At 66.6% G+C, this 57671-nt stretch carries 41 protein-coding genes and 1 tRNA gene (2 of these 42 cut by a window edge); 21 read left to right on the top strand and 21 right to left on the bottom strand.

Going from position 1 to position 57671, the window contains the following annotated elements; genetic code table 11:
* On the bottom strand, positions 1–4685 hold the 5' portion of the coding sequence (locus ACQPZ2_RS39010; RefSeq protein WP_433522973.1) for an ATP-dependent helicase. It extends 208 nt beyond the left edge of the window; the window shows 4685 of its 4893 coding nt (coding positions 1–4685); it begins with the start codon at positions 4683–4685; the stop codon falls past the left edge of the window.
* A 137-nt stretch (positions 4686–4822) separates the two neighbouring features.
* On the opposite strand from ACQPZ2_RS39010, the gene ACQPZ2_RS39005 reads away from it, so the two are divergent.
* Positions 4823–5368 (top strand): histidine phosphatase family protein, encoded by a 546-nt coding sequence (locus tag ACQPZ2_RS39005; protein WP_063038784.1) that lies wholly within the window; start codon positions 4823–4825, stop codon positions 5366–5368.
* Here ACQPZ2_RS39005 and ACQPZ2_RS39000 read toward each other — a convergent pair.
* Positions 5358–5987: a TetR/AcrR family transcriptional regulator gene (locus tag ACQPZ2_RS39000; RefSeq protein WP_433522972.1), complete on the bottom strand. Its 630-nt coding sequence runs from the start codon at positions 5985–5987 to the stop codon at positions 5358–5360. The genes ACQPZ2_RS39005 and ACQPZ2_RS39000 overlap by 11 nt on opposite strands.
* A gap of 69 nt (positions 5988–6056) precedes the next feature.
* On the opposite strand from ACQPZ2_RS39000, the gene ACQPZ2_RS38995 reads away from it, so the two are divergent.
* Both ACQPZ2_RS38995 and ACQPZ2_RS38990 read left to right on the top strand, forming a co-directional pair.
* Positions 6057–7004: a patatin-like phospholipase family protein gene (locus ACQPZ2_RS38995; protein WP_433522971.1), complete on the top strand. Its 948-nt coding sequence runs from the start codon at positions 6057–6059 to the stop codon at positions 7002–7004.
* Positions 7001–7840, top strand: coding sequence for an SDR family oxidoreductase (locus ACQPZ2_RS38990; RefSeq protein WP_433522970.1), 840 nt, complete (start codon positions 7001–7003; stop codon positions 7838–7840). The genes ACQPZ2_RS38995 and ACQPZ2_RS38990 overlap by 4 nt, the downstream gene beginning before the upstream one ends.
* 149 nt (positions 7841–7989) lie before the next feature.
* Here ACQPZ2_RS38990 and ACQPZ2_RS38985 read toward each other — a convergent pair whose 3' ends face one another.
* The 4 genes from ACQPZ2_RS38985 to amaB all read right to left on the bottom strand — a co-directional run bounded on the left by ACQPZ2_RS38985 (position 7990) and on the right by amaB (position 14327).
* The gene (locus tag ACQPZ2_RS38985; RefSeq protein WP_433522969.1) at positions 7990–11457 is read right to left on the bottom strand and encodes an indolepyruvate ferredoxin oxidoreductase family protein; all 3468 of its coding nucleotides are present in this window, start codon (positions 11455–11457) and stop codon (positions 7990–7992) included.
* 544 nt (positions 11458–12001) lie between these two features.
* Complete coding sequence (locus tag ACQPZ2_RS38980; protein WP_433522968.1) at positions 12002–12481, bottom strand: DUF3761 domain-containing protein; 480 nt, start codon at positions 12479–12481, stop codon at positions 12002–12004.
* Between the two features lie 175 nt (positions 12482–12656).
* Positions 12657–12730: transfer RNA gene (locus ACQPZ2_RS38975), tRNA-Met, on the bottom strand.
* A 67-nt stretch (positions 12731–12797) separates the two neighbouring features.
* Positions 12798–14327, bottom strand: a complete 1530-nt coding sequence (amaB, locus tag ACQPZ2_RS38970; protein WP_433522967.1) for an L-piperidine-6-carboxylate dehydrogenase — start codon at positions 14325–14327, stop codon at positions 12798–12800.
* A gap of 109 nt (positions 14328–14436) precedes the next feature.
* Here amaB and ACQPZ2_RS38965 point away from each other — a divergent pair, with 109 nt between their 5' ends.
* From ACQPZ2_RS38965 to ACQPZ2_RS38955, 3 genes are all read left to right on the top strand, one after another.
* A complete protein-coding gene (locus ACQPZ2_RS38965; protein WP_040686931.1) occupies positions 14437–14889 on the top strand; it encodes an Lrp/AsnC family transcriptional regulator in 453 nt (150 codons plus the stop codon).
* Between the two features lie 64 nt (positions 14890–14953).
* Positions 14954–16303 carry an L-lysine 6-transaminase gene (gene lat / locus ACQPZ2_RS38960; protein ID WP_433522966.1) on the top strand — a complete coding sequence of 450 codons (1350 nt, stop codon included), beginning with the start codon at positions 14954–14956 and terminating at the stop codon, positions 16301–16303.
* Between the two features lie 165 nt (positions 16304–16468).
* Positions 16469–17680, top strand: a complete 1212-nt coding sequence (locus ACQPZ2_RS38955; RefSeq protein WP_433522965.1) for a hypothetical protein — start codon at positions 16469–16471, stop codon at positions 17678–17680.
* A gap of 13 nt (positions 17681–17693) precedes the next feature.
* Here ACQPZ2_RS38955 and ACQPZ2_RS38950 read toward each other — a convergent pair whose 3' ends face one another.
* On the bottom strand, positions 17694–18032 hold the full coding sequence (locus ACQPZ2_RS38950) for a hypothetical protein (protein ID WP_433522964.1): 339 nt from the start codon (positions 18030–18032) through the stop codon (positions 17694–17696).
* Complete coding sequence (locus ACQPZ2_RS38945) at positions 18032–18445, bottom strand: DUF1707 SHOCT-like domain-containing protein (RefSeq protein WP_433522963.1); 414 nt, start codon at positions 18443–18445, stop codon at positions 18032–18034. The genes ACQPZ2_RS38950 and ACQPZ2_RS38945 overlap by 1 nt, the downstream gene beginning before the upstream one ends.
* Positions 18446–18640: 195 nt before the next feature.
* Here ACQPZ2_RS38945 and ACQPZ2_RS38940 point away from each other — a divergent pair, with 195 nt between their 5' ends.
* Positions 18641–20377 (top strand): serine/threonine-protein kinase, encoded by a 1737-nt coding sequence (locus tag ACQPZ2_RS38940; RefSeq protein ID WP_433522962.1) that lies wholly within the window; start codon positions 18641–18643, stop codon positions 20375–20377.
* Between the two features lie 204 nt (positions 20378–20581).
* On the top strand, positions 20582–22882 hold the full coding sequence (locus ACQPZ2_RS38935) for a protein kinase domain-containing protein (protein ID WP_433522961.1): 2301 nt from the start codon (positions 20582–20584) through the stop codon (positions 22880–22882).
* On the opposite strand, the gene ACQPZ2_RS38930 is transcribed toward ACQPZ2_RS38935, so the two are convergent.
* From ACQPZ2_RS38930 to ACQPZ2_RS38920, 3 genes are all read right to left on the bottom strand, one after another.
* Entirely contained in the window at positions 22835–23803 is a 969-nt protein-coding gene (locus tag ACQPZ2_RS38930) for a patatin-like phospholipase family protein (protein WP_433522960.1), read from the bottom strand. The two genes, ACQPZ2_RS38935 and ACQPZ2_RS38930, sit on opposite strands and share 48 nt — an antisense overlap.
* A 74-nt stretch (positions 23804–23877) precedes the next feature.
* On the bottom strand, positions 23878–25689 hold the full coding sequence (locus tag ACQPZ2_RS38925; protein WP_433522959.1) for an acetyl/propionyl/methylcrotonyl-CoA carboxylase subunit alpha: 1812 nt from the start codon (positions 25687–25689) through the stop codon (positions 23878–23880).
* A 163-nt stretch (positions 25690–25852) separates the two neighbouring features.
* Positions 25853–26767 carry a sulfurtransferase gene (locus ACQPZ2_RS38920; RefSeq protein ID WP_433522958.1) on the bottom strand — a complete coding sequence of 305 codons (915 nt, stop codon included), beginning with the start codon at positions 26765–26767 and terminating at the stop codon, positions 25853–25855.
* Positions 26768–26934: 167 nt separating this feature from the next.
* On the opposite strand from ACQPZ2_RS38920, the gene ACQPZ2_RS38915 reads away from it, so the two are divergent.
* Positions 26935–27720 (top strand): helix-turn-helix transcriptional regulator, encoded by a 786-nt coding sequence (locus ACQPZ2_RS38915; protein WP_433522957.1) that lies wholly within the window; start codon positions 26935–26937, stop codon positions 27718–27720.
* Here ACQPZ2_RS38915 and ACQPZ2_RS38910 read toward each other — a convergent pair.
* The 3 genes from ACQPZ2_RS38910 to ACQPZ2_RS38900 all read right to left on the bottom strand — a co-directional run bounded on the left by ACQPZ2_RS38910 (position 27646) and on the right by ACQPZ2_RS38900 (position 30392).
* Positions 27646–28281: a Maf family protein gene (locus ACQPZ2_RS38910; protein WP_433522956.1), complete on the bottom strand. Its 636-nt coding sequence runs from the start codon at positions 28279–28281 to the stop codon at positions 27646–27648. The two genes, ACQPZ2_RS38915 and ACQPZ2_RS38910, sit on opposite strands and share 75 nt — an antisense overlap.
* A gap of 4 nt (positions 28282–28285) precedes the next feature.
* Entirely contained in the window at positions 28286–28606 is a 321-nt protein-coding gene (locus ACQPZ2_RS38905) for an acyl-CoA carboxylase subunit epsilon (RefSeq protein ID WP_433522955.1), read from the bottom strand.
* A gap of 145 nt (positions 28607–28751) precedes the next feature.
* Positions 28752–30392 carry an acyl-CoA carboxylase subunit beta gene (locus tag ACQPZ2_RS38900; protein WP_040686987.1) on the bottom strand — a complete coding sequence of 547 codons (1641 nt, stop codon included), beginning with the start codon at positions 30390–30392 and terminating at the stop codon, positions 28752–28754.
* Between the two features lie 267 nt (positions 30393–30659).
* Here ACQPZ2_RS38900 and ACQPZ2_RS38895 point away from each other — a divergent pair, with 267 nt between their 5' ends.
* Positions 30660–30839 (top strand): hypothetical protein, encoded by a 180-nt coding sequence (locus tag ACQPZ2_RS38895; protein ID WP_433522954.1) that lies wholly within the window; start codon positions 30660–30662, stop codon positions 30837–30839.
* Positions 30840–30848: 9 nt separating this feature from the next.
* Positions 30849–31649: a biotin--[acetyl-CoA-carboxylase] ligase gene (locus tag ACQPZ2_RS38890; RefSeq protein ID WP_433522953.1), complete on the top strand. Its 801-nt coding sequence runs from the start codon at positions 30849–30851 to the stop codon at positions 31647–31649.
* Between the two features lie 49 nt (positions 31650–31698).
* Here the strand turns inward: ACQPZ2_RS38890 and ACQPZ2_RS38885 are convergent, their stop codons facing one another.
* Positions 31699–32652 carry an acyl-ACP desaturase gene (locus ACQPZ2_RS38885; RefSeq protein WP_433522952.1) on the bottom strand — a complete coding sequence of 318 codons (954 nt, stop codon included), beginning with the start codon at positions 32650–32652 and terminating at the stop codon, positions 31699–31701.
* Between the two features lie 270 nt (positions 32653–32922).
* Between ACQPZ2_RS38885 and ACQPZ2_RS38880 the strand changes: the two genes are divergently transcribed.
* Genes ACQPZ2_RS38880 through ACQPZ2_RS38870 form a run of 3 tightly spaced genes read left to right on the top strand, consistent with a single transcriptional unit; the run spans position 32923 to position 35441 of the window.
* Positions 32923–33435 (top strand): PH domain-containing protein, encoded by a 513-nt coding sequence (locus ACQPZ2_RS38880; RefSeq protein WP_397053066.1) that lies wholly within the window; start codon positions 32923–32925, stop codon positions 33433–33435.
* A complete protein-coding gene (locus ACQPZ2_RS38875) occupies positions 33432–34109 on the top strand; it encodes a response regulator transcription factor (RefSeq protein WP_040686995.1) in 678 nt (225 codons plus the stop codon). Before ACQPZ2_RS38880 ends, ACQPZ2_RS38875 begins: the two co-directional genes overlap by 4 nt.
* Before the next feature lie 18 nt (positions 34110–34127).
* Positions 34128–35441, top strand: a complete 1314-nt coding sequence (locus ACQPZ2_RS38870; RefSeq protein WP_433522951.1) for a sensor histidine kinase — start codon at positions 34128–34130, stop codon at positions 35439–35441.
* Here ACQPZ2_RS38870 and purE read toward each other — a convergent pair whose 3' ends face one another.
* Entirely contained in the window at positions 35442–35951 is a 510-nt protein-coding gene (gene purE / locus ACQPZ2_RS38865; protein ID WP_433527638.1) for a 5-(carboxyamino)imidazole ribonucleotide mutase, read from the bottom strand.
* Positions 35935–37110 carry a 5-(carboxyamino)imidazole ribonucleotide synthase gene (locus ACQPZ2_RS38860; RefSeq protein WP_433522950.1) on the bottom strand — a complete coding sequence of 392 codons (1176 nt, stop codon included), beginning with the start codon at positions 37108–37110 and terminating at the stop codon, positions 35935–35937. The genes purE and ACQPZ2_RS38860 overlap by 17 nt, the downstream gene beginning before the upstream one ends.
* Positions 37111–37280: 170 nt before the next feature.
* Here ACQPZ2_RS38860 and ACQPZ2_RS38855 point away from each other — a divergent pair, with 170 nt between their 5' ends.
* The 5 genes from ACQPZ2_RS38855 (at position 37281) to ACQPZ2_RS38835 (ending at position 53897) form a co-directional block, all read left to right on the top strand.
* Entirely contained in the window at positions 37281–37823 is a 543-nt protein-coding gene (locus tag ACQPZ2_RS38855) for a GtrA family protein (RefSeq protein WP_169814452.1), read from the top strand.
* A 62-nt stretch (positions 37824–37885) separates the two neighbouring features.
* Positions 37886–38566 (top strand): TetR family transcriptional regulator, encoded by a 681-nt coding sequence (locus tag ACQPZ2_RS38850; protein ID WP_433522949.1) that lies wholly within the window; start codon positions 37886–37888, stop codon positions 38564–38566.
* A 160-nt stretch (positions 38567–38726) separates the two neighbouring features.
* Positions 38727–39887, top strand: coding sequence for an acyl-CoA dehydrogenase (locus ACQPZ2_RS38845; RefSeq protein ID WP_040687001.1), 1161 nt, complete (start codon positions 38727–38729; stop codon positions 39885–39887).
* A 426-nt stretch (positions 39888–40313) separates the two neighbouring features.
* On the top strand, positions 40314–40520 hold the full coding sequence (locus tag ACQPZ2_RS38840) for a hypothetical protein (protein ID WP_433522948.1): 207 nt from the start codon (positions 40314–40316) through the stop codon (positions 40518–40520).
* 15 nt (positions 40521–40535) lie between these two features.
* Complete coding sequence (locus ACQPZ2_RS38835; protein ID WP_433522947.1) at positions 40536–53897, top strand: amino acid adenylation domain-containing protein; 13362 nt, start codon at positions 40536–40538, stop codon at positions 53895–53897.
* Here the strand turns inward: ACQPZ2_RS38835 and ACQPZ2_RS38830 are convergent.
* Both ACQPZ2_RS38830 and ACQPZ2_RS38825 read right to left on the bottom strand, forming a co-directional pair.
* The gene (locus tag ACQPZ2_RS38830) at positions 53894–54220 is read right to left on the bottom strand and encodes a GNAT family N-acetyltransferase (protein ID WP_433522946.1); all 327 of its coding nucleotides are present in this window, start codon (positions 54218–54220) and stop codon (positions 53894–53896) included. The two genes, ACQPZ2_RS38835 and ACQPZ2_RS38830, sit on opposite strands and share 4 nt — an antisense overlap.
* Before the next feature lie 38 nt (positions 54221–54258).
* Entirely contained in the window at positions 54259–55617 is a 1359-nt protein-coding gene (locus ACQPZ2_RS38825; RefSeq protein WP_433522945.1) for an FAD-binding oxidoreductase, read from the bottom strand.
* 220 nt (positions 55618–55837) lie between these two features.
* Here ACQPZ2_RS38825 and ACQPZ2_RS38820 point away from each other — a divergent pair, with 220 nt between their 5' ends.
* A complete protein-coding gene (locus ACQPZ2_RS38820) occupies positions 55838–56149 on the top strand; it encodes a hypothetical protein (protein WP_433522944.1) in 312 nt (103 codons plus the stop codon).
* Between the two features lie 45 nt (positions 56150–56194).
* Positions 56195–56782 carry a GtrA family protein gene (locus ACQPZ2_RS38815; protein ID WP_433522943.1) on the top strand — a complete coding sequence of 196 codons (588 nt, stop codon included), beginning with the start codon at positions 56195–56197 and terminating at the stop codon, positions 56780–56782.
* On the opposite strand, the gene ACQPZ2_RS38810 is transcribed toward ACQPZ2_RS38815, so the two are convergent.
* Together ACQPZ2_RS38810 and ACQPZ2_RS38805 are read right to left on the bottom strand one after the other, a co-directional pair.
* Positions 56681–57319: a Type 1 glutamine amidotransferase-like domain-containing protein gene (locus ACQPZ2_RS38810; protein WP_433522942.1), complete on the bottom strand. Its 639-nt coding sequence runs from the start codon at positions 57317–57319 to the stop codon at positions 56681–56683. The two genes, ACQPZ2_RS38815 and ACQPZ2_RS38810, sit on opposite strands and share 102 nt — an antisense overlap.
* Before the next feature lie 6 nt (positions 57320–57325).
* Positions 57326–57671 carry the 3' end of a maleylpyruvate isomerase family mycothiol-dependent enzyme gene (locus ACQPZ2_RS38805; protein WP_433522941.1) on the bottom strand. It continues 494 nt past the right edge of the window, so only the last 346 of its 840 coding nucleotides appear in the window; the start codon falls outside the window, past its right edge; its stop codon occupies positions 57326–57328.

Here is a 57671-nt window from a genome sequence, read left to right as displayed (position 1 = left end):
TTGCCGCCGCGCTCCAGATACAGCGCGAGTTCGCCGTCGGCGAGCACGACGATGGCGCCGGCCTTGCGTCCGGGACGGTGGCCCGCGCCCTCGGAGGGGCCCTTCGGCCAGGGCAGTGCCGCGCCGTAGGGGTTTGCGGGATCGCTTGCCGCCAAGGCGAATGCGGTGCTCCGGCGTTGTCCACCGGTGCCGGGGCGAGTGCGCTCGGTGTCGAAGGAGCGCAGCCGGTCCACCACATCGGTGGTGGAGAACTGTGCGCCGCCCAGCGAATCGATGAAATAGCCGCGGCGGCAACGGCCGCGATCCTCGAATTCGGTGAGCACGCGGTACATGAGCGCGAATCCGCCCGGCACGCCCTCGTTCTGTACCGAGCCGCGGGTCAGCACGCCGTACCGTTCCAGCAGGGTGTCGGCCGTTGCGTGGGCGCGCAGGGTGTTGTCCGCTACTCGCTCCGGCAGCAGCGACCAGCGGCCCGCGACGGCGGGCGGTCCGGATCGGGTGGGCATATTCGGTCGTGGGAGGTAGGCGCGTCCGCGCGGTGCGCGCCGTGGTGTGCGATGGGCGGTGGTGGTCCGTGCGGTCCCCGAGAGCAGGGCGCGAACGGGGGCGAAGGTGTCACCCGAGACCACGCCTGCCCAGACGAGCTCCCACAATGCATCCGCGACTTCGGCGTCGTCGAGGAGTCCGGTGGCGTCGGAGAGTTGCCGGAAGAAGTACGCGCCGCCGCCGTGCAGCACCGGGGGAAGTCGCAGCGGCGAACTGTCTCGGCCCGCTGAGCCGTTGGTCACCGAGGTGCCTCGTGTCGCCGAATTGCCCGGCATCGCTGAAACATCCTGTGCTGCATCATCGTCCAGCGATACGACCTGGCCTGATCCGGCGCCGGGCTCGGAATCGATGGGCATCCACGGGGCTATCGATGCCCCCAACCCGTTGAGCAGGCGCAGATGTACCTCGGACAGTTCGATCTCGTCGGCGGGCGTCAGGGTGAACGGGGCCTGATCGGCCAGGTGCAGGGCAATCCAGCCGTCCTTCGCGGTGATTGCGCCGTGCCCGGACCAGATGACCTCACCGGTGGCCATCAACTCGTCCAACATGGCGGGGGAGTAGTCGCGCACCCGCGCTGGCAAAACCAGCGATTCCCACGCGGAAGCGGGAATCGGCACTCCCGCAAGCTGTTCCACCACCGCCGCGACCCCGTCGACCCCGCGCAATTCGCCGGTGCCGATGTGCTGCCAGGATGGCAGGAACCGGCCGAAGGCAGCGGTCGCGACCGGTTCCACCTCGTGCCGGGCGGCCGCGAGCGACCGGCGGCGCAATCGGCGCAGCACCTGACTGTCGCACCACTCCGAGCCGCTGGCCGCTGGTGTGAATTCGCCCTCCACCACGCGCTTTTCCGCGACCAGCCGATGCAGTGCCGTCGCGGCGACCGCGGTGCCGAGTCCGAAACGAGCGGCCACGGCCTCGGTGGTGAACGGTCCGTGTGTGCGGGCAAAGCGCCCGACCAGGTCTCCGAGCGGATCAGCGACCGGTTCGATGAATGCGGCGGGGGTGCCGATCGGGAGCGGTACGCCGAGCGCGTCGCGCAGGCGCGCGGCATCTTCCACCGCGACCCACCAGGTCCGTCCGGCGAACGTGACCTCGAGTGCGCGCTTGGACTGCACCAAGTCTGCGAACCATTCCGCCGGATCACCGGTGGGCTCCGCATCGTCGAGTTGAACGCCGACGCAGCGTTGCGCGGCTTCCTCGGCAGTAAGCGGTCCGAGCAACCGCAACAGATCGGCCAGCCCCTCCGCGTCCCGCGCCAACCGTTCGGGTGTGAGCCGCTGCAATTCCCGCTCGGTCTGCTCGATAACGGTGGCGTCCAACAGTTCCCGCAGCTCCACCCGCCCGAGCAGTTCGGCGAGCAGACTCGAATCGAGCGACAGTGCGGCGGCCCGACGTTCGGCCAGCGGACTGTCCCCGTCGTACATGAACTGTCCGATGTAATCGAACAGCAGGGAATTGGCGAATGGTGACGGCGTAGCGGTCTCGACCTCGACCAGTCGCACCTGGCGACGCGCCACCCGTCCGAGCAGATCGCGCAGCGACGGCAGATCGTAAACGTCACGCAGACATTCGCGCACCGTCTCCAACAGGATCGGAAAGTCCGGAAACTTCCGCGCCACATCGAGCAATTGCGCCGACCGCTGCCGCTGCTGCCACAACGGCGCACGCTTACCCGGATCGCGCCGAGGCAGCAGCAGCGCCCGCGCCGCGCACTCCCGGAATCGCGATGCGAACAGCGCTGATCCGCCGACCTGCTCGGTGACGATGTCATCGATCTCATCGGGCTCGAACACGAAAAGCTCTGCACCGGGCGGATCGTCGGTGGTATCGGGCAGTCGTACGACTATTCCGTCGTCGGAAGCATTCGGCGCGACGTCCACCCCGAACCGCTCCCGCAGCCGCGCACCGATCGCCAATGCCCACGGTGCGTGCACCGGCAGGCCGTACGGCGAATGCAGCACCAACCGCCAATCGCCGAGCTCGTCGCGGAACCGCTCGACGATCAGGGTCTTGTCGGTGGGCAATTGTCCGGTGGCAGTGCGTTGTTCATCGAGCAGCGTCACCAGATTCGTGGTGGCATTGTCGTCGAGGCCCGCGCCACGCAGGAGTGCGTCGACTGCTGGATCCGCCGAGGAGCTCTTCTTTCCATCGGTGCCGGGGTCCGCACCCTTCGGTGCGTGCACACCGGCCTTGCGAATGAATTCCCCGAGCGCCGCACCGAGTTCGGCGGGACGACCGAGTCCGTCACCATGCCAGAAGGGCAACCGCCCAGGCTGCCCGAACGCGGGAGTGACCAGCACCCGGTCGAAGGTGATCTCCTCGATGCGCCAGCTGGTCGCGCCGAGGGCGAATACATCGCCGACGCGCGATTCGTACACCATCTCCTCATCGAGTTCGCCCACCCGCGAGGCCTTTTCGCCGACCATGTAGACCGCGAACAGGCCGCGATCCGGGATCGCGCCACCCGAGGTCACCGCCAGCCGCTGCGCACCTGGCCGACCGGTGAGCGTGCCCGCGTCGCGGTCCCACACGAGCCGGGGCCGCAATTCGGCGAACTCGTCCGATGGATAGCGACCGGCGAGCAGATCGAGCACCGATTCATACGCCGACCTGGGCAGCGAGGCGTAATTGCCGGTGCCGCGCACGGTTTCGAACCAGGCGTCGACATCGATGGGTTCGAGCGCGCAGGCCGCGACGGTCTGCTGGGCCAGGATGTCCAAGGGGTGCGCGGGAACTTGCAGTGCCTCGATCTGCCCCGCCGTCATCCGCTGCGAGGCGACCGCGCAGTGGATGACATCGGTGCGATGCTTCGGGAACAGCACCCCGCGCGAGATCTCACCGACCTGGTGCCCGGCCCGCCCGACCCGCTGCAACCCACTCGCCACCGACGGCGGCGCCTCCACCTGCACCACCAAATCGACCGCGCCCATATCGATTCCGAGTTCGAGACTGCTGGTGGCGACAACGCAGCGCAGCCGTCCGCTCTTGAGATCGTCCTCGATCAGCGCCCGCTGCTCCTTGCTCACCGAACCGTGGTGTGCCCGGGCCAGCAGCGGATCCGCGCCGTGGATCACTTCGGTGGACGCACCGAGTTGGGCGGGCGGTTTGTGCCCGCCGCGCGCGTCAGGCCCGGAGGAGGCAGCTCGCGTAACCACGGAGGGCCCCGCGCGCGGCGTATCGGACACGGTCTCGACGGCCTCGCCCAGTCGCGCGGCATAGGCCTCATTGAGCCGCGCGGTCAGCCGCTCGGCCAACCTGCGCGAATTCGCGAAGACGATCGAAGACCGGTGGTCCAGCACCAGATCCACGATCGCCTCGTCCACATGCGGCCAGATCGACCCGGGCTGATCGGAATCGCCCGCTTCGGTCATGTCCGCGATCGGCACGCGCACGGACAGATCGAAAGTCTTGGGAGCGGGCGGCGAAACGATGGTGATCGGCGCATTTCCGACCAGGAACCGCCCGACCTCCTCGGGCGGTCGCACCGTCGCCGACAGCCCGATCCGCTGTGCGCGCCGCTCGGGCCCACCCGTCGCCCGACCGCCACCCCTCATCGAGTCGCTCCGCGACGCTGTTATCAGTTGATCCATCCGGGCCAGCGACAGCGCCAGATGCGCGCCGCGCTTACCGCCCGCGATGGCGTGCACCTCGTCCACGATCACCGTGCCGACATCGCTCAGCGTCTCCCTGGCCGCGGAGGTGAGCATCAGGAACAGTGATTCGGGCGTGGTGATCAGAATGTCGGGTGGTGTCCGCTGCATCGATCGCCGGTCCGCCGGACTGGTATCCCCGGACCTGACGCCGACGGTGATCGTGGGCGGGTCCAAGCCGAGGCGCTTCGCGGTCTGGGTGACCCCGACCAGCGGCGCGCGCAAATTCCGTTCCACGTCCACCGCCAATGCCTTCAACGGCGACACATAGAGCACCGAGGTGCCCACCTTGCCCTCCCGCTTCGGCCGGGTGGCGAGTTGATCGATGGCCCACAGAAAGGCCGACAGCGTCTTACCCGAACCGGTCGGCGCGACGACCAAGGTGTGCTCACCTGCGGCAATGGCCTGCCACGCGCCCAGTTGTGCGGCTGTGGGCGCGGGAAATGCGCCGTCGAACCACTCCTGGGTCGCGGTGGAGAACTGGGCCATGGCATCAGTGTGCACCCGGGCACCGACAACCGGCAGCGGCGGCCGGAAGACTTCGAGCCGGGCAAATGGCTCGCAGCCCGAGCGAAGGGGTGGCAATCGAAGTACGGCCGCCAGCGCCGCACCGTACGCTTCCAACCGTGCAAAAGGTGCTCAGACTCGACCTGGTCAGCCATGGCATGACCGAGGCGATGCGAAAGGCACGTTTTCCAGTAGACGAATCGCTGACCGAGGCCGGTCGCCGAGCAATCGCGGCGTATGGCCGCCTGACCGCGGCGCGCGTGCTCACCGGACCCGAACGCCGGACCGTGGAAACGGCTGCGCTGATGGGACTTCCGGGCGAGGAGGACGCCCGGCTGCGCGATCTGGATGCCGGCGCGTGGCGCGGCGGCGAACTGATGTCGGTGCCGCAGGATGAGCTGTATGCCTGGCTGACCGACCCGCAGTTCCGCGGTCACGGTGGCGAATCCGTGACCGATGTGGTCGAGCGGACCAGGTACTGGATGGCCGAAATCGCCTCCGAGGGCATGTCCACCATCGCGGTCACCCATCCGGCGGTGATCCGCGCGGCGCTGCTGGTGACCCTGGACGCGCCGCCGAAATCGTTCTGGCGGATCGACATTCCGCCGGGCAGCGTCACCCGGCTGCATTACCGCGGCGAATGGACGTTGCACTTCACGGCGTGAGATCCGGGCTCATCGCGCGCAGCGGTCCATCGCCCATCGTCACGAGCAGTCGTACCGCATCGGTGATCAGCCGCACCGGAATCGACGGATCGACGGCCCGCTGCATGCCGAGTCCGATGCCCATGCTCAGGATTGCCGTCGCGGCATTCTCCGCGGGCATCGGTAGTGGGATTCCGATCGTGTCCGAAAGCGTCTGCACCTGCGCCGCGACGGCGCCGCGCATCATGGCGAGGCTGGAGACCAGCGCGGCCTTGAGTTCCGGATCGTCGCGGGCGACCGTGGCGAATTCGAATTCGAGCATGGTCCAGCCGACATCGCCGATGGTGTGCTCGGCCCATTCGTGGAAGCGCGCGAGCTGATCGTCGAGCGTCTCGCCCGCCGCCATCAGATCGGCCACCTCGCCGAACTTCGTCGCGTGGATCAGCCCGAGCACCTCCAAACAGAGCTCCTTCTTGGTACGGAAGTTCGAGTAGACCGCGCCCTTCGAGTAGCCAGCCTCCTCGGCGACCCGCTCCAGACTGGTTTTCGCATAGCCCTCGGTCAGGAAGAGATCGCGTGCGGTCGCGATCAGGTCGGCCCTGGTACGGGCCTGACTTTCGGACCGGGTCAGACGTGCCATACCGCAGATTCTACGTACCCATGGATTTCGGATACCAAAGGTATTTGAATTCTGCTAGTGTTTGAAACCATGGGTAACAAAAACCGGTCGCAACGGCGCGGCCTGGCCATCGGCTGCGGCGGCACGCTCGGGTTCGCCTGGATCGTCGCCGCGCTGGCCGCCACCCGCGAGGTGCTGGATTGGGATCCGCGCGAAGCTGACGTGCTGCTCGGCACACCGGCCGGTGCCGAGACGGCCACCCTGCTCGGCAGCGGTGTCGGCGTGGATGAACTCGTCGCCATGCAGCGGGGCACCTCGGCGAATCCGATCCTGTCGGCGCATATGGGTGCCGAACCCGGACGGTTCCCGCCGCTGCCCCGGCCGCGGCTGGGTGCGTTGGCATTGAGTCTGCGTGCGCCCGCGACCGGACAGCGGTTGCTCACCGCGGGCAGCGGCCTACTGCCGATCGGTGGTGGTGATGCGAGCTGGTTGCAACATCTGGCCGATCGCCTGAATCCCGGCCGCTCCTGGGTGTCTCATCCCGCGACCTGGCTGGTCAGCATGGACTATGCGACAGGAGAACGGGTTCCGTTCGGCGCGCCCGACGCACCGTCGGCGCACTTGGGTGCGGCGCTGCGCGCATCGTGGGCGGTACCCGGCTGGTTCCCGCCCGTTTCCATTGCCGGACGCCGTTTCATCGATGGCGGTGCGGGCTCGACCGCATCGGTGGATCTGCTTGCCGCGCAACAACTCGACGAGGTGCTGGTGCTCGCACCGATGGCCTCCGTCGAAGCAGTCCCCGCGACCGGTCCCGGTCATTTCCTGGAGCGGCAGCTGCGCAATCGCATGAGTGCCCAGCTCGCCGCCGAGGTCGGGGTATTGCGTGCGGCGGGCACGCGCGTCCTCGTGATCGGCGCCACCGCAGCCGATCTCGCGGTGATGGGCCCGAATTTCATGGACGGTCGCCGCCGTCTCCAAACCTTCGAACACAGTCTGTGCAGCACCCGCCGAGCGCTGGAACAAGGAGTCTTCGCATGAATATTCTCGGTCACGGTTATCCGGATATCGACCTCGAGGGCGCGCGGGTGCTGATCACCGGTGCGGGCCGCGGCATCGGACAGTCGACCGCGGAACTGTTCGCGGCCAAGGGCGCTGAAATCGCTATCGCCGATGTCGATACTGCCGCAGCCGAATCCGCCGCTGCGGCGATCGGTGCGCGTGCCTATGAGCTCGACGTCCGTGCTCGCGACCAGTGGGACAAGGTCGTGGCCGACTTCGGTGCGGTGGATGTTCTCGTCAACAATGCGGGCGTCATGCCCGCGGGCGCGTTCCTCGACGAGCCCGACGCGGTCGGCCACGCCACCTTCGATATCAACGTCTGGGGCCTCATCCACGGCATGCGCGCGGTGGTGCCCGGCATGATCGAGCGCCGCCGCGGCCACGTCGTCAATGTCGCCTCGCTCGCGGGCAAGATCCCGGTCGCGGGCCTCGCCGTCTACAACGCGAGCAAATTCGCCGCCGTAGGCCTGTCCGCCGCAACACGTTTGGAGTTCGCACCACAGGGTGTCAGCGTCAGCTGCGTCATGCCCTCGGCCGTCCGCACCCGCCTGTCTTCCGGACTGACCCTCGGCAAGGGCATGCCCACCGTGGACCCCGAAGATGTCGCCGCCGCCATCCTGCAAACCTGCGGAACCCGCAAGTCCGAGGTAGCCGTCCCGAACTACCTGGGCCCCATCGACATAGCCTTGGCCGCCGCCCCCGAACGCGCGGTCCGCCTCGTTCGCCGACTCCTCGACGGCAACCGCGCCCTGCACCCCGCCGATGCCGAAACTCGCGCGCAATACGAACAGCAGGTCCGTTCGATCACCGAATAGCCGAAACTTTTCCATCCGTCCCACGCGATGCCTCGGCACCTGGTTCCGGACTTTCCGTAGCTGAACCGGCCTGGACCCCATCTCGCGATCTGGCATCCCCGTATGTGGGGTACCAGGTGCGGAGACGGGGTGCCAGGTCGGTGCGGCTGCTAGAGCTGCGGGGGTTTGATGCCGAGATCCTGGAGGCTGTTTCGGTAGAGCTCGACGTTGGCCAGTTTGATGTCCTCGTAGCCGCGGACCAGGTCGGGGAGTGCGGCGGCTCGGGTGGCGCGGTCGTAGTCGGCTGGGGCGAGGCCGGTGGCCAGGGTGGTCACCATTTCCGTGTAATGGGCGAGCAAGGCCCGTTCGACGCGGCGGACGTGGGCGTAGCCGAAGGGGTCGAATTTGGTGCCGCGCAGGCGCTTTCCTTTGGCGAGAACGCGCAGGGCGAGGTGGCTGCGGGGGCTGAGGCCGATCTTCTTCCTGCGGCCCATGGCGCGCAGGATCGGCGGGTGCAGGCGGTAGGTGAGGTTGGCGCCGTCGGGGAGTTGCTCGCTGACCTGGTCGAGGAAAGCGGGGTCGGTCAAGCGGCGGGCAACTTCGTATTCGTCCTTGTACGCGGTGAACTTGTAGAGGCCGCGGGCCACCTGCTCGCTGAACTCGGTGCGATCGGTGACGCGTTGCTCTGCCTCCCAAATGCGTTGCACGGCGCGGATATAGCCGCGCGCGACGCGTACGCCCTGGAAGCCGATCAGCTCGACGGCACGCAGTTCGAGCAGCCGCCTGGTCTCACCTGTCGCGGTCACGCCGTCGAAGAGGTCTGCCGGAATGGCGATCTCGGCGCGCTTGTGCGTCTTTCGCGCGGTGACAGCGGCGAACTCGTCCGGCCGCGCGATCGCCACCCGGCCCCAGCGGAATGCCGCGATATTGGCATGCACCGCAACGCCGTTGATCTCGATGGCCTCCTCGATCGCCGACGCGGGTATGCGCAGGCCACCGATCTGGTAGGCGGCGCCGACGAGCAGGAAGTTGGCGGCCGCGGTATTGCCGAACAGCACCTCGGCCGCGGCCAGCGCGTCGAACGACCGCACTGAACGCGACACCTGTTCGAGCCGGGAAAGCAATTCGCGCTCTTCGGGATACGCGACGGACTTGTCGTAGACCATTTCGCCGGTCGCGGTCTTGCTGGTCGACGCGACGGACAAGGTGGTCTGCTTCGACCCGTAGGCCAGATTCTTGCTATCGGTGGCGGCGAGCAGGTCGAACGCGACGATGCAATCGGCCGAACCCGGCGTCAGGCGGTTCGCCGGTTCCAATTCGCCACTCGCGAACCGCAGGTGCGATACGACCGGTCCGGCCTTCTGGCTCAGGCCGATCTGGTCCAGGCTCGCCACCTCGTACCCGGCGCGCAACGCCGCGGTCGCGAGCACCTGGTTGACCGTCACGATTCCGGTGCCGCCGATACCGGCGAGGAATACGTTCTGGGTCGTCGCCGGTGCATCGTTCGACAGGTCGGGCAGTACTGGTGGCTCAGTGCGCCGAGTTGCCTTGCGCTTCTCGGCCTTCGCTGGAAGCTCGACCGTTACGAACGAGGGGCAATCTCCGTCCATGCAGCTGTAGTCGGTATTGCACGAGGTCTGATCGATACGGGTTTTGCGGCCGAATTCGGTATCGACCGGCTGCACCGAAAGGCAGTTGCTCTTGACGCCGCAGTCACCACAGCCCTCGCAGACCGCCTCGTTGATGACCACCCGGGTCCGCCGGACCGGCAGCGTGCCCCGCTTGCGCTGACGGCGCGCGTCCGCGGCGCAGTGCTGGTCGTAGATGAGTACGGTCACGCCGGGGATCTCGCGCAGGGTGCGCTGGGCTTCGTCGAGCCGATCCCGGTGCCAGAGCAGGGTTCCGGCGGCGAGGTCGCGCTTGCGATACTTCTTGGGTTCATCGGCGCAGATGATGATCTGCCGCACGCCCTCGGTGGTGAGTTTGCGGGTCAGCTCGGGCACCGCGAGCGCGCCCTCGGCGTCCTGCGCGCCGGTCATCGCGACGACGTCGTTGTAGAGCAGCTTGTACGTGATATTCACGCCCGCGGCGATACACGCCTGCACCGCGAGTTGTCCGGAGTGGAAATACGTTCCGTCACCGATGTTCTGGAACAGATGCGGCACCGAGGTGAACGGGGCCTGACCGATCCACTGCGCACCCTCGCCGCCCATCTGGGTCAGCCCGGTCACCTTGCTGTCTTCGCGGCCGGACATGGTCACCATGGTGTGGCAGCCGATGCCGCCACCGGCGATCGACCCTTCCGGCACGGCGGTGGACCGGTTGTGCGGACAGCCGCTACAGAAGTAGGCGGCCCGCTTCGCGGGCAGAACCGCAAGCGACAGTGGCTGCGGCAAGGGACGTTTCATCTCCAGCCGACCCTGGAGCGCGCGGCGCAGCGGTGCCACGATCCGGCCCGAAGTGAGCTCGCCGTCCTGCGCGAACAGCGGCCGGTTCTCGGCATCGCGCTTGCCGATGATCTGTGGCGCATCGGAAGTGCCGTACAGGATTTCGCGTATCTGTGTTTCGATGAACGCGGTCTTGTCCTCGACGACGACGATCCGCTCGAGCCCATCGGCGAACTGCCGGACCCGTTCGGGTGCAATGGGATACGGCATGCCGATGCGCAGCAGTCGAACCCCGGCGCGATGCAGTGCGTCATCGTCGACGCCGAGATCGATCAGCGCCTGGCGCACGGCATCGAATGTGGTTCCGGTGGCGGCGATGCCGATGTGGGCGCGCACCGGATTCACCTCGATGACGTCGAGTTCATTGAGTGTGCTGTAGGCCTGCACCATTTTCCAGCGCGGCCCGTACAGATCGGCCTCGGCGAGCACGCTGTCCGTCGGCGCGGCCATCGGCCGCTGGAGATAGGTGAACGGCCTGCCCTCCCACTCGATCTCGGGGACGGTGATGTCGATATCGCCGACCGAGCCGTCGACTGTCCACGCGCCGTCGGCGACGTCGGCGACGATCTTCAGCGCGACCAGGCATCCCGATGCCCGCGAGAGCGCGACACCGTGCAGACCCATCGTGATGATTTCGCGGGCGTTGCGCGGAAACAGCACCGGAATACCCATTGCCGCCAGCGAACGCTCACTCACCGCGGGGACGGTCGAAGACTTGGAAGCCGGATCATCGCCGACCAGCAACAGGACACCGCCACGGGCATTCGCGCCGTACATATTGGCGTGCCGCAGTGCGTCCGTCGCGCGATCGAGACCGGGGCCCTTGCCGTACCAGACTCCGACAATGCCGTCATGCGTCGCCGCGCCCGCGGGCAGATCCGCTTGGCTGCCCCACACCGAGGTCGCCGCGAGTTCCTCGTTCAAGCCGGGAACGAACGAAATATCGTGCTCGGCCAGTACATTCGGCATCCCGTTGAGCATCTTGTCGACGCCGCCGAGCGGGCTGCCCTGATATCCGGATACGAAGGTGCCGACCCGGCGTCCGGCGCGCAGATCACGAACATGCTGCTCGACCAGCTGTCGAGCAATCGCCTGGACGCCGGTGAGGACAACGGTGCCCGCGCCGACGCGATAGCGGTCGGCCAGGTCATAGGGGGCTGGGATCAGTTCGCGGTCCGCGAGCTCGGTCATGGAGTCCACCCGTCCGCGAGGCGCCGATCGGGCGCTTCGCTTCGTTGAGCATTTCTAGCCGCCATCCTGTACTTGAAGAGCTGAACGCACAACTGATGTGCGACACGCTGAGCAGACTGCTCAATATGTAGCTCGACTGGTGGGCATGAGCTGCGCAGGATGCGAGGTGAAATGTGACCCCGGCCACGCGAGCCGGAATGATTGCATCACGCCACCGGACCACCCCAGGCAAGTTCGTTCGCGCCAGGGGAGCTCACGCACCAGCCGAGTCCGGGTACCAAGCGAAGTTCGCGGCCCGCCAGGCCATGGGCTGGGACTCGTGTGTGCCAAGCGAATTCGCGCACGGAGCAGGTCGGGCGGGCCGGGTGTATTCGTGCGGGCGGCGCGAGTTCATGCGGAGCAGGTGAGTTCGTGACCCCTTGTCGGAACTGGGCACCACTTGTGTAGGTGCCCAGTTGGAAGGCGGGTTTCCGATACGCCCATCACGGTGTGCGGGAGCTCGGGTGCGCCGCATCCGCGGAGTCGCCGCTGCGATGGCAAGGAGCTACAACCAGGCGACTACACCGCCGTGGTGGGAGCAGGTGCCGGAGCGGTGCTGGCTGTAGCTGTAGGTGCCGTCGGTGCAGCGGGCGGTGGCTCCGGGCGGGGCGGCGGGTGCGGACTGGGGGCGGTGGACACATTGGTTGTCCGAGTTGAGGTAAGAGTCGTTGCCGCAGGACGGCTGGGATTGGGCGAGCGGGGCGGCTGCCGCGGGTGGTGCCGAGGCGATCGGTGCGGGCGGTGCGGGGACCGCCGCAGGTGGTGCCACCGAGGTGGTCGGCGGTGCGGTCGTCGGAGCTGCGGTGGTCGGCTGCGGTGACGTTGTCGCAACCGGTGTCGAGGTGACCTTGGACGTGGTGATCGACGCCGTCGCGGCGGTGAGGCCGGGGCCGCTCGATTGCGGCGCGCAGCCGCTGAGCAGCAGTGTGAGCGCACCCGCGAGTGCGAGGCCGGTGCCGACGAGAGTGTTGACGCGGATACTCATGTTCCCCTACTGAGATGCTGCCAGGCCGGTCTGAAGGTTTGGGCGCCTGGGCTACTCGCTCAATCGGCCTGGCATACATCCCGTTACCGACACTCCCGGCGACTCGCCGCAGAGCGCACGCGACGAAAAAACGTCCAGGCCAGTCGGTTTAGCGCCGACCGGCCTGGACCATCAGTGGCAGGGGCAGGATTCGAACCTGCGACCTCTGGGTTATGAGCCCAGCGAGCTACCTAGCTGCTCCACCCCGCGTCGTACGAGCAACGTTACGTCGATGCCGGTGGTGCGCGCGAGCGATTATTCGCTCTGCTGTTGTGGCTCAGCCGAATTGGATGCCCTGCGCCAATGGCAGCTGATCGGAGTAGTTGACGGTGTTGGTCGCGCGCCGCATGTACGCCTTCCACGAGTCGGACCCGGATTCCCGTCCACCACCGGTCTGCTTCTCCCCGCCGAACGCGCCGCCGATCTCCGCGCCGGAGGTGCCGATATTGACGTTGGCGATGCCGCAGTCGGAGCCGTCGGCGGCGAGGAAGCGTTCGGCCTCGCGCTGGTCGGCGGTGAAGACGGCCGAGGAAAGGCCTTGCGGAACACCGTTGTGCAGGTCGACGGCGGCGTCGAAGTCGCGGTAGGTGAGCACGTACAGGATCGGTGCGAAGGTTTCCTCACGGACCACGGCGGTCTGAGCGGGCATGCGGACAATCGCGGGACGCACGTAAAAGGCGTCGTCGCCGAAGCCGTCGACTCGCTCACCACCGCAGACCAATTCGCCGCCGTCGGCAAGCGCACGATCGATCGCCGCACGCATCCCTGCGTAGGCGCGGCCGTTGATCAGCGGGCCGACGAGCACACCGTCGTCGAGCGGATTGCCGACGCGCAGTTGTCGATACGCCCCGGCCACGCGATTCAGCAGCGGTCCGACGACATCGGCGTGCACGATCAACCGGCGCAAGGTCGTACAGCGCTGTCCGGCCGTACCCGCCGCCGCGAATACGATGCCGCGCGCCGCCAGCTCCAGATCCGCTGTGGGCGTGACGATCGCGCCGTTGTTACCGCCCAATTCCAGCAGGCATCGCCCGAACCGAGCGGCCACCCGCGGTGCCACCGTGCGGCCCATCCGGATCGAACCGGTCGCGCTCACCAGTGCCACCCGCTCGTCCTCGACCAGCCGGGACCCGACCGCCGCGCCACCTTGAATCAGTTGATGCACTTCGGGATCCGCGCCGACATCGGCCGCCGCACGGCGCAGCAGCGTATGGCAGGCCAGCGCCGTCAGCGGTGTCGTCTCCGACGGCTTCCACACCACGGTGTCGCCGCAGACCAGCGCGAGGGCGGTATTCCACGCCCACACCGCGACTGGGAAGTTGAATGCCGAGATGACCCCGACCACGCCGAGCGGATGCCAGGTCTCCATCAGCCGATGTCCGGGCCGTTCCGAGGGCATGGTCTTGCCGTAGAGCTGGCGCGACAGACCGATCGCGAATTCGCAGATATCGATCATTTCCTGCACCTCGCCGACGGCCTCCGCGGCGATCTTCCCCGCCTCCAGGGTGACCAACTCGCCGAGTTCGGCCTTGTGCGCGGTGAGCAGTTCGGCCAGTCGCCGCACCACCCCGGCCCGCACCGGCGCGGGTACGGTGCGCCAGCCGCGGAAGGCCGCCGCCGCCCGCTCGATCGCCGCATCCGCAGCGTCGAGGGAATCGGCGGGCAGGGTCATGAGCGTGCCGCCGGTGATCGGCGTTCGTGCGGGCAGCTCGCCCGCGACCGGTGTCGGCGCGCCGAGTGTGTGCAGCAGTCCGGCCGCCCGGGTTGCCAGGTTCTCGGTCAGGTGGTCGTCGAGCGTATCTGTCATCGGTTGCTCCGCTTTAGCTTTGGGTCGGCGAACAATATCGGATGGGTACGGTGCGTTAACGAGCAGAAGTTTTTGCCACGAGCAGCCCCCGCTGGGTTAGCCTTCGCTGATGGCGGATACACCGGCAAGACCCGTACTCGATGACATCGATCGCCTGCTGATTCGTGAACTGATGGCCGATGGTCGCGCCACCCTGTCGAATCTGGCCGAAAAGGCGAGCTTATCGGTCTCGGCTGTGCAGTCGCGGGTCCGCAGACTAGAGGCGCGCGGGGTGATCCGTGGCTATACCGCGCATGTCGATCCCGAGGCGCTCGGGCAACTGTTGTCGGCATTCGTCGCCATCACTCCTCTCGACCCCTCGCAACCCGATGACGCGCCCGCCGTGCTGCAACATATCCCGGGGATCGAGGCATGCCACTCGGTGGCCGGTGACGAGAGTTACGTGTTGCTGGTGCGGGTGGCCTCTCCTCGGCACCTCGAGCAGTTGCTACAGGAGATCAGGGCGACCGCCAACGTGCGAACTCGAAGCACCATCATCTTGCAGACATTCTACGACAGGTAGCCTCTGACCGTAATTCCTCCGTTATTCCGTAGAACTTTCGTAAAGATTTACGTACCCTACGGGTGTGACCATCGAACTGGAGCGCACCCGCGCGGGGAGTGGCACTGCACCGGTCACCCCCGCCTCCCGGGTACACGAGATCCTGTCTGCACACATCCTCGCCGACGGATTCGACCTGGTGCTGGATCTACGGAAATCCCGTGGCTGCCTGATCGTCGACGAACGAGACGGCAGCTCCTACCTCGACATGTTCGGCTTCTTCGCCTCGAATGCCCTCGGCATGAACCATCCCGCCCTGGCCGAGGACGAAGAGTTCCGCGCGGAACTGAGCGTCGCGGCGCTCAACAAGCCGAGCAACTCCGATATCTACACCGTCGAGATGGCCCGCTTCGTCGAAACTTTCGTGCGGGTGCTGGGCGACACCCGGCTACCGCACCTGTTCTTCATCGACGGCGGCGGACTGGCGGTGGAGAACGCGCTCAAGGTCGCGTTCGACTGGAAGAGCAGGCATAACGAATCCCACGGGCGCGCACCGGAACTCGGCACCAAGGTGCTGCACCTGACCGGAGCGTTCCACGGCCGCACCGGCTACACCATGTCGTTGACCAACACCGACCCGGTGAAGACGGCCCGCTTCCCCAAGTTCGATTGGCCGCGCATCGATGCGCCGTTCCTTGCCAATGGTGTCGATATCGCCGCCGCCGAAGCACACGCGCTCGACCAGGCCCGCCACGCCTTCGCTGAAAACCCGCACGACATAGCATGTTTCATCGCCGAACCGATCCAGGGCGAAGGCGGCGACCGGCATATGCGCCCGGAGTTCCTGCAGGCCGTGCAGCGGCTCTGTCACGAGAACGACGCGCTGTTCATCCTCGACGAGGTGCAGACCGGCGTCGGCATGACCGGAACCACTTGGGCCTACCAACAACTCGGGCTCGAGCCCGATATTGTCGCGTTCGGCAAGAAGACCCAGGTCTGCGGCATTATGGCGGGCGGGCGCGTGGACGAGGTGCCCGACAACGTCTTCGTGGTCAGCTCTCGGATCAATTCCACCTGGGGCGGCAATCTCACCGATATGGTCCGGACCCGGCGCATCCTCGAGGTGTTCGAGCGCGATGAGCTGATCGAGCGGTCCCGGCCGCTCGGCGCCCACCTGCTGCGGCGTCTGGAACAGCTTGCGGGCGACCACCCTCGGGTTACCGAACCGCGCGGACGCGGCTTGATGTGTGCCATCACGCTGGCCTCGGCCGAACTGCGGGACGAGGTGCTGACCGCGCTGCGGGAACGCGAGCATGTGCTGATTCTCGGCACCGGCGAACGGGGCATCCGGTTCCGGCCGCCGCTCACCGTTACCGAATCGGAGCTGGATGCCGTGGTCGATGCGCTCGATCGGGTGCTCAACGACGCCGGATAGTTATCCGACCGCAAACGGAAATTTGACTGTCCGAGTACGCATTTCCGGATGATTCGGGCAATCCGTCGCGCACCGGGCGGCGATTGCTGTGGAATCCGGGCGCCAGCGCCTAGGCTTCGCACCCATGTCATCTCGTCTTCACCACCTCCTGGCACGGTGCAGCGCGTGAACCGACAGCGCGAGCACCGAACCTGCGCACCACTGCTCGCCGCGCTGACCGTCCTCGTGACGGTCGCGGGGTGCGCCCCGAGCGAGGCCGGATCGGTGGGTGTGACGACTGTGCCGCCCACCACGGTCGCCGCCCCGACCAGCGCGGCACCGCCGCATCTGGAGAATCTGCTACCCGGTATGCCGCCGCCGTTGTCGCCGACCGACGTCTATGCCGCGAATCGGGAGTTGAGCCCGGCGGTGGCCGATCATCGGCCCCTGGTCTACGTGCCGAACAGCGAATCGCATTCGGTTTCGGTGATCGATCCGGCAACGTTCCAAGTGATCGACAATTTCCCGGCCGGTGGTCGAGAACCCCAGCATGTGGTGCCGTCCTATGACATGCAGACGCTGTATGTCACCAATGATCTGCCGATCGGCGGGGGCACCCTGCTGCCGATCGATCCACGCACCGGCAAACCCGGCGAGCCCTTCCCGGTCCGCGACCCCTACAACATGTACTACACACCGGATGGCCGATACGCGCTGGTCGTCGCCGAGGCGGATAAGTCGCTGGACTTCTACGATCCGCACACCTGGCAGAAGGTGCACGCCCTCGCGGTGCCCGACTGCGCGGGCGTCGACCATATGGACTTCACAGCCGACGGTCGATTCGCCCTGGTCAGTTGTGAATTCATCGGCCGCATGCTGGTCTTCGATGTGGCCGAGCGCGAGGTGGTCAAGATGATCGACCTGCCGGGCGGTCGTGGTGGCATGCCGCAGGACGTCAAGCTGTCCCCGGACGGGCGCACCTTCTTCATCGCCGATATGGTCGCGGACGGCATCTACACCATTGACGCATCGTCCTGGGAGAACACAGGTTTCGTGCCGACCGGCAAAGGTACGCACGGCCTGTATGTCACTCGCGACTCCAAGCAGATGCTCATCACCAACCGGCGCGAGGGCAGCATCTCCGTCTGGGATTTCGCCGCGAATGCACTGGTGCGCAAGTGGTTCATACCGGGCGGCGGCAGTCCTGATATGGGCAACCTCTCCGCGGACGGCCGCGTTTTCTGGGTATCGGGTCGAAACCACGCTGAGGTGTATGCCATCGATATCGAGAACTGGAACCTGTTGGCGCGCATACCCGTAGGGCGTGGGGCGCACGGACTCATCATATGGCCGCAGCCGGGCCGCTACTCCACCGGACATACCGGTGTGATGCGCTGAGTCGGCTTCCGGCTCAAGGGAGCCGGAGGCCGAGGCCGCCCTCTACGAAACGGCGAACCGCGGTGGTTCCGGTTTCGAGGGCGGGCTCGTAACCGGGGCGGGCCCAGCCGGTCAGTTCGGCGGTGTTGCCTGCACCGGGCGTCACGACGATTTCGGCGACCAGTTCGGCGGTGGTGGGTTCGCAGACGGCCCAGGAGAAGTGGGATTCGTCCGCCCACTGCTCGGTGCGGAGGGTGACGTAGTTCGGATCGGTGATGCCGCCGTCGGCGAGGGCGGGGCGGTCATCGATGCGATCGTCGGCGCGCAGGGCACGCAGGTACCAGGTGCCCGCATTGATCTCGACGGGTTCCATCAGTCCTCCAGTTCCCTGCGGCGGCGACGGTCGCGCGGGCGGCGGCGTCGATGCTCGTGCCGACCGCCGAACAGCAGTGCGCCCGCGAGCGGGATGGCGAGGAACCAGAGCCAGCTGCCGGTGACGAAGAAGAGGATGACGGCGACGATCGGGATCACCGCCATCGCCCGCTCCGGCCACTCGGCGATGAACCCGGAGTCGCGCTTGGCGGGCACCGCCGCGACAGGGGCGGGTTCGGGCAGGTCGACGAAGACTTTGTCCAGGTCGCCGCGAGTCAGCGCGGCCGCGACCACGGCACTGCGCTCGTCGAACTCCGCAACGCTGAGCCGCCCGGCGGCGAAATGATCGGACAGGCGCTGCATCGCTTGCTCACGCTCCGCGGTGCCGATGCGAATCTCGGGCAGGTCACTCATAACAGCAAGGCTAGCGGCTCTTACTGAACGCTCCCGCGCCACCGCATCGACGTCGTGCTCGTCGAATTTCGCGACGCCGAGCGGGCCGGTTGCGTCATGATCGGCTCTGCCGCCGGAACCGATTCGCGGAATCTGTAATGCCGGTGTGGATTTCGGGTAGCTAAAAGACGAACGGAAGGTAGTAGGAGGTTCGACATGGGCAAGACGTGGTTCGGCCACTACCGCCTCGATCGGTTGCTCGGCACCGGTGGGACCGGGCAGGTCTGGCTTGCCCGGGATACGGTCGCGGACCGCGCCGTCGCCCTGAAGGTGCTGGCCTGCTCGCACGCCGCGGATCCGACCTGTCGACTGCGGTTCACCAGGGAGGCTCGCCTGGCCGCCCAGGCCCCGGGACCGCACCGGGTTCCGATCCACGCCTTCGGCGAACTCGACGGCCGCCTCTATATCGATATGGAGTTCATCGAGGGCACCGATGTCAGCGCATTGCTGCGCGACGCCGGGCCGCTGGATCCAGCGGGTGCCGTGGCGATCATCGCGCAGACCGCGATGGCGCTCGATGCCATGCACCGGGTCGGCCTGGTGCACCGCGACGTCAAACCGTCCAACATCATGGTGGGCCCGACCGGGTTCGTCCATCTGATCGACTTCGGCATCGCACATCGCATTGATCAGCCCGCGATCACGGCGCACGGCAATGTGGTCGGCACCCTGGCATATATGGCACCGGAACGCTTCGACGGTGCCGCCGACGCGCCCGCGGACCAATACTCACTGGCCTGCGTTCTGTACGAATGCCTCACCGGCCAAAGACCTTTCGGCAATGTCGATTCCCCACAGCAACTGCGCGCCCACCTGCTGACCGCTCCACCCAGCGCCACCACCCTGAACCCCGCCGTACCCGCGACCCTGGCCGCCGTCATCACCCGCGCCATGGCCAAGGACCCGAGCGAACGCTATTCCAGCGCAGGCGAATTCGCCTGCGCGGCGTATGTCGCGGTGACCGGCCGCGAGGCCTCGACGGTCGAGATCGCCGCGGAAACCGTGCCGACAAACCATGGCCTGCCCGAGCCATGGCGTGCGGCCGAGTCGCTCGGCGCCGGTGCCGGGCCACGCGTCGCGGAGTCTGCCGGTGAGCCGATGCAGGTCGCTGAGTCAGCAGCTGCCTCGATGTGGGCCTTTGGGTCCGCGGGTGAGCAGATGCGAGATGCCGGGTCTGCGCATGCTGCGATGCAGGGCGGCCCGTTCGAGGGCGCGGAGATCGGGGCCGCGGGGCAGGGAATGCGTGATGTCGGTGGTGTGCGTGATTCGATGTGGGGCGGCCGGTCTGGGGGGCAGCCGGTGCGGGGCGGTACGGCCGCAGCTGAGCGAACGCGGGATGTTTGTACTTCGGGTGAGTCGACGTGGGTTGGTGGGGGTATGGGGCAGCCGGGGCGAGATGTCGAGTTGTCGGGGGAGAGTGAGGGTTTGTGGGGAGTTGGTCCGGGGCATGCGGCTGTTGCTATTGCCGCGTTGGTCGCTGTGATCGGGCTGGCGCTGTGGTTGGGGCGGCCGGGGGGCGAAACGAGTTCCGCGGCACCGTCGTCTGGCAGGACTACGCCTTCCGTTCCCGGATCGTTGGTGCCGACCGAATCGGTGCAGGCGGCGTCGCCGAATGTGGTGATTCCGGGTGTGGGGCAGCTGTGCGATCCGGATATCGACGGCATTACCGCTGCTGCCGACGGAACACCGCTGGCATGTCGAACTGTAGGTGGTGGCAGCGCGAATTGGGTTCCCGCGCAGCCCTTCGGCGAGATACCCGAACAGCAGTCGGAACCCACGATCGTTGGCAATGGAAATCCGCATGTGGACAACTCGGCCAACGGCGACTCGGGCAACGACAAGCCGAACAAGGGCAAGCCCGGCCATGGCGGCCGCGCCAAGCCGGGCAAGTGAGCAGTGCCGAGTGGTACACCCCGGTGTTTGCGGCGGTCGTGCGTCGCCGATTGAGTAGGAATACGTAGGGGAGCTCACACTGTTCGAGGATGGGTGGCGGGGCTAGGGTCGGGGATAGGTTCGGGGGATGCGGTTTCGATCGGGTTGCCGCCCCACTCCGCAATGGCGCGGCCACCTGCCTCGTCCCAGTGATGGAGGTCAGTGATGGGGGAACAGTTCGGGAAGTACCGGCTCGACCGTTTGCTCGGGCGGGGCGGTATGGGGGCGGTATGGCTGGCGCATGACAGCGAAACCGGGCGCACGGTCGCGCTGAAGGTGCTGGCGGAGCAGGTGGCCGCCGATGCGGACTATCGAAAGCGGTTCCAGCGGGAGGCCCGGCTCGGATCGAGTCTGCGACATCCGCATATCGTGCCGATCCACGGTTTCGGGGAACTCGACGGTCGGTTGTACATCGATATGGAGTACATCGATGGCATCGACCTGGCCGAAATGCTGGCCAGGGTCGGCACTTTGACACCCACCGCGGCCGTCGACTTCGTGACGCAGGCGGCCTCGGGTTTGGATGCGGCGCATCGAGCCGGGCTGATCCACCGTGACGTGAAACCGTCGAACATCCTGGTCGGCACCGGTGGGCATGCATATCTGATCGACTTCGGCATCGCGCAGAGCCTGGGCCAGACGGCCGTCACCGCCACCGGCATGGCCATCGGCAGCTGGGCCTATATGGCGCCGGAACGTTTCAACGGCACCGTCGACGCCCGCTCCGACGTCTACTCCCTGGCCTGCGTCCTCTACGAATGCCTGACCGGCCGCCGCCCCTACGGCGACACCGACCCGGCCCGTCAGATGCACGGCCACCTGATGACCGACCCGCCCCGCGTGTCGACCGTGAACCGCGCTGTCCCACCGGAATTGGACGCGGTAATCGCCCGCGGCATGGCCAAGGACCAGACCCACCGCTATCCCTCCGCCCGCGAATTCGCCGCCGCCGCCTACACAGCCGCCGCCTTCGCGCGCCTCCCACACCCCGCACCGCATCCATCGGCACCCGACGTGGCCACCCCCTCGGCCCAGCACTCGACACCCGATGTGCCGACTGCATCCGCTCGGCCACCAGCTGTGTTCTCCGCGCAGCCTCTACTCCCAGATGCGCCGCGGCCGCGCGCGTCGCAATCGGCTGCAGCGCAGCCTGCGCACCAGGATGCGCCGCAGTCGCATACGCCGCGGTCGGCACCCCAGCCTCCGCTCTCAGGCGCACGACAGCCGCACGCGCCGTTACCGCAGACCCGACGGCCGACCACAGATGCGCAGCCGACACCCACGCGGGTGGAGACGCACCCGCCGACGCGAGCGGAGACGCAGGCGCCGCTATCACGAATGGCAACACCGCCTCCGCCGCTTCCGGATGCGCCCTCGTCGTCACCTGAGACGCGAGGGCTTGTAGCGGATGAGCAGCCGACACCGACGCGGGTGGAGATACCCGCGCCGACACGGGTAGAGACGCACTCGCCGACGCGAGTGGAGACCCACGAGCCGACGCGAGCAGAGACACCCGCGCGGACGCGAGTGGAGACCCACGCGCCGACACAGGTGGAGACACACACGCCGTCTCCGTCGGCAGAATCACCAGCGTCACCCGTCAAGTCGCCGAAGCCACTCGATCCCACCAAGATCCTGCCCGAGCCCGGCCCAACGCCGACGCTCGTGGCAACCCGATTGGCACCGTCACCGGTGAGACCCGCCGCGCCGCAGCATTCCCCATGGTCACCGAATCGTCCTGCGGTCCAACCGACGCCGGTCGTGCGCGCAGCGAAACGGGCCGCACCACAACCGAAGCGGGCTCCGCTTGCCCCCCGCTGGTCGGTCTCGCAGCGCCGCCCATGGATCGCGTCACCGCCACGCAAGTATCAGCGTCGGCGCCGTAAGTCCTTCCTGTCCAGGGTGGTCGGCGCACTCGTCGTCCTATTCCTGACCCCGTTCATGCTGGCTGCGGGCTGTGCAGCGCTGATCGCCTTCGGCAATACCGGCAGTGGCGGCGGTACGCGCACGGCCGATCCATCGGTTGCGGTGCGCGACGGCGATACCGCGCAATCAGCCGAGCCGCCAGCGCCGGTGTCCGCGGGTTTGAACAGCCCGGTGCGCGACGGCAAGTTCGAATTCGTGGTCACCTCGGTGGATTCCGGTGTCTCGCGGATCGGATTGCAGAATGCGAGCGGCTCCTACTCCGTGGTCACAGTGGCGGTCCGCAATATCTCCGATGAGCCGAAGTGGTTCCTGCCCGTCGGTCAACGTCTCGTGGACACCCAGGGCCGCCAGGTCGACCACAATGCGATCGCGACCATGTGGCAGACCACCCAGCGCCGCTACGGCTACTCGTTCGAACTCCAGCCGGGCCAATCGGCCACCACCCAGCTGGTCTTCGACGTCGCGCAGGATGCCACCCCGAGTCGGCTCGAACTACACGACTTCATGCTCTCCAACGGCGCCACCGTCGAACTGAACTAACGCGGCCAGGGACGCATGCACGGCTTGCCGTCCGATCGTCAATGCCTGGTAGAGCAGCGCGGTATCGCGTGCGGCGCTGTCCACATCCGGGGAGCCGAGGGGCGGGTGGATTTGCAGAGCCGCGTCCCCGAGACCCGCCAGGAAGTTGTCCTCGACGGCCTGCTGATGCGGCCGCTGCAGCCAGGCGCGGTAGGCCCCCGGTGCCCTGACACGCAGATAGCTACCCCCGACGACCTGGTGCAGCCGAGGCGCTGGTGGGCGTTTTTCATCTGTGCGCCGGGTGCGCAGCACCAAGGCGTGCGTCGCGCCGTCGCGCACCGCGGTGCGGATCGGCACCGTTTCGGACAGCCCGCCGTCGAGGTATTCGGCACCGCCCAGCGGCACCGGCGGACCCGCGAGAATCGGCAGCCCCGCCGAGGCCCGCAATGCCGTCATCAGCGTGGGTTTGTCGACAATGTGACGGCGCAGATCGACCGCGTGCCCGGTGCGGATATCGGTGCCGATCGGATGAAAGGTGGTGCTATTGGCCAGAATTGCCGGAAAATCCATCGGCTCGATGCCGTCGTAGACCTCGTTCACCAGGTAGTCCAGATCGAAGGCGGGCCGCCCGCGCAGCAGCCGGGCCGGATCGACCGCGCGCCGCATGATCACCGGATCGGTCCAGGCCCGCATGCCCGACAGTGCCCGCCCGCACAAGAACCAGGCCGCGTTGATCGCGCCTGCCGAAGTGCCGTATACGGCATCGAAAACCGCGGCGAGCCCGAGTTCCTCTAGCGCCTGCACCATCCCGCTGGAGTAGACGCCGCGGCTGCCACCACCCTCGACGACCAAGGCGAGGCGGTATCCGTCTGCGCGGCTGGCTGATTCACGACGGCCGCGGATGACCTCCGCGACGGTGGGCACGACGGCAGAGCTGGTCACCGATCCACGATACGACAGAGCGGGCGCGGACGTCGTTGTCCAGCGCCCGCTCCGAGACGGTCTTCGCCAGCTGTTTACTTGATCTCTGCCAGCACGGTGCCCTGGGTGATGGCCGCGCCCGCCTCCACGGACAGTCCGGTGACCACACCGGCCTTGTGCGCGTTGACCGGGTTCTCCATCTTCATGGCCTCGAGCACCACGATCAGATCGCCCGCCTCGACCGACTGGCCCTCTTCGACCGCGACCTTGACCACGGTGCCCTGCATCGGCGCGGTGACCGCGTCACCGGAGGCCGCACCGCCGCCCGCGCCGCCACGCTTGCGCGGCTTGGGCTTCTTGCGGATCACTCCGGCGCCATTGCTGCCCGCGCCCGCGGCGCCGGCGCCGGCGCCGGCGGTGAAGTTGCCCGGCAGCGACACCTCGACCCGACGCCCGCCGACCTCGACGACGACCTTCTGCCGCGGCAGATCCTCGTCCTCGTCAGCGGCGGCACCGGCCGGGGTGTACGGCTCGACGGTGTTGACCCACTCGGTCTCGATCCACTTGGTGTAGACGTCGAACTTCTCGCCGTCACCGATGAACGCCGGATCCTCGACGATCGCGCGGTGGAACGGGATGACCGTTGCCAGCCCCTCGACGTGGAATTCGGCCAGCGCGCGCCGGGCCCGCTGCAGCGCCTGCTCCCGGTTCTCGCCGGTAACGATCAGCTTGGCCAGCATCGAGTCGAACTGACCGCCGATCACGCTGCCCTGCACCACACCGGAATCCACGCGCACACCGGGGCCACTTGGCTCCTCGTACACCGAAACGGGACCGGGCGCGGGCAGGAAGCCACGACCGGCGTCCTCACCGTTGATCCGGAACTCGAAGGCGTGCCCGCGCGGCGTCGGATCCTCTTTGATCGCCAGCTCGTGGCCCTCGGCAATGCGGAACTGCTGACGCACCAGGTCGATTCCGGCGGTCTCCTCGGTGACCGGGTGCTCGACCTGCAGGCGGGTGTTCACCTCGAGGAACGACACGGTGTCGCCCTGCACCAAGTACTCCACGGTGCCCGCACCGTAGTAACCGGCTTCCTTGCAGATGGCCTTGGCCGAAGCGTGGATACGCGCGCGCTGATCATCGGTCAGGAACGGCGCGGGCGCCTCCTCGACCAGCTTCTGGAACCGGCGCTGCAGCGAGCAGTCACGGGTACCGGCAACGACGACATTGCCGTGCTTGTCGGCGATGACCTGTGCCTCGACGTGGCGGGCCTTGTCCAGGTACTGCTCGACGAAGCATTCACCGCGACCGAACGCCGCGGTGGCCTCGCGGACAGCGGAGTCGAACAGCTCCGGAATCTCCTCGATGGTGTGCGCGACCTTCATACCGCGACCGCCACCACCGAAGGCGGCCTTGATCGCGACGGGCACGCCGTACTCCTTGGCGAACTCCACCACCTCGGCCGCGTTCTTGACCGGATCCTTGGTGCCCGCCGCCATCGGCGCCTTCGCACGCTCGGCGATGTGGCGCGCGGTGACCTTGTCACCGAGGTCGCGGATGGACTGCGGGGAGGGGCCGATCCAGATCAGCCCGGCGTCGATGACGGCCTGGGCGAAGTCGGCGTTCTCGGAAAGGAATCCGTAGCCGGGGTGGATGGCGTCGGCGCCGGACTTGGCCGCGGCGTCGAGGATCTTGTCGAAGACGAGGTACGACTCGGCCGAGGTCTGCCCGCCGAGGGCGAACGCCTCGTCGGCGAGTTTCACGAAGGGGGCATCGGCATCCGGCTCCGCGTACACCGCGACACTGCCGATACCGGCATCCTTGGCCGCCCGGATCACGCGAACGGCGATCTCGCCTCGGTTAGCTACGAGTACCTTCGATATCCGCGCGCTGGCATGGCTGGGCACTGAGCCTCCTGTTAGCAATCTTCTTGGTCGCCCCGTGGTCGACATACTTCCGTCTCGGGCGAGTGTAGGCAGTCTGCCAACAACCGCCGCACTCGGATAGCCCTACTCCACAGTAGGTCGCACATCACAATGCGCCTTCGGTTGTGATGCGCCCAGATCACGGCTATCGGGCGCGCGCCTTGCGGGTACCGGCCGTCGGTGCGTCACCCGGTTCATACCCCTTGGCAATCGGCATGCGAACCGAGTTGCCCCATTCGGTCCAGGACCCGTCGTAATTGCGCACGCTGTCGAACCCGAGCAGATAGGTCAGTACGAACCAGGTGTGGCTGGACCGCTCGCCGACCCGGCTGTAAACGACCAGATCATCCGCGACCGCCAGCGCGCCATAGATATCGTCCAATTCGGCGCGGGAACGGAAGCGCCCGTCGCTGTGGAAGGCCTCGGTCCACGGAATGTTGGTCGCGGTCGGAATATGTCCGCCGCGCAGCGCCGCGTCCTCGGGATTGGCGGGCGGCTGGATCAGCTCACCGGAGTACTCCTCGGGGGAGCGCACGTCGATCAGCGGCTTGCCGAGGTGGGCGAGCACATCCTCGCGGAACGCCCGCACCGAACTGTCATCGCGCCGGACCGTCGGATATTCGCTGCGCGGCAGATAAGGCAGGTCGAAGGTGGTGTCGCGCACCTCGGAGATCCACGCGTCCCGTCCGCCGTCGAGCAGTCGCACATCCGGATGCCCGAACAGGGTGAAGACCCAGAACGTATGCGCGGCCTGCGCGTTGCCGCGATCGCCGTAGATCACCACGGTATCGTCGCGCTCGATTCCCTTGGCGCGCATCAATTCGGTGAACCGGACACCGTCGATATAGTCACGCGTAACCGGATCGTTGAGGTCGCCTCGCCAATCGACCTTGGTGGCGCCTGGAACGTGACCGATGTCATAGAGCAGGATGTCCTCATTGGACTCGATGATCTTCAGCCCCGGCGTGCCGATGTTTGCCGACAGCCACTCTGTGGTTACTAGTCGGTGAGGATGTGCGTACGAACCGAAGGCTGGATGAGAGTCCGGGGCAACGGGCACGATATGGGTCCTTCACACGAGGTAGACGGGTGGTTACAGCGGTTCGGGTCTCACGCCGATGTTAGGTGTGAGGCGTTAGTGAAACTCGTTTCAGATCACAAATCGGCTGAATGGGCGAATAAATCGCACCCTCATCCGATAAAGTCTCCCGGGAGGAGGGGTGAGCTATGTCCGATTCTTGGCCGAGGCGTCGACTGCTCGCGATCCTACGTGGCGCCAGCGAACCTCTCGACGCCCAAGAACTGGCCAGAATCACCGGACAGCACGTCACCACTGTTCGGTTCCATCTGGATGTGCTTACCAGGGAATCGCTGGTGCGGCAGTTCCAACAACCACCGCGCGGCCGCGGGCGCCCGCGCATCGGCTACAGCGCGGTGCAGCGATCGGTTGGTTATCAGGAACTGGCCCAGGTCCTGGCCGATCAGCTCGGCCCCGATCCACGGCGTCGCTCCGAGGCGGCCATTGCCGCCGGACGTGCCTGGGGCGCCAAACTCGACGCGGGCGACCACGCGGTCGAATCGCTGGAGGACGCCAAGGACGTCACCATGACGCTGATGTCCGAACTGGGTTTCGCGCCGGAGCGTGACGCGGCCGCCGAAACCGATCAGCAGGTCCTGATCCGGCTCACCGCCTGCCCGCTGCGCGAACTCGCGCGCACCCATTCCGAGGTGGTGTGCGGCGTGCACCTGGGCTTGATCAAAGAGGTGCTCGACCGGAACGGCGTGCGCGGTGAGGTGAATGTCCGGCTGCAACCGTTCGTCGAGCCGGAGCTTTGCGTGGTTCGATTGGAACTCATGGCACGGCGGGAGCCGGAGCGCGACGCGACACCGGTGCCGATCGGCGCGGAAGCCGGGGCGGAGGCGCGGATCGCACCGCCGTCAGCTGGGCGAATGGCGCCACAACTGCGCAATGCCGACCCCAATGTCGCCAAGCAGTCGGCGCAGCAGTGGTAGTCCGATCCCGATAACGCTCGACGGATCGCCGTCGATGCGATCGACGAACCAACCGCCCATGCCATCGAGAGTGAAAGCACCGGCCACCTGCAACGGCTCGCCGGTCGCGATGTAGGCGTCCAGCTCCTCGGGTTCGGGCTTGGCGAAATGCACTGTGGTGGAACTGCAGTCGACGGATTCGGCGACGATTTCGCCGTCGCGCATGCGCAGGACGCAGTGGCCGGTAATGAGATCCGCACTGCGCCCGGCCATTTCGGACCAGCGGGCCCGCGCGACCTCGGGTGTATGCGGCTTGCCCTGGAGTTCGCCGTCGACGAGCAGCATCGAATCACAGCCGACCACAACGCAATCCGCGGCGAAATCCGGAATCGTGGCGGCCACCGACCGTGCCTTGGCCCGTGCGAGCTCTACCACGACGACTTCGGGCGGCGTGCCGGGCGGCAGTGCCGCGGCAACGGCGTCCTCGTCGACATCGGAGATCCGGACGACGGGTTCGATGCCCGCCGAGCGCAATACCACGCGGCGGGCGGGCGACGCGGAGGCGAGAACGAGTCTCGTCATCCGATCAGTCGCGCAGGTGTGACAGTTGCGGGAAGGAGTATGGAGAGAACGGCGAGGTGCCGCGGTGCATCAGGGTCGGGCGACCCCAGGAGTCGGACGGACCGACCGGTCCGCTACTCGCGGTACCGTTCGCGGCCGCCGACAGCACACATACCAGCGCCGCGACTTCCTCATCGGACGGCGCACCCTTGATGACTCGGATGAACGGCTGCTCGGCCACCACTGGGGCCGGTGCTGCCGCTGGTGCGGCCGCCTCGACCGCATCCGCGATCGGGTCGACTGTGAGATCCAGTTCGACGGCGGTCAACACATCTTCATCTGCCACGGTCGTCACAGTGCCAGATCCTCTCTCTATTTCGATCGAGCCCATGCCCAACTCGAAGACATATGGATCAAGCGATCATCATCCTCGAATCGACTCATTGCGTCTCTGCAACCAGTGTGCGCGGCCCATCGAGGTTATCGCTTGATCACAGCGGAATGTTGCCGTGCTTCTTCGGTGGCAGGGTGACCATCTTGCGCTCGAGCAAACGCAGCGCCGAGACGATCTGGCCGCGGGTGTGCGAGGGCGGGATGACCGCGTCGACGTAGCCACGCTCGGCGGCCACGTAGGGATTCACGAGGGTGTCCTCGTACTCGTTCTGCAGCTCCAGCCGCAGCGCATCGACATCGTTTCCGCTCTTCGCGGCCTCTTGCAGCTGCTTGCGGTAGACGAAGCCGACGGCGCCCGAGGCGCCCATCACCGCGATCTGAGCACTCGGCCACGCGAGGTTCACATCGGCGCCCATGTGCTTGGAACCCATGACGTCGTAGGCGCCACCGTAAGCCTTACGGGTGATGATCGTGATTTTGCCCACAGTGGCCTCGCCGTAGGCGTAGAGCAGCTTCGCGCCGCGCCGGATGATGCCGTTGTATTCCTGGCCGGTGCCGGGCAGGAAGCCGGGAACATCGACCAGGGTGATGATCGGGATATTGAAGGCGTCGCAGGTGCGCACGAAGCGCGCGGCCTTCTCCGAGGCGTCGATATCGAGGCAGCCCGCGAACTGGGTCGGCTGGTTGGCGACGATGCCGACGCTGCGGCCGTCGATCCGGCCGAAGCCGACGATGATGTTCATCGCGCGCTCGGCCTGCACCTCGAGGAATTCGTCGTCGTCGAGCAGCCGACGGATGACCTCGTGCATGTCATAGGGCTGGTTCGGCGAATCCGGGATGATCGTGTCCAGCTCGAGGTCCTCGTCGGTGAGCGAATCCTCGATGGCGCCGGTGATCGGGTCGGTGGCCGGGAAGCGCGGGGCTTCGGCGCGGTTGTTGCTCGGCAGGTAGCTCAGCAGATCCTTGACGTAGTCCAGCGCGTCCTGCTCGCCGGAGGCGACATAGTGCGCGACACCGGATTTCGTCATGTGGGTGTGCGCGCCGCCGAGGTCCTCCATGGTGACGTCCTCACCGGTGACCGTCTTGATGACATCCGGTCCGGTGACGAACATCTGACTGGTGCCGTCGACCATGACGACGAAGTCGGTCAGCGCGGGCGAATAGACGTGCCCACCGGCGGCCGGACCCATGATCAGCGAGATCTGCGGGATCACGCCCGAAGCCTGGATATTGCGGTGGAAGATCTCGCCGTAGAGGCCGAGCGAGACGACGCCCTCCTGGATGCGTGCGCCCGCGCCCTCGTTGATGCCGATCAGCGGGCGGCCGGTCTTGAGCGCCAGATCCATCACCTTGACGATCTTCTCGCCGTAGACCTCGCCGAGGCTGCCGCCGAAGACGGTGACGTCCTGGCTGAAGATGCAGACGTCGCGGCCGTCGATGGTGCCGTAGCCGGTCACCACGCCGTCACCGAGCGGCCGGTTGTTCTCCAGGCCGAAGTTCACGCTGCGATGGCGGGCCAGCGCGTCCAGTTCCACGAAGGAGCCCTCGTCCAGCAGTGCGAGGATGCGCTCACGGGCGGTCATCTTGCCCTTGGCGTGCACCTTGTCGACCGCGGCTTCACCCATGGGGTGCTTGGCCTCTTCCAGCCGATTCCGCAGATCAGCCAGCTTCCCAGCGGTGGTGTGGATATCGGGGGCGCCCGCCGATTCCGATGCGGGCTGGTGCTGGACACTCGTCATGGCTCCGGAGTGTAACCAGTGCCAGTGCCTCTCGGTAACCGAGTGTCGCTTACCGGTCAGTAGAAAACCGCAGCTAGATCATGTTCCAACATGTGAATGGCGGCAAACTTCCTGGTCGAATGCCGACCCGAACGCGGTGCTAGAGGCGGGAAAATCAGTGGAGCTGTGCGGCGGTGCCCGGATACCCTGAGGACGTTCGCATTTCAGCTCGAGATAAGGGGGCAGTGCGGTGCATGGGAGGACGTACACCTAGCTGAGGAGCAAATCATGTGGGGATGGAGCAGCAGAGTCGCCGAGCACGCCGCGGCGACCTCGTGGACCAGCTGGCAGACCGTGGAAACCGAGCCGATCGTGGTGGATCCGCAGGAGTGGGCCGAGGTCGACGCGGAATCCGATGACGGCATGTCCGTCGCGGTACCGATTCGCGAGTACGACCTCGTCGGATAGCCTGCCGGTGTGCACAGGCCACCGTTGGATGCAGAGCAGTTGCGGCGCAGTCTCACCGAGTCGCCCGAGCTGTCGTTCTTCTCCCACATCGCCGTGGTGGAGTCGACCGGGTCCACCAATGCGGACCTGATCGCTCGGGCCGGAGAGCTCGACGCCGATCGTGCGGTACTGCTCGCCGAAACCCAAGAGCAGGGCCGGGGTCGGCACGCTCGGAGCTGGGTCAGCCCGCCGCGCGCACAGATAGCGATGTCGGTGTTGGTGCGGCTGCCCGGCATCGAGCCTGCCGCGCTCGGCTGGCTGCCGCTGCTCACCGGTGTCGCCGTGGTGGACGCACTGCGCGCGACCGCCGGTGTGGACGCGAATCTGAAGTGGCCCAACGATGTGCTGATCGATGGCCGCAAAGTCGCGGGCATCTTGGCCGAAGTCGCCTCCGGTGGTGGGGCGCCCGCCATTGTCGTCGGGATCGGCCTGAACGTCGGTCTCACCGAGGCGGAACTGCCGGTGCCGCATGCCACTTCGCTCACGCTGGCGGGGGCGAAGGTCACCGACCGCACCGAGCTCGTGCGGTCACTGCTGACCGAATTCGCCCGCCGCTTCACCGCGTGGCGGGACGCCGGTTGGGCCACCACCGACCTGATCGGCGTCTACCGCGACCGCTGCGCCACCCTCGGCGCACCCGTGCGCGCCGAACTGCCCGGCGGCCAGACCCTCGAGGGCATTGCCACCGATGTCGACAGCGCGGGCCGCCTGCGCATCGGCGAGCACGTCGTTTCCGCCGCCGATGTAACCCACCTGCGCGCCGACTACTGAACTGGAATCCCTTGCGGGGCAGCCGACAAAGGATTCCAGCGTCAGGGGATCAGACCGGTTGCATGATGCCGCGCGCCGCCTCGCGGGCGAGCAGGCGGTCGCGCTGTTCCTCGAACTTCAGTACGTCCTTCTCCAGCTTCTCCAGGAATTCGCCGAGTTCCTGGCGCGCCCGTTCGCCGCGCGGTCCGAAGTCGTTGCGGTCGAAGACATTCCACTTCTTCAGCACCGGCTGCACCACCTCTTCGAGGTGCTGGCGCAGATCGTAGATGCCGTGCTTGGCCATCAGCGCGCCGTTGCGGCGGAAGTCGGGCATGCCGTAGCCGGGCATGACGAAGTTGGTGAGGATCTTGGTGATCGCCGCCATCGCCTGGTCGGGCACCAGATCCAGGCCCGCGGCGCAGAGGTTGCGGTAGAAGATCATGTGCAGGTTCTCGTCGGCGGCGACGCGCTGCAGCATGCGGTCGGCGATCGGGTCGTCGCAGACCCGGCCGGTATTGCGGTGGCTGACCCGGGTGGCCAGTTCCTGGAAGGTCACATATGCGACATTCACCAGGAATCCGCTCCAGGCGTCGGGCGAATGCACGCCGCGGGTCATGTGGATCATGCGGGCCTGCTCGAGCGCGACCGGGTCGACCCCGCGGGTGACGACCAGGTAGTCGCGCATGACGATGCCGTGCCGGTTCTCCTCGGCGGTCCAGCGCCCGACCCAGGTGCCCCACGCGCCGTGCGAGGAGAAGTTCTCCGAGATCTCGCGGTGGTAGGAGGGCAGGTTGTCCTCGGTGAGCAGGTTGGTGATCATCGCGGCCTTGGCGACCTCGTTCAGCTTGGACTGTTCCGGCTCCCAGTCCTGGCCGCCCATCGCGGCGAAGTTGCGGCCTTCGTCCCACGGGACGTAGTCGTGCGGGTGCCAGTCCTTGGCCATCGACAGGTGGCGGTTCAGATTCTCCTCGGCCACCGGTTCGAGTTCGGTCAGGATTTCCAGCTGGGTCAGATCCTTGGTCACACACGCCTCCACGATCGTTTTCGACGTCTTGTCAAGCCGGACTTGTCTTTTCACAGGCAGAGCGTTGAGCAGAACAAAACGAGAGCTAGTCGAGCGGCAGAGCCGGGTCGAGCGGCTGCCGTCGGATCGAGGCTATGGAGCGATCCTGTGCGGAATCTCGAGGTTGCTCGAGAGCCTCTCGAGGTAGCGACGGCGCAAGGTGCCGATTGTGCAGCACGGCGCGCGTCGCTGTCCACGCTTTCCGGCGTGTTCTCGCGGTAGGGTTCCGGCATGGGTTATCCGGAGGAGGTGCTCGCCCCGGACGAGCAGTTGATACTCCATCGTCATCCGCATTGGAAAATGCTGTTCTGGCCGATCGTGACGCTCATCATCGCGACCGCGCTGGCCGGATTCGCCGGGGGACTGATCTGGCGCAGGACCGAGGGCACGACCCGCTCGGTATTGCTGATCGTGGTGCTGGTCGTCTGGCTCGGCATCATCGTATGGCGTTGTGTCGCAAGGATTATCAGCTGGCAGTCGACACACTTCATCGTGACCGACCGCCGGGTGCTCATCCGGCAGGGCGTGATCACCCACACCGGCATCGATATTCCGATGAGCCGGATTTCGAGTGTGCAGTTCCGGCACGGGCTGTTCGACCGGATGCTCGGCACCGGCACCCTGATCATCGGATCGTCCTCGGAGGAACCGCTCGAATACGACGACATCCCGCAGGTGCAGAAGGTGCACGCACTGCTGTACCGGCAGGTGTTCGAGGAATCCCGGGATAATCTGGGTCAATGACCGCCGTACTGCTGGCCGAAGACGATGAGGCCATCGCCGCACCGCTGTCGCGTGCGCTCGGGCGCGAGGGCTATTCGGTCACCGTGGAACGCTTCGGGCCCGCGGTGCTCGAACGCGCATTGGAGGGCGATCATGATCTGCTCATCCTCGATCTCGGCCTACCCGGTATGGACGGGCTCGAGGTGTGCAGGCAGGTGCGCGCCCGCGGTGCCGATCTGGCCGTCCTGATGCTCACCGCGCGCACCGATGAGGTGGACTTCGTCGTCGGGCTGGACGCGGGCGCGGACGACTACGTCGGCAAACCGTTCCGGCTGGCCGAATTGCTCGCCCGGGTGCGAGCTTTGTTGCGGCGCAGCGGAATCGGTGACGAGGCGGTCGAGGTCGGCGGTATCCGGCTGGAGCCGGCGGCGCGCCGGGTGCTGGTGAACGGCGTCGAAGTCGGTTTGGCCAACAAGGAATACGAGCTGCTCAAGGTATTGATCGATCGCGCGGGCCAGGTGGTGCCGCGCGAGACGATCCTGCGCGAGGTGTGGGGCGACGCCGAGCTGCGTGGTTCGAAAACCTTGGATATGCACATGTCCTGGCTGCGTCGCAAGATCGGTGACGAGGGCCCGATGGCCGAGCGACGCATCGTCACCGTCCGCGGTGTCGGTTTCCGGTTGAACACCGATTGATGGTGCGGCGCAACTGATATGAGACGCAGAATTCTGCGATCGATACTCACCGTGCTGACCATCACCACGGTGGTGCTCGGTGTCCCGCTGATCTACACCGCGTGGCTCTGGGTCGAGGACATCACCCGCAACGATCTGGAGAACCGGCTCGAGCGGATCGCCTCCGAGATCATCGCCCAGGAGCACGGCGACGGCGCGGTGCTCGGCGAACTCGACACCCGGCTGGTGCGGCCGCTGATCCCCAAGGACGGCAAGCTGACCATCATCTATCCGGCGCCGCGGGACAACGCGTCCCGGCTCGATATCGGCGCGGAGCAGGTCCACGATCCGGTGGTGGAATCGCTGGCGATGGGCACCAAGGGTTCGTTGCGCCTGGAGGTGCCGTCGGGGCCGATGCATACGCGGCAGATCCAGGCCGTCGCGGTGGTCGCCTTCGCGGTGCTCGCCTCACTGGGCGCGGCGGTGTCGGTGGCGATGATCACCGCGCGCCGGGTCGCCGATCCGCTCCGCGACGTGGCGGCCCGCGCCGCGCGGCTCGCGATGGGGGACTTCCGGCCGGATCCGCGGCGGCACGGGATTTCCGAACTGGACCGGGTTTCCGATGTGCTCGATTCGGCGACCGTCGAGATCGCCGGGCGACTGCAGCGTGAGCACGCCCTGGTCGCGGATGTTTCGCATCAGCTGCGCAGTCGCCTGACCGCGGTGCGATTGCGGCTGGACGAGTTGTCCGCGCATTCCGATCCGGCCGTGGTGCACGAGGCCGAGGAAGCAATGGCGCAGGTCGACCGGCTGACCGATGCGATCGACGATCTGGTGCGGGCCTCGCGCGACGAGGATGCCGCCGATCGCGATCCGGTGCCGGTAATGGACGAACTGCGCGGTGTTGTCGAGGAATGGTCGCATCCGTTCACCGAGGCGGGCCGGATCCTGCGGCTGATCGGCGACGAATCGCTGCGCGCCCCGATCACCGGTTCCCGGCTGCGCGAAGCACTCGCCGTGCTGGTCGACAATGCGCTGATGCACGGCGGCGGCACCTGCACGGTATCGGTGCGCACCGTGCGCACCGTCAGCGAACGCGAGCCCTTGGTGGTGGTCGAGGTCGCCGACGAGGGTGACGGCGTCCGTGACGAACTCGCGCCGCACATCTTCGACCGCGGTTTCTCCGCCGGCGGCTCGACCGGTGTCGGACTCGCCCTCGCCAGGGCACTCATCGAAGCCGACGGTGGACGCTTGGAATTGCAGCGCCGCCGCCCCGCGCTGTTCGCGATGTTCCTCGGATCGAGCGCCTCACAACGCACACCCAACGGCGCGCAGGTGCCCGAGCCGCGCTAGTCAGCCGAGGAGTTTGCTGCGCAGCGCATCGTCCTTCTCCAGGACCATGGCTTCCAGGCCGGCCTGGAACTGCTCCATCCGGGCGCGCAGGGCTGGGTCGGCGGTGGCGAGGATGCGGGCGGCGAGCAGGCCGGCGTTGCGGGCGCCGCCGATGGAGACGGTGGCCACCGGGACGCCCGCGGGCATCTGGACGATCGACAGCAGGGAGTCCATGCCGTCGAGATATTTGAGCGGGACCGGGACGCCGATGACCGGGAGCGGGGTGGCGGAAGCGACCATGCCTGGCAGGTGGGCGGCGCCGCCCGCGCCCGCGATGATGATCTTCAAGCCGCGGCCCGCCGCCTCGCGGGCGTAGTCGAGCATGCGCTGGGGTGTGCGGTGCGCCGAGACGACGCCGACTTCGAATCGAATATCGAACTCCGCCAAGGCGATCGCGGCGGCCTCCATGGTCGGCCAGTCGGAGTCGCTGCCCATGATCAGGCCAACTTGCGCATTACTCACCGTGGGGATCCCATCCGTCGGTCCAAATCGCGTGCGACATCCAGTGCGCCGCGCGCTCGGCCTGCTCGCGCACCACGGCGACATCGTCGCCGAGCACGTTGATATGCCCGATCTTGCGATCCGGGCGTTCGCCCTTGCCGTACAGGTGCACCTTCGCCTGCGGCAGTCTGGCGAAGAGGTGGTGCAGCCGCTCGTCCATCGACATGGCCGGCGCCTCGGCCGCGCCGAGAATATTCGCCATCACCGTGACCGGCGCCAACGGACTGGTGTCGCCGAGCGGATAGTCGAGCACCGCGCGCAGATGCTGTTCGAACTGGCCGGTGCACGCGCCGTCCATGCCCCAGTGGCCGGAGTTGTGCGGGCGCATGGCCAGTTCGTTGATCAGGATCGCGCCGTCATTGGTTTCGAAGAGTTCGACGGCCATCGCACCGACCACGCCGAGTTCCTTGGCCAGGTTCAGCGCGAGCGTCTCCGCCCGCGCGGCCGATTCGTCACTCAGGTCCGGTGCGGGTGCGATCACCACGGCGCACTGGCCGTTGCGCTGCACCGTCTCCACCACCGGCCAGGTCGCGGCCTGACCGAATGGCGAACGCGCCACCATCGCCGACAGTTCGCGCTTCAGATCCACCTTGGCCTCGGCGAGGAGTTGTACACCGTGCGCGAGCTGATCGGAAACGATCGTCTCGGCCTCGGCCGCTGACTCCGGCATCCAGACGCCGCGCCCGTCGTAGCCGCCGCGGACCGCCTTCAGCACGATCCGCCAGTCGTGCTCGTCACCGAATCGCACCGCGTAGGCCGCCGAAGTAACGGGCACGAAGGCGGGCACGGGCAACCCGAGCTCGGACAGCTTGGTCCGCATGGCGAGCTTGTCCTGCGCGAAGACCAGCGCGTGCGGCGGCGGCTGCACATTCACGCCCTCGGCGACCAGGGCCTCCAGATGTTCGGTCGGCACATGCTCGTGATCGAAGGTGAGCGCGTGCGAACCGACGGCGGCCTTGCGCAGCGCGGTCAGATCGGTGTGGCTGCCCAGTACGACCTCGGGGCTCACCTGTGCGGCCGGGTCATCCGGATTCTCCGCCAGCACCCGCAGCCGCTGACCGAGCGCGATAGCGGCCTGGTGCGTCATGCGCGCGAGCTGGCCACCACCGATCATGGTCACGGTGGGCATAGCGGCAGGATCGAATGAACGGCTGGGGGTCACGCCTGCACCTCGCTGACGCTCGGCTCCGGCGTCCCCCCCATGGGGGCTGTGTTGATGGTTCGCTCGCTTCGCTCCCTCACGTCGTGCAATCTTGTCATGTCCGAGCGCCATGATCCCTACCGGTACACTCGGGCCTTGTGTCTTTCGTCGACGACGTGGTCAACGTCCTCCCCAAGCCCATGCGGGAGATCGCTTACCGCCACCACGAACTGATCAAATTCGCCATCGTCGGCGCGACCACCTTCATCATCGACTCGGGCATCTTCTATGTGCTCAAGTGGACCGTGCTGGAGACCAAGCCGGTCACCGCGAAGATCATCTCCGGCGTGATCGCGGTCATCTGCTCCTACATCCTCAACCGCGAGTGGTCGTTCAAGAACCGCGGCGGGCGCGAGAAGCACCATGAGGCGCTGCTGTTCTTCGGCGTCAGCGGCGTCGGTGTCGTGCTGAGCTTCATCCCGCTGTGGATCTCCAGCTACGTCTTCGACCTACGCCAGCCCGATGTGAGCTTCACCGTCGAGAACATCGCGGACTTCATCAGCGCCTTCATCATCGGCAACCTGCTGCAGATGGCGTTCCGCTTCTGGTCGATGCGTCGCTGGGTGTTCCCGGACGAGATCAGCGAGCTCGTCGAGGAAATCGAAGAGCTGCTCGAAGAAGAGCAGCTCGGCCACAGCTGAGTCCTCGCGTCGATTTTCGGCCATGCGGATCACGCATCGGCCGGGGTCAGTACGGTGATGCGGTGGCGATTGAGGAAACCGTTCGGGGGCGTAACGGGGATGATGCGGCCAGGTTTCGGCTGACCGTCGTGGATCAGGCGCTGCGGTTGTTCGCCGAGCAGGGGTATGAGGCGACGACCGTCGATGAGATCGCGGAGGCGGCGGGGATTTCGCGGCGGACGTTCTTTCGGCAGTTCCGGTCGAAGGAGGATGTGATCTTCGCCGATCACGAGTCGCAGTTGGCGCAGGCGGCGGAGTTCTTGACGGCGGCGCAGGGGGATCCGTGGGAGGCGGTCTCTGCCGCGGTGGTGCAGGTATTCGAGCGGTTCACCCAGTGGCGCGAGATTGCCGAACGGCGGTATCGGGTGGTGCGGAAGGTGCCCGCGCTGCGGGAGCGCGAGATCGTGACCGTCTTCCGGTACGAGCGGTTGTTCACCGACTATCTGCGTGAGCGGCTGCCGGAGGTGCCGGATCTGGCACGGGTGCAGTTCACGGCCGCGGTGACGGCCACGCACAACTACCTGCTGCGCCGCATGGTGCGCGGCGAATCGGACGCGGGCGCGGCGGATCTGCGCGAGGAGTTGGCGGCGATTCCGCGTGGTCGCGGGTCGGGGTCGGCGGAAATGGTGGTCGCGGTGTTCCCGAGGGATATGCCGCCACGACAGGTCGCGGATCTGGTGACGCGGCAGCTCGGTAGTCTGTGACGGGAGTCATACTATGCAGTATCTGACACTCAGTGCCACGCAATAACCGCACTTGACGTAGACTTCTGGACGTATGCTCGATCGGAGTATGGCACTGAGTGCCGCCTGGTGGAACTCTGATCCAGTGAAATCACGACCGACAAACCCAGGAGTGTGTCCCATGGCGGGAAACCCCGATTTCAACCTTTTCCAGCTCGAGGACTTCCACGACGAACTGCGTGCGGCCATCCGCGGGCTGGCGGAGAAGGAAATCGCTCCGTACGCCAAGGACGTCGACGGCAACGCCCGCTTCCCGGAGGAGGCGCTCACCGCGCTGAACGCCGCGGGCTTCAACGCGGTGCACGTGCCCGAGGCCTACGGCGGCCAGGGCGCGGACTCGGTCGCCACCTGCATCGTGATCGAAGAGGTCGCCCGCGTCTGCGGTTCGTCCTCGCTGATCCCCGCGGTCAACAAGCTCGGCACCATGGGCCTGATCCTCAACGGCTCCGAGGAACTCAAGCAGAAGGTGCTACCGGATATCGTCAACGGCGAGATGGCCTCCTACGCGCTGTCCGAGCGTGAGGCCGGCTCCGACGCCGCAGGCATGCGCACCCGTGCCAAGCAGGATGGCGACGACTGGATCATCAACGGCTCCAAGTGCTGGATCACCAACGGCGGCAAGTCTTCCTGGTACACCGTCATGGCGGTGACCGATGCGGAGAAGGGCGCCAACGGCATCTCCGCATTCCTGGTGCACAAGGATGACGAAGGCTTCGTGGTGGGCCCGCTCGAGCACAAGCTCGGCATCAAGGGATCGCCTACCGCCGAACTGTATTTCGAGAACTGCCGAGTGCCGGGTGACCGCATCGTCGGCGCGCCGGGCACCGGCTTCAAGACCGCGCTGCAGACCCTCGATCACACCCGCCCGACCATCGGCGCGCAGGCCGTCGGCATCGCGCAGGGCGCACTGGACGCCGCGATCGCCTACACCAAGGACCGCAAGCAGTTCGGCACCGCGATCGCCGACTTCCAGAACACCCAGTTCATGCTCGCCGATATGGCGATGAAGATCGAGGCCGCCCGCCTCATGGTCTACACCTCCGCGGCCCGCGCCGAGCGCGGCGAGAAGAACCTCGGCTTCATCTCCGCCGCCGCCAAGTGCTTCGCCTCCGATGTGGCCATGGAGGTCACCACCAACGCCGTACAGCTCTTCGGCGGCGCGGGTTACACCACCGACTTCCCGGTGGAGCGAATGATGCGTGACGCCAAGATCACTCAGATCTACGAGGGCACCAACCAGATCCAGCGCGTCGTCATGTCGCGCGCACTGCTGCGGGGCTGATAGCGCATTCCGGCCGGGTGTTTATGCCGCTGCACCGAGCGGTGTGAACATCCGGTCTTTTTGCGTTCCGGATGCCCGCTCATTTGGGGCGCGAATATCCGGTGAAATAATTTCGAAGCCGATCGGTTGTTTATTTGTGTCCTTAACTGGAGCAATTCGATACATTGCGCTGCGCATTAGTATTTGAACGAGGCTCGACACCGAGTTGCCTGGTAGAAGGCGCAAATTAACGCTGCGAACCTCGATCGACGAGGTCGCGCTGGAAACGGTCTTCGTAAGTTTGTCGTCTTCGCGGGGATGTGCGTTACGCGTTTCCGAACAATATTTCGAACGCAAGTTGAACCAATAAATCAGTTGGCTCGTTTCCTGTTAAAGACGCCCGCAAAGGGTGGATACTCGACTTCGTAAACACAACGAGGTGGGGATATGACCAAGATCGTAATCGGACCGCGGTCGGGGATGAATTGGGTCCCGCTGTCCACGCCGCCGACCGAGGGCGGCGATGCGGTACTGCGCGCATTGGTCACGGATGTCGAGACGCATCACATCGAGACCAAGGAGGTTACGGTCGACGCGACGCACGCACGGACCAACGGTAGACCGGTGCCCGTCGGACGGCATCGAAGTAACTGATCCGGGTGGTTGCTCATGTCGCACGGCCTGTCATCGGCACCGCCATCGCTTGCCGCTGAAACTCAGGTTTTTCCGCTCTCGCCCGCGCAGCTGGGGATGTGGTACGCCCAGCAGCTGGATCCCGATGTGCCGCTCTACGAGGCGCAGTACATCGAGATGTCCGGGCCGCTCGATCTCGACCTGCTGATCCGGGTCGGCCGCCAGGCCGCGCACGAGTTCGAATCGGGCGTGCTGCGGTTGATCGAAAAGGATGGTCGGCCATATCAAGTGGTCGACCATCGGATCGAGACGGAGGCCCGGTATCTGGACTTCCGTGCCGCGGCGGATCCGGATGCCGAGGCACTGCGTTGGATGCGCGCCGATGTGGCGGCGCCGATCGATCTGCTGCGGGATCGGCTCGGGATAACGGCGGTGCTGCGGGTCGGTGCCGACCGGGTGTTCATGTACTCGCGGGCCCATCACATTGTGGTCGACGGCTTCGGGTCGGTGACCGGGCTGTATCGGGTCGCCGAGCTGTACAACTCGGCGCTGGCCGGTGTCGAGCCGCCGCCCGCGACGGCGGCGAGCCTACGGGAGGTGCACGAATCCGAGATGAGCTATCGCTCGTCGACGCGATTCGCGACCGATGCGGCGTATTGGTCCGAGCGGATGGCGGACATGCCGCAGCGGTGCAGTCTGGTGGATGCGGCGGCACCCGCACATCCGCTGGGGCGTCAGCATCGGATCGAGCTCTCGGAGCTGACGATCGCGCGGATGGAGACCGCCGCGGCGCGCTTCGGTGTCGGTTCGGCGGCATTGGCGATTGCGGCGCTCGCGCTGTATTACGCGCGGATGACCGGTGAGCGGGAGGTGGTGCTGAGCCTGCCGGTATCCGGGCGGACCAATGCGATGTTGCGGCGTTCGGGCGGCATGCTGGCCAATGTGGTGCCGTTGCGGATCGAGGTCACCGCGCACAGTACGGTCGCCGATATCGTCGCGGCGGTGCGGCTCGAGGTGTCCGGTGCACTGCGGCACCAGCGGTACAGGCATGAGGAAATCCGGCACGGTGCGGACGAGTCCGATGCCGCGGTACCGGGGCGTGGGTTGGTCGGGCCGGTATTCAACATCATGTTGTTCCCGACGGAAGTCGTTTTCACCGGTGTCCGAACCGCACTGCATGTATTGACGTCGGGGCCGATCGACGACCTGTTCGTCAACCTGTATCAGCACGGCGCCAACAGTCCGATCCACGTCGACTTCACCGCCAATCCGCAGTTGTACGACGCGGATTCCCTTGCCCGGCACCACTATCGATTCATCGGACTGTTCGAGTCGATGCTCGCCGCGGAGCCGGATACGCCGGTCCGGGAGCTCGAATACTTCCTCGACGATGAGCGGCACCTGCTTCGCGGGGTGCACGGGCCGAGGGTTTCGGCGGTGCGGTTGTTGCCCGAGGTGCTGGAGTCGGGGTTGCGGGCCGCGGCGGCCGACGCACCCGCGGTGGTATGTGGTGACCGGACGTTGTCGTATGCGGAACTGGATCGACTCTCGAATTCCTTGGCGCGCAAGCTGATCGGGCTCGGTGCGGGACCCGATATACCGGTGTTGAGCGCGCTGCCTCGATCGATCGAATCGGTGCTGGCGTTCTGGGGTGTGGCTCGATCGGGCGCGGCATTCGTGCCGATCGGGAACGGGAATCCGAGCGAGCGGGTGGCGCGGATGGCGGCGGAATGCGGTGCACGGCTGGGGATTACGGTGTCGACGCTGGTTCAGGGACTGCCGAGCGATGTGACGTGGATCGTGCTCGATGCCGATGCCGATGCCGATGCCGATGCCGATGCCGATGCCGCAGTGGGTTCGGACCTGAGTGGGGTCGTACGGCCGGAGCATGCGGCCTATGTCGTATTCACTTCGGGTTCGACCGGCGTGCCGAAAGGGGTTGTGGTTACGCATGTCGGCTTGGCGGGACTGGTTGCGGCAGAGCGTTATTCGTTCTATTCGGGGCCGTGGGCGCGGGTATTGCACTGTTTGAACCCGAGTTTCGATGCCTCGTTACTGGAGTTGCTGCTGGCGTTCTCGACGGGCGCGACATTGGTTGTCGCGGAGGGGGATCAGGCGGCCGGGAGTGAATTGGCGCGAGTGATCCAGGACTTCGGCGTGACGCAGTTGTTTTCGACGCCCGCGGTTTTGGCGACGCTGCCCACCGATGCGTTGGACGGGGTGCATGCGGTGTCTTCCGGTGGCGAGAGTTGCCCGCCGGAGTTGGTGGCACGGTTCGGATCCGGGCGGACACTGCTGAATTCTTATGGGCCGACCGAGACTACGGTCGCGGTGACCTTCACGGATAGGTTGACACCGGCTCGGCCATCGGGGTTGGGGCGTCCGGTGCCAGGGGTCGGGCTGTTTGTGCTGGATCGCTGGTTGCGGACGGTTCCGATCGGGGTTGCGGGGGAGCTGTACATCGTCGGGGCCGGGCTCGCCAGGGGCTATGCGGGACGAATGGGCATAACCGCCGAACGCTTCGTGGCGAACCCCTTCGGGCCGAGCGGATCTCGGATGTATCGGACCGGTGACCTGGTTTGCTGGCAGATGGAGCATCCGATTGATGCGGAGCACGATGGGGCGTCGGATCCGGTACTGGAATATCTGGGCCGCACGGATTTCCAGGTCAAGTTGCGCGGAATGCGGGTCGAGCCGGGTGAGGTCGACGCCGTGCTCGACATGCATCCCGGTGTCGAGATCGCGGTGACGGTACTGCGGCGCTCTGCTGTGGGCGGATCGATGTTGGCGTCGTATGTGGTTCCGGTCGACCACAGGGAACTGGATGTTTCGGATATCCGTGACTTCTGTGCCCACCGGCTGCCCGGACATCTGGTACCCGGAGCGATTACCGTGCTCGACGCGCTGCCGTTGACCGGCAACGGCAAAATCGATCGTCTCGCCCTGCCGCAACCCGAGCCCATGGCGACCGAACCGGTGCATGCGGCGGGTACGGCGACCGAACGCACGCTGTGCGCGATATTCGCGGAGATCCTCGGCACGCGGACCGTCGACGCGGAATCGTCCTTCTTCGCACTCGGCGGCGATTCGATCATGGCTATTCAGCTGGTGTCCAGGGCGCGCGCCGAAGGGCTGATCTTCGCGGCCCGTGCTGTTTTCGAGCATCCGACACCTGCCGACCTGGCCCGATTCGTCACGGCACCAACAGGTCGCCCGATACTGCATGAAGTGCCGGGTGCGGGCATCGGCCGGATACCCCGTACGCCCATCGTTTCCTGGCTGCTCGAACAGTCGACCGATGCACGCGGCTTCGCCCAGTCGATGGTGCTCACCCTGCCCGTCGCCATCGAGCGAAACCCGTTGGTGCGCACCATACAAGCCGTCATCGATGGGCACGACATCTTGCGCGCGGCCTTGGTGGATGGAGAACTCGAAGTGCGCCCGGTCGGGGCGGTCGACGCGGACACACTGCTAGCCGTCGATTCCGCGACTTCTTCGGACGCGTCCGCTCGGGCTATCGCGGATGCGACGGATCGTCTCGATCCGGACCGCGGCCGAATGCTCGCCATGGTGTGGCTCGATGCCGGGCCGACGCGGGCCGGTCACCTCGTCATCGTGGCGCATCACCTGGTCATCGACGCGGTGTCCTGGCGGATCGTGCTTGCCGATTTGATCACCGCATGGACGCAGATCGCGGCGGGAGATGAGCCGGTACTGCCGCCGGTCGGCACGTCCATGCGAACGTGGGCGCACGCTTTGGCCGTGGCCGCCGCCGATGATTCGGTGATCGAGGAGCTGGATTACTGGTGCGAGGTCCTCGCCACGCCGGATCCGCCCCTTCGACGTCGTCGCGAGGTTGCGCTCTCGCCGGAGGAGCGCGGTTATTGCAGCGATGCGATCGAGGTGCCGACGGGACGCAGTGACATTGCCGTCGATGTGCCGGATGTCCTCGACACGGAGCCGGAGAGTCCGGCCGACGAAACGCGGCGAGTCCGTGAGCGGATCGAGGTTCGGCTGCCCGTCGAGGTGACGAAGACGCTACTCGAGCGTTTGCCGGTGGCGTTGCGGTGTGGGGTGGAGGAGGCACTGTTGAGTGCCTTGGCGTGCGCGGTCACGCGGCGACGCGGGGACCGAAGCCCAGTGCTGGTGAGCGTCGAGCGGCATGGGCGGGATGAGGGATTGGTGCCGGGGGCGGACCTTTCCCGGACGGTCGGGTGGTTCACCAGTCAGTTCCCGGTGCGGTTGGATGTCGGGGCGGCCGATCCCTTGACGGCATTGAAGGCCGTGAAGGAACAAGTGCGCGCGGTGCCCCGGGGCGGGTCCGGGTTCGGGCTGTTGCGGTATCTGAATCCGATCGGGCGCGAGCGGTTGTCGTCCGCGCGGCCGCGCATCGGGTTCAACTACCTCGGGCAGGTGCCTACGGTCGATGCGGGTGAGCCGTGGCTGCCGGATTCGGTTGTGACGTCGTTGGCAGGCGGCCCGGACTTGCCTGCGGCAGGAGATATCACGATCGATGCCTTGGCTCTGGAGACCGTTGCGGGCCCGGTCCTGCAGGCGGTCTGGCATTCCAGGTCTTCGGCGTCGGATCTGGAAGATATCGCGCAGCAGTGGACATCGGAACTGACGTCGCTTGCCGAACTGCTGCGTGCGCCGGACGCGGGTGGTTTCACTCCGTCGGATCTGCCGCTGGTGTCAGCGACGCAACAGCAGATCGACGAATGGGAGTCGCGGTACCCGGCATTCGAGGATGTCTGGCCGCTCGCGCCACTGCAGCAAGGTCTGTTGTTCCACACCCAGCTGGCCGCCGGGCGCGCCGACGGGTACTCGGTACAGGCGGTAATCCAATTCGACGGCGAGGTGGATATCGCACGGCTGGAGCGGGCCGCCTGCGCGCTCGTCGAGCGACACCAGATACTGCGTACGACCTTCCTGCCCGGCGACGATGCGACGATTCAGCTGGTGCTCGAGCAGGTAACCGTGCCATGGAGCTACATCGAAGCGGACGCGACGGAATGCGACCGCCTCGCCGATGCGGAACTCGCGACTCCCTTTGCCCCCGATCGGCCACCACTGCTGCGCTTCCGCTGCGTGCGTTGCGGCGAGCGCGATGTCCGGTTGGTGATCACGAACCATCACCTGATCCTCGACGGCTGGTCCATGCCGCTGCTCTTCAGCGAACTGCTCGTGCTGTACGAAACCGACGGTGACAGTGCGGGATTCGCCCCAGCTGTCTCGTATCGGCGCTACCTGGAGTGGCTGGCGGACCGCGACCACACTGCCGCCCGAGCCACATGGTCGGCCGCGTTGGCCGACCTACCAGGTCCGACCTTGGTGACCGCCGGGCGGGCTCCGGCTATCGCCGACGGCAGCGCGAGCCGGTCGGCGGACGAGCAAGTGTCGAAACTCGTTCGGACCATCGATGTCCCTTTGGGGCAACCCAATGCAGCCGCACTCCAGGGGATTGCCGCTGAGCAGGGTGTCACCCTCAATACGATTGTGCAGGTCGCGTGGGCTTTGCTGCTGGCGGAGCTGACGGGGGAACACGACATCGTATTCGGTTCCATCGTATCGGGCCGTCCGCCCGAATTGCCCGGTGCCGAACGCATTGTCGGCATGCTGGTGAACACCATTCCGGTGCGGATCACCCTCGAACCGGCCGAGTCGGTGGCGGACCTGCTCGGGCGCGTACATCGCGAGCAGGCGCGCTTGCTCGAGCATCACACTTCAGGGCTCACCGATATTCAGGCGGCGGCCGGTATCGGGCCACTTTTCGACACCACGCTGGTGTTCGAGTCGTATCCGATGGACGTCGCGGCACTCATGGCGGCGGCCGAGCGGGCGGCATTGCGAATCAACGGATTCCGTGCCTACGACGGTACGCACTATCCACTCGCACTGGTGGCACACGGCCGAAGTGGTCTGCGTCTGGTCATGAGCTACTCGGCCCAGTACTTCGACGCCACCGAGGCGGAAACGCTGGCGGACCGGTTGGCCCGCATTCTCGCGCGGCTCGGCGAAGATCCGAACCAGCCGGTCATGGCCGTAAACGGCGCCGACCCCGGGGAGGTGCTGCGCGCACGTCCACAGCCACTGCGGTTGCTGCCGGAGATCCTGGCGGGCGGCATCCACCCCGACCGGATCGCAATACGTTACGGTCCAACGGAATTGACCTATCGAGAACTCGACGAACAGTCGAATCGGCTCGCCGGAATATTGATTGAGGCCGGTGCGGAACCGGAAACGGCTGTGCTGCTCGCAGTGCCGCGATCGCCGGAGTGGATGGTCGCGGTGTGGGCGATCGCGAAGTCCGGGGCCGCCTTTGTGCCGGTCGATCCGGCCCAGCCCGTGCAGCGGATCATCGATATCGCCGCTGACTGTGGTGCGTTATTCGGGGTGACTGTCGCGACGGTGCGCGATCAACTGCCGGACGAGGTGCCGTGGCAGGTGCTGGACGCTTCGAAGGCAACTACGGCGCCGCTGACAGCCGCGGATCGACGCGGGCCACTACTTGCCGTGCACCCGGCCTACATCGTGTACACGTCCGGCTCGACCGGAACACCGAAGGGCGTAGTCGTCACCCATGCCGGTCTGAGCGGTCTCGTGAGCGGTACCGCCGCCGCCATCGGAGCCGGGCCGGGTGATCGCATATTGCACTGTCTGAATCCGAGTTTCGATGCGGCCATTCTGGTGTGGTTGTCCGCCTTCGAAACCGGTGCGACCCTGCTGATCGCGCCGCCGGAGGCGAATGCCGGTGCCCAGCTGTGCGCGGCTATCACCGAATCCGGTGCGACCCACTTGACCTCGACTCCCGCCGTACTGGCCACGGTGCCCGCCGCCGCATTTGCGGGCGTGCGAGTGCTGGTCTCCGGCAGCGAGGCGTGCCCGCCGGAGCTGATCGCGCGTCTCGCCGAGGGCAGGGCGCTGCTGAATTCCTATGGCCCCGCCGAAGCCTCGGTGGCAGCGACGTTCACCGGCCCACTGCGTCCGGGAGAACCCGCCGATCTCGGCGCACCGCTGCCGGGAACCGGTCTGGCCGTATTGGATTCGTGGTTGCGTCCGGTACCGATCGGTGCGATCGGCGAGCTGTATGTCATGGGACCCGGACTTGCCCGTGGCTATGTCGGGCAGCCGGGACTGACGGCGGCGCGGTTCGTGGCGAACCCGTTCGGAACTCCAGGGGAGCGGATGTACCGCACCGGCGATCTGGTTCGCCGTATGTCCCGGCGGCGACTGGAGTACGTGCGGCGCAATGACTTCCAGGTGAAGTTGCACGGCATCCGAGTCGAACCGGGTGAAGTCGATGCGATGCTGCGCAAGTGCCACGGTGTCGAGATGACGATCACCGTGCCGCGCCAAGGGCCTGCCGGAACTCACGTGCTGGCGAGCTATGTGGTGGCGACCGAGGATGCGGTCCTGAAAGCGAACGAGTTGCGGGACTATCTGTCCCAGCGCCTGCCGAGGCATCTGGTCCCCGCGACGATCACCGTACTGACCGAGCTGCCGCTGACCGCAAACGGCAAGGTCGATCGGCGCGCATTACCCGAACCCGAACTGGTGGTGGCCGAATACGTCGAACCGGTCGGGCGGGAGCGCCTGGTCGCCGATGTGTTCGGTACGGTGCTCGACCGTGAAAAGGTCGGTGCGGCCGACGACTTCTTCGCACTCGGCGGTGATTCGCTCTCGGCAATCCGAGTCGCCGCTCGGCTCGGCTCGGCCCTCGCGATTTCGGTGCCCGTCCGCCTGATCTTCGAAGCACCGACCGTCCGCGCGCTCGCCGCTCGGCTGAGCACTACGGCTGCCATGGATCACACCGGTCCTCGGCGGGGGCCACGGCCGGAACGAATTCCGCTTTCACCCGCGCAGCAGCGGATGTGGTTCGTCAACCAATACGATCCCGATTCCGGCGCTTACAACGTGCCGATCGTGCTGCGGCTCATCGGAAGGCTGGATCCGGCAGCACTCGAGGCGGCCGTGCGCGACGTGCTCGAGCGGCACGAATCACTGCGCACGGTTTATCCGGCCCGAGACGGTGTCGGATATCAGATGATTTTGCCAACGGATTCTGTTGTCCCGGAACTCGATCCGATCACCATCACCGATGCGAAACTGCCAGGCGCGATCATGGACTGTGTCGGTGCGGGATTCGACGTGACCGCTGCGGTGCCTCTGCGGCTACGCCTGTTCCGGCTCGCCGAGAACACGCACGTGCTGGTGCTGGTAATCCATCACATCAGCACCGATGGCTTCTCGATGGGCCCACTTGCCAGCGATGTGACGACTGCCTACACGGCCCGGCTGACCGAGGCGGCACCCGGCTGGTCCCCGCTTCCGGTGCAGTACGCCGACTACACGCTGTGGCAGCACGAGCGCCTTGGCCCCGAGCACGATTCGGAATCGCCGCTGGCACAACAGATTCGGTACTGGAAGGACACACTCGCCGGATTGCCCGATCGACTCCCGCTGCCCGTCGACCGCCCCCGCCCGCCGACCGCATCGCTGCGGGCGGGCACGGTCTACCGCGAATTCGATGCCGCGCTCACCGCACGTCTCGACGAACTCGCCACCGCGAACCGATGCACGCGATTCCAGGTGCTGCACAGCGCACTCGCGGTGCTGTTCGCCCGGCTGAGCGGCACCACCGATATCGCCATCGGCACTCCGGTGGCGGGCCGTGGCGTCGCCGAGCTCGACGACGTGGTCGGCATGTTCGTCAATACCCTGGTGCTGCGCACCGAAATTCGTGCCGCGGAACCGTTCTCCGAGCTACTCGGGCGGGTTCGGCGCACCGACCTCGACGCACTCGCCAACGCCGACGTGCCCTTCGAGCGGCTCGTCGACCTGCTCGCACCTACCCGGTCGGCCTCCCGGCACCCCTTGATCCAGACAATGCTGGTGATGCAGAACCCCACCCCGGTCGAACTCGCGCTGCCGGACCTGCGCGCCGAAGCACTGGATCTCGACCAGCCGAGCATTCGTTTCGATCTGAGCGCCACGGTGGCGGAGACCGATTCGTCCGGCCTATCGGTCCGGATCGCATACGCCACCGACCTGTTCGACCGCGCAACCGTCGCGCACATGGCCGAGCGCTGGCTGCGCGTGCTACGCGCGGTAGCGGCGAATCCGAAAGTACCCGTTGGGGATATCGAATTGCTCGCACCTGCCGATCGCCGAGATCTGCTGTCCCGGCGGGCGCGGATCGAGCGGCCGCCGCGCGTCCTGGCGGAGCTGCTCGCAGCAGCGGTCTCCGCGAACCCGGACGGCACAGCAGTGGTCGATGGCGCAGCGACACTGACCTATGCCGACCTCGACGAGCGCTCGAATCGACTGGCTCGCTTACTGATCCGCGCGGGTGCGCGTCCCGAGTCACTGGTCGCGGTGGCCCTGCGCCGCTCGCTCGAGTCGGTGCTCGCCGTGTGGGCGGTGGCGAAGACCGGAGCAGCCTTCGTCCCGGTCGATCCCGGCAACCCGGTCGAGCGGATCCAGCAGATCATCGCGGACTCGGTTGCCGAGATCGGCATCACCCGGAGTTCGATCGAGCCGAGTCTGCCGGATTCGACGCGGTGGTTCGCCCTCGATGATCCGGACGTCATCGAATCACTCGATGCCACAACCGGTGCACCGATCGAGCTGCCGAACGTGCGGCCTGAAAACCCCGCCTACGTCCTGTTCACCTCCGGATCGACCGGCAGACCCAAGGGCGTCGTCGTCACCCACACCGGACTCGCCAACCTCGCGGCAGCACAACAGAAACGCGACAGGACCACCAGCGCGTCCCGCGTCCTGCACGTGACCTCCCCGAGTTTCGATGCCGCGGTACTCGAACTCCTGATCGCAGTGGGTCCGGCAGCGACGCTTGTGATCGCCGGCCCGACCGCATTCGGCGGCCAGGAACTCGCGGAACTGCTGATACGTGAACAGGTTTCGCACATCGCCCTGACACCTTCGGCGCTGGCCTCGGTCGATCCGGCCGGATGCGATGCGGTGCGCGTCATCATTACCGGCGGTGAACCATGTCCGCCCGAATTGGTCGCCCGCTGGTCCGCGCCGGATCGCCTGCATTTCAACGATTACGGCCCGACCGAAACCACGATCTGGGCAACGGAGAGCAACCCGCTGCGGGTGGGCGACGAGGTCACCATCGGCGGGCCCATCGCGGGCATGTCCGCAGTCGTGCTCGACGATCGGCTGCATCCGGTGCCCGAAGGCGTCGCCGGTGAGCTGTATCTGGCGGGCATCGCACTGGCCCGCGGGTATCACGGCCGCGGTGGCCAGACCGCATCGCGCTTCGTCGCCGACCCGTACGGCCGACCGGGCGAACGCATGTACCGAACCGGTGACCTGGTGCGCTGGCGCGGCCGCGACCTCGAATACCTGGGCCGCTCGGACCTGCAGATCAAGCTGCGCGGTCTGCGCATCGAACTCGGGGAAATCGAATCGGCGCTGCTCGCCGACCCGGCGGTGGATCAGGCGGCGGTGAACGTGCACACCGATGCCGCCGTCGGTGAAGTGCTCGTCGCCTACGTGGTACCCGGTGCCGAATTCGCACCCGATGTGCTCGAGAGCGCTGTGGCACAGCGACTTCCGTCTTATATGGTCCCCTCGGTCATAATCGCGCTCACCGAACTGCCGCGAACCGCGAACGGAAAACTGGACCGCAGGGCACTGCCCGCACCCGATCTGCGCCGCGGCCGATATCGCGCCCCGGAGACGCCCACCGAACGAGCGATCGCCGAAACCTTCGGCGAACTGCTCGGTGTCACCCGCGTCGGGCTCGACGACAACTTCTTCGCCCTCGGCGGCAATTCGCTGATCGCCACCCGCATAGTCGCTCGGCTCGGTGCGGCACTCGATACCCGAATCTCGGTGCGCAGTGTCTTCGATGCGCCCACCGTGGCCGACCTCGCCGAGGCGATCCGGACCGCGGCCGCCCCACCCGGACCCCGCCCCGGACCGCGCGAGCGACCGAGCCACATCCCGCTCTCGGCAGCTCAGCGGCGCATGTGGATCCTCAACCGCTACGACCCGGCCTCACCCGCGCACAATGTGCCCATCGTCGTCGAGGTCCGCGGCGACCTCGATCCGGAGCTGCTCCGCGCCGCCGTCCCGGATCTGGTCGCTAGGCACGAATCACTGCGCACCGTCTATCCGGTGGATGCCGCGGGCGATCCGTACCAGGAAGTGCTACCGGCGGCGGAAGCCGTTGTCCCAGTGGTGGTCTCCGATATCGGAGCGGAGAGCGCGGCCGAGTTCGCCATGCGCGCCGGTGGGCACGGCTTCGATCTGACCCGAGAACTTCCGCTGCGCGTGTGGCTGCTGCGGCTCGAGCCCGAGCGCTGGGTGCTCATTGTTGTCATGCACCACATCGCCGCGGACGGCTGGTCATTGGCGCCGCTGACCCGTGACGTGCTGCTGGCCTATGCCGCCCGCCGGGCCGGTACCGCACCGCAGTTCGCGCCCTTGCCGTTGCAGTACGCCGATTACGCACTGTGGCAGCGCGAATTGCTCGGCGCCGATGACGATCCCGACAGCGCGGCGCAACTTCAGCTGGAGTACTGGCGCGGCGCACTGGACGGACTGCCGGAGGTATCGGCGCTGCCCACCGATCACCCACGGCCGACGGTGGCCACGCACCGCGCGGGCCTGGTCGAATTCGAAGTCGGAATCGCTGTGCAGCAACGGATTCGGGAGATCGCGCGCTGGCACGGCGTGAGTGTCTTCATGGTGGCTCACGCCGCGCTCGCGGTCCTGCTGGCCAGGCTCTCCGGTACGACGGATGTGGCGATCGGTTCGGTTACCGCGGGCCGTGGCGACGGCGAACTCGACGATCTCGTCGGGATGTTCGTCAATACCCTGGTCCTGCGCACCCGGATCGAGCACGACGCGACCTTCGAAAACGTCCTCGCCACAACCAAAGACGCCGATCTGGACGCCTTCGGCAATGCCGATCTGCCGTTCGAGCGGCTGGTCGAGGTACTAGCACCGGCCAGATCGACCGCGCATTCGCCACTGTTCCAAGTGATTCTGGTGTTCCAGAACTTCGATCGCGAACCGATTCAGTTGCCCGGCCTGGTGATCACACCGTTATCGCTCGCGGCGGTCGGCGCCAAATACGATCTGGAATGGATGCTGGCCGAGAAATTCGACGCCGACGGCGCGCCCGCCGGGATCACCGGAACCCTGACCTTCGCCCGTGATCTCTTCGAACAGACGACCGCGGAAACGTTGACACAGCGATTCGTTCAGGTGCTCGAAGAGGTCACCGCGGACCCGGCCGTCGTCATCGGCGACCTGGATGTCACCGCCCCGCCGGGCACGGTTGTGCACCAGCCCCCGCCAACGACCACGCCGCGCAAGGATTTGCCGTACCGTCCACCGGTCACCAGCACCGAACGCCTTGTCGTCGATGCCTTCGAAGCGGTGCTCGGCGCGGATCGAATCGGCCTGGACGACAACTTCTTCGAACTCGGCGGTACCTCCATGGTCGCCATTCGACTCGTCGCCGAAATCCGCGAACGCAGCGGCTTCGATATGCCGGTCCAGTGGATGTTCGGCGAACCGACTCCCGCTGTCCTGGCGCAACGCATCATCGAAGGTGACCAACCGGGCGTCGATCCGGCCTTGCGCACTGTCCTGGCCCTGCGTCCGAGCGGCACGGGTCCCGGACTGTTCTGCATCCATCCCGCAATCGGATTGGCCTGGTGCTACGCCGGTTTGGTGCAATATCTCGATGGTGATCACCCGATCTACGGCCTGCAGTCACCGGCTGTGACCGACGGCAACCAACCGGACAGCACCCTCACCGAGCGCGCCGCCCGCTACGCCGACCGTATCCTGCTGACCCAGCCCGCGGGGCCCTACCGACTGCTGGGCTACTCCGCGGGCGGCCCGCTCGCCCATGCGGTCGCCGTCGAACTCCAACGCCGCGGCGCCCAGGTGTCGGCCCTGGTCCTCATGGACGGCCGCGCCGATGTCGAACCGGAAAGCGCCGTCGAGATGCCGCCTCCGGAGGCATTGCTCGCCGAATTCGGCGGCATCGATCCCACGCTGCTCGACAACTTCGACGGGGATGCGGCGCTCGCCGACCGCGCCGCTGAACTCCTGCGCGCCGCGGGCGGCACCTTCGCGGCCCTGACCCCCGCAGATCTCGAGCATCTCTATCTCGACTACCAGCAGCTGATCCGCGAAAGCGCCGACTATCACCCGGCCGTCTTCGACGGCGACGCGCTCTTCTTCAGCAGCACCAACGGCCGACCCGGGTACCTCCCCAACGCGGAAACCTGGCGGCCCTATGTCACCGGGACCATTGACGACCACCAAGTCGGCTGCGAACACAACAAGCTCACCAGCCCGGAAGCCCTGGCGGTGATCGGTCCGATCCTCGCGGACTACCTGCGCTAGGCGACCAGATCGGCGTACTCGCGGTGTTCCGCGATGTACTGCTCGACGTACCAGCAGGTCGGGATGATGGCGAAACCCTGTGCGCGCGAATCCTGCAGCGCGTATTCGACCACCTGGGCGGCCACGCCACGGCCGCGGAACTCCGGGAAGGTCATGGTGTGGTGGAAGTCCCGTACCCTACGGGGATGGTCGTCGGTGGAGCCGACGGGGCGGGTGAGGTCGGCGTCTTCGCGTTCGGCGTAGTCGGCGTACCCGGCGAGGGTGTCGTCGAGATAGATCTCGAATCGGGTATCGGCGACATTGTGCTCGAGCCTGGTGGTCATGATCGGGTGAAACTCCTCAGCGGCTGGGAATGTTCCGTCTACAGAATCGCGCCTGGGTTGAGAATGCCATGCGGGTCGAGCGCATCCTTGATCCGGTGAGTGAGAGCCATCACATCGGGACCCAGCTGATCGGGCAGCCATGCCTTCTTCAACCGGCCGACGCCGTGTTCGCCGGTAATGGTGCCACCGAGCTCGATGGCCAGATCCATGATCTCGCCGAAGGCGCGGTGCGCGCGCTCGGTCATCGCCGCATCGGTCGGATCGTGCACGATCAGCGGGTGGGTATTGCCGTCCCCGGCATGCGCGATCACCGAAACCAGCACGTCATTGCGTGCGCCGATGGCGGCGATACCGTTGACCAGATCGGCGAGCCGCGGCAGCGGAACACCGACATCCTCGAGTAGCAGCGGCCCGATCTTCTCCACCGCCGGAATGGCGAAACGTCGTGCGGCGGTGAAGGCTTCGCCTTCCTCCGGATCCTCGGTGTGAAAAACCTCGGTGGCCCCGGCCTTTTCGCAGATGCCGACCATGATTTCGGCTTCGTGCCTGGCGAATTCGCCCGGTGCGTCGGAGCGGGCGACGAGCAGCGCGGCGGCCTCGCGATCCAGACCCATCCGCATCTCGTCCTCGACCGCGTTGATCGCGACGGCGTCCATGAACTCGAGCATGGCGGGGCGCAGGGCGCCGGTGATGCCGAGGATGGCCTCGGTGGCGGCGGTCAGCGTCGCGAAGGTCGCGACCACGGTGGCCTGCGGCGGTTGGGCGGGCAGCAGCCGCAGGGTGAGCTCGGTGATCACCCCGAGCGTGCCCTCACTGCCGACGAACATCTTGGTCAGTGACAGGCCCGCCGAATCCTTGAGACGTGGCCCGCCGAGCCGCACCACCGTGCCGTCGGCGAGCACCACCTCCATGCCGAGCACGTAATCGGTGGTTACGCCGTATTTCACACAGCACAGGCCGCCCGCGTTGGTGGCCGCATTGCCGCCGATCGAGCAAATTTCGAAGGAGGACGGGTCCGGCGGATACCACAGGCCGCGCTCGGCGACCGCACGTTTGACCTCGGCATTGAGCAAGCCGGGCTGGACCACCGCGGTGCGGGTGACCGGGTCGACGGTGATCGCGCGCATGCGTTCGGTGCTGAGCACGATGCCGCCGTCGACGGCCGTCGCACCGCCGGACAATCCGGATCCGGCCCCGCGCGGCACCACCGCGACCTTGTGTTCGTGCGCCCACCGCAACGTCGCCGCGACATCATCGGTACCGGTCGCGCGGACCACGGCCAGCGGTGTGCCGGCGCTCGGATCGCGCGCCCAGTCCTGCCGATAGCCTGCCAGCAGGTCGGGATCGGTGAGTACCGCGCCGTCGGGCAGGCGGGAGATCAGGTCATGCAGGTCCACACGACTCACGCTATACGGCGAGTACGGGCCAGGGTGAGTGGCCGACTGTAACAGCCGCGCGTCCGGTTCTCCCTGGAGGTTTGCTACAACGCGGAGCCCAACGGGATTGTGGGCCGGTCCAGTGGTGCCGGGTCCGTAGGCCGATAAGAATTCCGGACAAGGCGCCCGTTCGGGGCGCTGTCCGATTCCATCAGGTGCGCAGGCGCGCCGAGGAGGTCTCATGCAGGTCGAGTCGCCGGATTACCGTGATTTGGTCGCTGCGGTGTTCTCCTACGAAGTTCTCGACGGGGGTATCGACCCGGATTCATTGCGCCGCATCCACGCGGGCGATATCGCCGAATGGGTCACGGCACTGGATCGCTCGGGCATGTTCGGCAAGACCGTGATCGCCACCCTGACCGACGAGTGGCAGCGCAAACCCCGCCTCCTGCTCGAGGCCCTCCTGGAAGACGTCGACGACGTCACCCGCCGCCGTTGCCTCGTCGCCTGGTCCGCCCTGGACCACCGTTCGCCCCTCACTCAGATCGGCTGATCGGGATCGGGTGCCACCCGATCTTGTTTCCTGGACGATCACCTGATGGACACCTGCCGCTGGCATGCTGGCGGCGTGACGAGCACCGAGTCCCTGGTGGCGGGCTTCTCTCGCTGGTGCGAGGCCGTCGTCGCGCGGCTGCCGCTGGGGCTGAATCGCCTTGTCGCTCCGACGTTTCTCGGCTTCGCGCTGATCAACGGCTTCACCTTCGGTGTCGATCTGGCGCTGCTCACGGTGCTGCACGGCTGGCTGGGATTGCCCGTATGGCTGTCGGTCACGATGGCCTATATCTGCGCGTTCGGGCTCAGCTTCGTGCTCAATCGCACGTTCAACTTCCACTCGCACGCACCGGTCGGCAGGCAGGCCGTGGTGTACGTGGTGGTTGTCGTGATCAACTACCTCGCCTTCATCCTCGGCGTCGGCAGCGGATTGACCGCGCTGGGATTGGAATACCATCTGTCGCGGCTGCTGGCGGGGGCGTGCGAGGCGGTCTACATGTACTGCGCGATGCGCTGGGTGGTCTTTCGCGGGCTACCGCAAGATCTCGATATCGCTGCCGTCGACCACGACGACATCGTCGTCGGTGAGCGCCCAGTGCGCGATGCCCTCGGCCCGGTAGCGGGCGGCGAGTAGCGCGGCCTCACCGTCCGGATCGGTCGCGGAATCCAGATGCGGCACGATGCGATGGTCGACCAGACCCAGTCCGTCCCACCGTGGTTCGATACCGCACGCCGGTTGGACTTCGGCCGGGTCGTCGGTGGATTCCAGACCGTGCAGATCCGGGGTCAGCAGACAGGCGCCCGCGCTGTACCCGGCATATACCAGCGCGTCGGCGGCGAGTAGTTTCGGCAGTACGAAATCGGCTCCGCTGCGGGCGAATTGGGCCCGCAAGACGAAAGTGTTGCCGCCGCGTGCCCACACCAGTGGATACTGTGCCAGTGCGGCTTCCAGTTCGGTTGCGCGACCGACGAATTCGCGCAGATCCAGCACGTCGGGGGAGTAGCCGAGCTTGCGCAGCGGGATCACGTCACTGGCGACGGCACCCGCCCAGGCCGCGGGCCAGGCGTCACATGCGTTGGGAATCACCGCGACTCGGCCCGGCTCGCCGACGAGTGCGGCGAGCCGGTCGTAGTGTGCGCCGAATCGGTAGCTGGACAGGAAAAGTCGCACCGCGGCTCAGATAGTGAAGGCCAGGCTGCGCACCAGTCGGTTGCCGAGTTCCGCATCGCCGGAAATGCGGAACTCGCCTTCGTGCGCATCCACCGTGGTGCGTCCGCCACGCAGCCGGGCGAACAGGCCGGAGCCCATCCGAACCACCACGGTGGCTGGCGCGTCCAGTTCATCGACAATATTGGCGCGGCCGTCCACCGCGACGTGCAGCGTCTGCGGCAACGGGCCGGTCAGTTCGAAGGTGATGCGCGATCCGTCCGGAGCCTGCGCACCCTTCGCCACCGCCCGCCCGATGGTGGCGGTGAGTTCGCCGAAGGCCCGCTCGGCCCGCGGTCCGCCCTCGTCGACGGAT

The sequence above is a fragment of the Nocardia pseudovaccinii genome (assembly GCF_050942345.1).
GTDB lineage: Bacteria > Actinomycetota > Actinomycetes > Mycobacteriales > Mycobacteriaceae > Nocardia > Nocardia pseudovaccinii.
This window is presented reverse-complemented; position numbering and strand designations above follow the sequence as displayed.

What these genes read in the sequence shown, in the direction of transcription:
- ACQPZ2_RS39000 (WP_433522972.1), bottom strand. Translation starts at nt 5,987, where the DNA reads ATGGCACGTCTGACCCGGTCCGAAAGTCAGGCCCGTACCAGGGCCGAC.
- ACQPZ2_RS38995 (WP_433522971.1), top strand. Translation starts at nt 6,057, where the DNA reads ATGGGTAACAAAAACCGGTCGCAACGGCGCGGCCTGGCCATCGGCTGC.
- ACQPZ2_RS38990 (WP_433522970.1), top strand. Translation starts at nt 7,001, where the DNA reads ATGAATATTCTCGGTCACGGTTATCCGGATATCGACCTCGAGGGCGCG.
- ACQPZ2_RS38985 (WP_433522969.1), bottom strand. Translation starts at nt 11,457, where the DNA reads ATGACCGAGCTCGCGGACCGCGAACTGATCCCAGCCCCCTATGACCTG.
- ACQPZ2_RS38980 (WP_433522968.1), bottom strand. Translation starts at nt 12,481, where the DNA reads ATGAGTATCCGCGTCAACACTCTCGTCGGCACCGGCCTCGCACTCGCG.
- amaB (WP_433522967.1), bottom strand. Translation starts at nt 14,327, where the DNA reads ATGACAGATACGCTCGACGACCACCTGACCGAGAACCTGGCAACCCGG.
- ACQPZ2_RS38965 (WP_040686931.1), top strand. Translation starts at nt 14,437, where the DNA reads ATGGCGGATACACCGGCAAGACCCGTACTCGATGACATCGATCGCCTG.
- ACQPZ2_RS38950 (WP_433522964.1), bottom strand. Translation starts at nt 18,032, where the DNA reads ATGGAACCCGTCGAGATCAATGCGGGCACCTGGTACCTGCGTGCCCTG.
- ACQPZ2_RS38945 (WP_433522963.1), bottom strand. Translation starts at nt 18,445, where the DNA reads ATGAGTGACCTGCCCGAGATTCGCATCGGCACCGCGGAGCGTGAGCAA.
- ACQPZ2_RS38940 (WP_433522962.1), top strand. Translation starts at nt 18,641, where the DNA reads ATGGGCAAGACGTGGTTCGGCCACTACCGCCTCGATCGGTTGCTCGGC.
- ACQPZ2_RS38935 (WP_433522961.1), top strand. Translation starts at nt 20,582, where the DNA reads ATGGGGGAACAGTTCGGGAAGTACCGGCTCGACCGTTTGCTCGGGCGG.
- ACQPZ2_RS38915 (WP_433522957.1), top strand. Translation starts at nt 26,935, where the DNA reads ATGTCCGATTCTTGGCCGAGGCGTCGACTGCTCGCGATCCTACGTGGC.
- ACQPZ2_RS38910 (WP_433522956.1), bottom strand. Translation starts at nt 28,281, where the DNA reads ATGACGAGACTCGTTCTCGCCTCCGCGTCGCCCGCCCGCCGCGTGGTA.
- ACQPZ2_RS38900 (WP_040686987.1), bottom strand. Translation starts at nt 30,392, where the DNA reads ATGACGAGTGTCCAGCACCAGCCCGCATCGGAATCGGCGGGCGCCCCC.
- ACQPZ2_RS38895 (WP_433522954.1), top strand. Translation starts at nt 30,660, where the DNA reads ATGTGGGGATGGAGCAGCAGAGTCGCCGAGCACGCCGCGGCGACCTCG.
- ACQPZ2_RS38880 (WP_397053066.1), top strand. Translation starts at nt 32,923, where the DNA reads ATGGGTTATCCGGAGGAGGTGCTCGCCCCGGACGAGCAGTTGATACTC.
- ACQPZ2_RS38875 (WP_040686995.1), top strand. Translation starts at nt 33,432, where the DNA reads ATGACCGCCGTACTGCTGGCCGAAGACGATGAGGCCATCGCCGCACCG.
- ACQPZ2_RS38870 (WP_433522951.1), top strand. Translation starts at nt 34,128, where the DNA reads ATGAGACGCAGAATTCTGCGATCGATACTCACCGTGCTGACCATCACC.
- ACQPZ2_RS38860 (WP_433522950.1), bottom strand. Translation starts at nt 37,110, where the DNA reads ATGCCCACCGTGACCATGATCGGTGGTGGCCAGCTCGCGCGCATGACG.
- ACQPZ2_RS38845 (WP_040687001.1), top strand. Translation starts at nt 38,727, where the DNA reads ATGGCGGGAAACCCCGATTTCAACCTTTTCCAGCTCGAGGACTTCCAC.
- ACQPZ2_RS38840 (WP_433522948.1), top strand. Translation starts at nt 40,314, where the DNA reads ATGACCAAGATCGTAATCGGACCGCGGTCGGGGATGAATTGGGTCCCG.
- ACQPZ2_RS38835 (WP_433522947.1), top strand. Translation starts at nt 40,536, where the DNA reads ATGTCGCACGGCCTGTCATCGGCACCGCCATCGCTTGCCGCTGAAACT.
- ACQPZ2_RS38830 (WP_433522946.1), bottom strand. Translation starts at nt 54,220, where the DNA reads ATGACCACCAGGCTCGAGCACAATGTCGCCGATACCCGATTCGAGATC.
- ACQPZ2_RS38820 (WP_433522944.1), top strand. Translation starts at nt 55,838, where the DNA reads ATGCAGGTCGAGTCGCCGGATTACCGTGATTTGGTCGCTGCGGTGTTC.
- ACQPZ2_RS38815 (WP_433522943.1), top strand. Translation starts at nt 56,195, where the DNA reads ATGGACACCTGCCGCTGGCATGCTGGCGGCGTGACGAGCACCGAGTCC.